Genomic DNA, 40437 nt, shown 5'->3' with positions numbered 1-40437 from the left:
CCCGCGAAGAGGCCGATGCAGGCAGCATCAATCCCCCTCGGCCACCCGCTCCCGAATCCACTGCACGAAGGCCCTGACCTTGGGCACTTCGGCCGCATGCTCGGCATGGGCGATGAAGTGCCGGCCATTGCTCGCCACCGGGTGGTCCCAGGCCACCACCAGCTTGCCCTCGCTCAGCTCTTCGGCCACAAGGTAGCGCGGAATCAGGGCGATGCCGCAGCCGGCAATGGCCGCGCGGATGCACAGGTAGAACGTGTCGAAGCGGGGCCCGTGGTAGCTGTTCTGGCTGTGCAGCCCCAGCCCCAGGAACCATTCGTGCCAGGCCTCCGGGCGCGACACGCACTGCAACAGGCGGTGTTCGGTCAGCGCCTGGGCACTGTCGAAACGGTAATTGGCCAGCAGTTGCGGGCTGCACACCGGCACCACTTCCTCGCTGAACAACTCGATGCAGGTTGCCCCGGGCCAGGTGCCCTGGCCGAAGAAAAACGCAATGTCGGCCTTGGCCTGCACCAGATCGAACGGCTCCAGCTCGTTGCGGATATCCAGGTGAATGCGCGGGTAGCGGTCGCCAAAACCCTTCAGCCGGGGTACCAGCCAGCGTGCGCCGAAGGTGGGCTGTGTGGCGATGCGCAGCACTTCGGTCTCGTCGCCGTAGCTGAGGATGTAGCGGCTGGAAATGTCGATCTGGGTGAGGATCTTGTTCACTTCGGTGAGGTACAGCGCGCCTGCCGGGGTCAGGTGCAGGCGCCGGCGAATGCGCTGGAACAGCGAGTGCGACAGCATGTCTTCGAGCTGCGCTACCTGCTTGCTGACGGCGCTCTGGGTCAGGTGCAGTTCCTGGGCCGCGCGGGTGAAACTCAGGTGGCGGGCGGCCGCTTCGAAGCACTGAAGGGCGGTGGTCGAAGGCATCAGGCGTTTGGACATGACGGGCAAATACCGAGCAAAAAAGGAAGGAGTTCATTCCATAACGGAATCATGTGTTTCGAAAAGGTCGTTTGTTGACCCCGCCCTATAGATTAATACTGACCTGGATCAACGATTACAACCGGTCGTGCGAAGAGGAGGTCAGTACCCGCTTCCGGCATCTGCAAAACAACAACAACGAACATCAGAAATTTATAAGAATTCTGCTCCAGTCTTCAGCCGCCTTGCTGCGGCCGACCCATTCGAGGGTTCTTCATGGCTTCGCTACACAACAACAAACAGCGCTCCCTGCAGCACGGCCTGACGTCCCGTCAGGTATCCATGATCTCCATCGCCGGCATCATCGGCGCCGGCCTGTTCATCGGTTCCTCCAACGCCATCGCCACCGCTGGCCCGGCCATCCTCATCTCCTACGCCATGACCGGGCTGCTGGTCCTGCTGGTGATGCGCATGCTGGGCGAAATGGCCATCGCCAACCCCAACAGTGGCTCGTTTTCCACCTATGCCTCCGAAGCCATCGGCCCTTGGGCGGGCTTTACCATCGGCTGGCTGTACTGGTGGTTCTGGGTACTGATCATTCCGGTCGAGGCCATTGCCGGTGCCGACATCCTGCATGCCTACTTCCCTGGCGTGCCGTCGTGGCTGTTCGCCTTCCTGATCATGCTGGTGCTGTCGGGTACCAACCTGATCAGCGTGAAGAGCTTCGGTGCCTTCGAGTACTGGTTCGCACTGGTCAAGGTGGTGGCGATCATCGCCTTCATCGTGGTCTGCAGCCTGGCGGTGTTCGGCGTCTGGCCGCTGGCCGAGGTGTCGGGGGTCAGCCGGTTGTGGGACAACGGCGGCTTCATGCCCAACGGTTTCGGCACTGTGCTCGGTGGCGTGCTGATCACCATCTTCTCGTTCTTCGGCGCCGAAATCGTCACCATTGCGGCTGACGAAACCGCCAACCCGAAAGACAAGATCCGCCGCGCCACCAACCTGGTGGTGTACCGCATCGCCATCTTCTACCTGGCGTCGATCTTCCTGGTGGTGTCGCTGGTGGCGTGGAACGACCCGGGCTTGAAAGCGGTGGGGTCGTTCCAGCGCGTGCTGGAAGTGCTGAACGTGCCGGGTGCCAAGCTGCTGGTGGATATCGTGGTGCTGGTGGCCGTGACCAGCTGCATGAACTCGGGCCTGTACACCGCGTCGCGCATGCTCTATTCGCTGGGTGCCCGCGGCCAGGCACTGAGCGTTACCAAGCGTATCTCCGGCTCTGGCGTACCGACCGTGGCGGTCATCTTCTCGACCCTGGCCGGCTTTGCCGGATGCTTTGTCAACTATGTGTTCCCGGGCAAGGTATTCGGCTTCCTGCTGTCCACCACCGGCGCCATCGCCTTGCTGGTGTACCTGGTGATTGCCGTGTCGCAGCTGCGCATGCGGGCCCGTGCCGAGCGTGAAGGGCGGCCGCTGGAGCTGAAGATGTGGCTGTTCCCGTGGCTGACCTGGCTGGTGATCGGCACAATCGTCATGGTGCTGGGCTACATGCTGTTCAGCGATGCCTACCGCTACGAGACGCTGATGACTGCCGGGGTGACCGCGTTCATCCTGCTGGTTTCGCTGACCCAGCGGCGCGCCAGGGTGGTTGCCCAGGCGGCCTGATGTTTCTGCTTTAATGTGGGGGCGTTGCGCGCCCCCCATATCAATAAGCACAGGAAGCGTATGAACGACCATTCCCTTTCCCTCCAGGCCCTCGCCGCACCCGACGGCACTTGCTACGGCTGCGGTTGCTCCCACCCCAGCGGCCTGCACCTGCAAAGCCACTGGGACGCCGACGGCATCCACCTGGTGTGCCGGCACGCGCCCGACAGTACCTTCATCGGCTGGCCCGGGCTGGTCTACGGCGGGTTGCTGGCGATGCTGGTCGACTGCCACTCCAACTGGACGGCAATGGCTTACCACTACCGCAACGAAGGTCGCGAAGCGGGCAGCCTGCCGCGCATCGACTGCGTCACTGGCAGCCTTGGCCTGAACTACCTCAAGCCCACGCCCATGGGCGTCGAACTGCTGCTCAAGGCGCGTGTGGAAGGTGAAGTCGGGCGCAAGACCCGGGTGATCTGCGAAGTCTGGGCCGATGATGTGCTGACAGTGACTGCCGACTCGGTATTCGTTCGCGTCGATACCGAAAAGCTCAAGCTCAAGGCCCACGGCCAGGCGTGAGGTGCCAGTGCTGATGAGTGGTCGGTGATGGTCAGCGGCCGGGGATGTCTCTAGAGTGAGAGCTTCATTCCCCAGGCAAGGTTGATCATGACCGATCTCAGTGCTTTCCCCATTACCCGCAAATGGCCCGCCAGACACCCCGAGCGCCTGCAGCTTTACTCGCTGCCGACGCCCAACGGCGTCAAGGTGTCGATCATGCTCGAAGAGATTGGCCTGGCCTATGAGCCGCACAAGGTCAGCTTCGACAACGATGACCAGCTGAGCCCCGAGTTCATCTCGCTCAGCGCCAACAACAAGATCCCCGCCATCCTCGACCCCAATGGCCCGGGCGGCCAGCCGCTGCCGCTGTTCGAGTCGGGGGCGATCCTGCAGTACCTGGCGGAGAAGAGCGGCCAGTTGCTCAGCCAGGACCCGGCACAGCGTTACCAGACCTTGCAGTGGCTGATGTTCCAGATGGGTGGCATCGGGCCGATGTTCGGCCAGGTCGGGTTCTTCCATTTCTTCGCTGGCAAGGAATACGAGGACAAGCGCCCGCGGGACCGTTATGTCAACGAGTCCAAGCGCCTGCTCGGTGTTCTGGACCGGCATCTGAACGGCCGGGAATGGATGGTCGACGAGTACAGCATTGCCGATATCGCGATCTTCCCGTGGGTGCGTAACCTGGTTGAGCGTTACAACGCCCGAGACCTGGTCGGCTTCGATCAGTTCAAGGAAGTGCAGCGGGTGCTGGCGGCGTTCCTCGAGCGGCCGGCCGTGCAACGCGGGCTGAAAATTCCAGGTTGAGGTTGGCTGTAAGGGCCCTATCGCCGGCAAGCCGGCTCCCACAGGTACTGCACAGGGCTTGAATGCTGTGGTGAACCTGTGGGAGCTGGCTTGCCGGCGATAGGGCCAGTGAAGGCGAAACTGTATTCAGGCTCAGAAGATGTGGTGCAGCAGCCAGTACAGGCTGCCGGCCAACAGCATCGCTGCCGGCAGGGTCAGCACCCAGGCCATCAACAGGTTGACCAGCGTATGCTTCTGTATCCCCGACCCGTTGGCCACCATGGTCCCGGCCACCCCGGAACTCAGCACGTGGGTTGTCGACACCGGCAGCCCGAACATGTCCGCCGCACCAATGGTGCACATTGCCACCACTTCGGCCGAAGCCCCTTGGGCATAGCTGAGGTGGGTCTTGCCGATCTTCTCGCCTACCGTCACCACGATGCGCCGCCAGCCGACCATGGTGCCCAGCCCCAGTGCGATGGCCACGGCCACTTTCACCCACAGCGGGATGTAGCGGGTGGCATCGTCCAGCTGGGTCTTGAATAGCAGCACCTGACTGCGCGTGTCTGCATCGAACATCACCAGCTGGTTCTTCTCGATCAGGCGGATGGCTTCGCTGGTCAGGTACATGTCGTTGCGCACGTTGGCCATGGCTTCTGCCGGTACCCGCTTGAGCGAGCCATAACCTTTGACCTCTTCGCCGATCATGCCGGTCAGTGCCGCCAGCGCCGGTATCAGTTGGGGGTTGGCCTTGGGCTCGGCAATGAACGTAGTCAGCACCTGACGTGGGTCGGCCGGTGCTGCTTGCGGGGCGTCGCGCACCAGTGCCTGGCGGGTAACCTCGGCGACTGCGGAAAACTGCAAGGCCTGTTCATTGGGCATGGTCTTGTTCAATGCATAAGCCATCGGCAGGGTGCCAACCAGAATCAGCATGATCAGGCCCATGCCTTTCTGGCCGTCGTTGGAGCCGTGGGCGAAGGACACCCCGGTGCAGGTCAGGATCAGTACACCGCGAATCCACCACGGTGGTGGTGTCTGGCCTTCCGGCGCCTGGTACAGCGCCTTGCGCTTGACCAGCGCGCGCAGGGCCAGCAGCAACAGGGCGGCACAGGCAAAGCCGATCAGTGGCGAGAACAGCAGGGCGTAACCGACCTTGCTGGCCTGGGCCCAGTCCACGCCGCTGGTACCGTCGCGCCCGTGCATCAGGGCATTGGCCACGCCCACACCGATGATCGAACCGATCAGGGTGTGCGAGGATGATGCCGGCAGGCCCAGCCACCAGGTGCCGAGGTTCCAGATGATCGCTGCCAGCAGCAGGGCGAAGACCATGGCGAAACCGGCCGAGGAGCCGACCTGCAGAATCAGCTCCACCGGCAGCAGGGCGATGATGCCGAACGCCACCGCGCCACTGGAAAGCAGCACGCCGAGGAAATTGCACAGCCCGGACCAGACCACGGCGACGGGGGCCGGCAACGAGTGGGTGTAGATGACGGTGGCCACCGCGTTGGCGGTGTCGTGGAAGCCATTGACGAACTCGAAGCCCAGGGCAATCAGCAACGCCAGGCCCAGCAGCAGGAATGGCGTGACCGTGGTGATTACCGTGCCGCTGGCCGTCACATCCTGCTTCAGGCTCCAGGCGGTGTAGGCGATACCGGCCAGCAGCAGGCCGAAGAACAACACCAGGGTGGCTCGCCCGGGCTTGTGGGCAAGTTGCGGGCGGGCATCGCGTTGGGCCAGTTGCGGCAAGCTGGCCAGTGAGGGGGTTGCCATGGTGGCTCCGGTCGGGGTGGGGCAAGGGTGCCGAAGGCCTTGAGCATAGAAACAATTCGTAACCCGGCCGTGACCTCGATCAATGATTTATCTAGGCTCAAGACGGACGGTAATGGCAGGAGAGACCCATGATTCGCTGCAAGCGTGTCTACGATGCGGTTGAGCAGGACGACGGCCTGCGCGTACTGGTCGATCGCCTGTGGCCGCGCAACAAGCGCAAGGAAGACCTGCACGGGCAGTGGTTGCGCGAAGTTGCACCCTCGGATGAGTTGCGCAAGGCGTTTCACCAGGGTGAAGTGGATTTCGCCGGCTTCACTCAGCTTTACCAGCAAGAGCTGGCGGCCCACCCCGAGTATTGGTACCCGCTGCTGGACCAGGCCGGAAAGGGCACGCTGACATTGCTTTATGCGGGCAAGGATACCGAGTACAACAATGCCCGGGTGTTGGCTGAATGGCTGGAGGATGAACTGGACCGGCGTGGGCCCGGCAGTTCGCCCGTGTGCTACGCCCAATGATTGGTATTCGTTGTGCTGGCCCTATCGCCGGCAAGCCAGCTCCCACAGGTACGGCGCTGCCTTCAAGACTATCGCTGTACCTGTGGGAGCTGGCTTGCCGGCGATAGGGCCAAAACAGGCAACACAAGACAGTTGCTCCACAGGTACGGCGCTGCCTTCAAGACTATCGCTGTACCTGTGGGAGCTGGCTTGCCGGCGATAGGGTCAAAACAGGCAATACAAGACAGTTGCTCCACAGGTACGGCGCTGCCTTCAAGGCTATCGCTGTACCTGTGGGAGCTGGCTTGCCGGCGATAGGGCCGGGCCTGGCAAACCGAAGAGTCCGAAATGTGATGTCCCTGAAACTGACCCCCGCCAACGACACCCACCGCACCTTCGCCCGTGACCTCACGCGCCGCGCCATGCTGCCGTACTACCGCGAATACGACCTGCTTTGGCTAGAGGAAGCCTTCGACGAAGCCTGGGGCTGGCGCGAGCAGTGGCTGGTGACTGAAGGCGACGCCGTGTTCGGTTTCTGCAGCCTCAGCCAGGACCGCCAGGCGCTGTTCATCCGCGAGTTGCACCTGCTACCCGAGCACCGTCGATGTGGGGTCGGCAGCTGGGTGCTGGAGCAGCTGGCATTGTGGGCCCGCCAGCGGCACCTGCCGCTGCTGCGGCTGATGGTGTTTCGCAGCAACCCGGCGCGTGTGCTCTACCAGCGCCATGGTTTCGTCGAAATGGGTGAGGACGAATGCTTTGTGCGCATGCAGCGCATGATCGACTAATAGCTCAATGATGGCTTGTCGCGACTGGTGAGCATCGGCATAGTGCCCAGGCGTTCACGGCCGCCTGCAGGTAGGTAGGCCGTACATGACTGTGATCAGGGATAAGGAGACCCCCATGAATGGAATCGGTCCGCGGCTGAGGGAAGAGCGAGAACGTCTGGGGATGACCCAACGCGTGTTTGGCGATATCGGCGGGGTCGAACCCAATGCCCAGGGCAAATACGAGAGTGGTGAACGCACGCCACGGGTTGATTACCTGGCGGCATTGGCAACCCGAGGTGTAGATGCGCTATATGTGCTCAGCGGTATCCGCACCCCGGTACCGCTCGAGGGGCTGAGCGCCGATGAGTCCTGTTTGCTGGGGGCTTTCCGGCAGTTGTCGTGCGACGATCAGGCTGCACTCTGGCATTTGTTGCGGCGGTTGACCAACAACGACAAATCCAGGCAGACAGTGAGGCCGCTTACGGTTTAACGTCAGGCGTTTCTTACGGAAGGAATGCGTTAGGTCCGCCGTGAAAAATTTTGTTAAGGTGGCAGGATCCAATCGCCCTGCTGACGAGGTGTGTGCTTGATTAGGGTCTTAGTGGTCGACGATCACGATCTGGTACGAACCGGTATTACACGCATGCTGGCCGACATCGATGGCCTGCAGGTGGTGGGTGAGGGCGATTCGGGCGAGTCGGCACTCAGGCTGGCCCGTGAACTGAAGCCGGATGTGGTGCTGATGGATGTGAAAATGCCCGGCATCGGCGGCCTGGAGGCCACCCGCAAGCTGCTGCGCAGCCACCCGGACATCAAGGTGGTTGCCGTGACCGTGTGCGAGGAAGACCCGTTCCCCACGCGCCTGCTGCAGGCCGGCGCTGCTGGCTACCTTACCAAGGGCGCCGGCCTTGACGAAATGGTCCAGGCTATCCGCCTGGCCTTCGCCGGCCAGCGCTACATCAGCCCGCAGATTGCCCAGCAGATGGCGCTGAAGCCATTCCAGCCACAGGGCTCGCCGTTCGATGCCTTGTCGGAGCGGGAAATCCAGATTGCCCTGATGATCGTCGGCTGCCAGAAAGTGCAGATCATTTCCGACAAGTTGTGCCTCTCGCCCAAGACCGTCAATACTTACCGTTATCGGATCTTTGAAAAACTCTCGGTCACCAGCGACGTCGAACTGACCTTGCTGGCCGTTCGCCACGGTATGGTCGACGCAAGCCTGTAAACCTCATGTCTCAAGTTTTCGATGCCAGCGCATTCCTGGCGACCTGCAGTGGTCGCCCGGGCGTCTACCGGATGTTCGATGGCGAAGCCCGGTTGCTTTACGTGGGCAAGGCCAAGAACCTGAAGAAACGCCTGGCCAGCTATTTTCGCAAGACCGGCCTGGCTCCCAAGACCGCCGCGCTGGTGGCGCGCATCGCCCAGGTCGAAACCACCATCACCGCCAATGAAACCGAGGCGCTGCTGCTGGAGCAGAACCTGATCAAGGAATGGCGGCCGCCGTACAACATCCTGCTGCGCGACGACAAATCCTACCCCTACGTGTTCCTTTCCGACGGCGAGTTCCCGCGGCTGGGTATTCACCGTGGGGCGAAGAAGGCCAAGGGCCGCTACTTTGGCCCGTACCCCAGCGCCGGGGCCATTCGTGAAAGCCTCAGCCTGCTGCAAAAGGCCTTTTCGGTGCGCCAGTGTGAAGACAGCTACTACGCCAACCGCACCCGGCCATGCCTGCAATACCAGATCAAGCGCTGCAAAGGGCCCTGCACGGGCCTGGTGACCGCCGAGGAATATGCCGAGGACGTGCGCCACTCGGTGATGTTCCTCGAAGGGCGTAGCCAGCAACTGGGCAATGAGCTCAATGCCGAGATGGAGAAGGCCGCCATGGCCCTCAATTTCGAGAAGGCCGCCGAGTTGCGTGACCAGATCGCCTTGCTGCGCCGCGTCCAGGACCAGCAGTACATCGAAGGCGGCAGCGGCGACGTCGACGTTATCGCCGCCTTCGTCAACCCCGGTGGCGCCTGCGTGCACCTGATCAGTGTGCGTGGCGGGCGGGTGCTGGGCAGCAAGAATTTCTTTCCGCAGGTGGGCATCGAAGAGGAGGTAGCCGAAGTGATGGCCGCGTTCCTCTCCCAGTACTACCTGGGCAATGCCGAGCGCGAATTGCCGGGCGAACTGATCGTCAACGTGGTGCACGAAGACTTCGCAGCCATCAGCGAAGCCCTGCAGACCCTGCGCGGCCGTGAGCTGACCATCAGCCACCGGGTACGCGGTACCCGCGCCCGCTGGCAGCAGCTGGCGGTGACCAACGCCGAGCAGGCGCTCAATGCCCGCCTGGCCAACCGCCAGCACATGGCCGCACGTTTCGAGGCCTTGGCCGAGGTGCTGGGCCTGGACGAGGTGCCGCAGCGCCTGGAGTGTTACGACATCAGCCATTCCAGCGGCGAAGCCACCGTGGCCAGCTGCGTGGTGTTCGGCCCCGAAGGCCCGCTCAAGTCCGACTACCGCCGCTTCAACATCGAAGGCGTCACCGCTGGTGACGACTACGCCGCCATGCACCAGGCCCTGACCCGCCGTTACGGGCGCATCAAGGATGGCGAGGGCAAGCTGCCAGACGTGTTGCTGGTGGACGGCGGCAAAGGCCAGCTGAACATGGCCCGTGACGTGATGCAGGAGCTGGGCTTCAGCGACCTGACCCTGCTTGGCGTGGCCAAGGGCGTGACGCGCAAGGCCGGTTTCGAAACCCTGTACCTGAACGACGTGCACCACGAGTTCACCCTCAAGGGCGACTCACCGGCCTTGCACCTGATCCAGCAGATCCGCGACGAGGCCCACCGTTTCGCCATCACCGGCCACCGCGCCCGCCGTGGCAAGGCCCGCCGGGTGTCCAGCCTGGAGGATGTGGCCGGGGTAGGGCCCAAGCGCCGGCGCGACCTGCTGAAACATTTCGGCGGCCTGCAGGAGCTCAACCGCGCCAGTGTCGATGAAATCGCCAAAGCACCCGGCATCAGTAAAAAGCTTGCCGAGTCGATTTATGCCAGCCTGCATAGCGAGTAGAATGCGGGCTCAACTTGCGGCCAGTCGTACCGATGAATATTCCAAACCTGCTCACCGTTCTACGCGTCCTGCTCATCCCGATCTTCATACTGCTGTTCTATATGCCGTACCACTGGAGCTACATGGCCGCCAGCAGTGTGTTCGCCGTTGCCGCCGCCACCGACTGGCTGGACGGCTACCTGGCGCGTCGCCTGCAGCAGAGCACGCCGTTCGGTGCCTTCCTCGACCCTGTGGCCGACAAGCTGATGGTGGCGGTGGCCCTGGTGCTGCTGGTGCAGACCCATGCCAACTTCTGGCTGACCCTGCCGGCCGCGGTGATCATCGGCCGCGAGATCGTGGTGTCGGCGCTGCGCGAGTGGATGGCCGAGCTGGGCGCCCGGGCGCATGTAGCGGTGTCCAACCTTGGCAAGTGGAAAACCGCGGCGCAGATGCTGGCGCTGGTGATCCTGCTGGCCAACCCGCCGGCGGTGACCTTCTGGGTAATCCTCGGCTACGCGCTGCTGCTGGTGGCGGCGGGGCTGACCCTGTGGTCGATGGTGCACTACCTGCTGGCCGCCTGGCCGCACCTGCGCGAAGGCTCTGAGCAGAAATAAAAGTTTTTTTGAATCAAGGGGTTGACGCTGTTTTAGAAATCGCTAGAATGGCACCCATCACGACGCGGGAATAGCTCAGTTGGTAGAGCACGACCTTGCCAAGGTCGGGGTCGCGAGTTCGAGTCTCGTTTCCCGCTCCAAATATAGATTTACAGGGTTCCATGGAAATCTGTAAATCATTGAAAAAAGACGCTTCGGCGTCTTTTTTCGTTTCAGTCAGATCCATCAGGATCCATGGCATTCGGGCCTTTCCAGGCTTTGTACGAAATCCCAAGAAACCCAATCACCGCCCCTCGAACGCTGAAACTTTGCAGAGTCCCCCGGCATCGACGGAAAGGCATTCTGTGATGGCAAAGCGTTACGAATACTCGGACGAGGTGTGGGGTGTGGTCTCCGAGCTCCTCATCAAGCCCCAGCAGCTACCGGCCTAGCCTTGGGATATCCGCACCCGGCAGGAGCTGACTCGTTGTTCTGGCTTTCACGGTACCAGGGAAAGCTGACCTTTACTCGGCCCCACTCATCGCAATAGATCTCTTCTCCCTTCGGGCCGACCAAGGTAGCCTCGTGTGCTCCGCCGATGTGACGATGAGGTCCATGGTGTTCTTCGTGCATGAACTGCATGGACATCTCATTGGTCGACAAGTCCGGTTGCGTACACTTATGCTGGTGAAATTATGGTTTTACCAGTTTAGCTTTAGTTCTTCGTTTATTGTTTCCCAGAATCTGTGATTGCTAAGAGCTTTAAGCAAGGGGAGCGTTAGGGCCTCTGTATTTGATATTTCAACTTCCTCATTGAGGATGTTGACTTTTTTCCAGTTGTTGTGTGTTCCGTACAGGAAGTAGTAGTTTCGATAGGATTCTGGTGATGATATCTCTTGATGGCCAATTATTCTCCAGTCGCCACCTTTGTCAATTTTCTTGTCGAATAAAGCGTAACTATCTAGCAGTAGCGGTCGGCCTGCTAAGGCTGATTGTTCAAGTTCTTGCTGGGTGATTGATGGGCTGTCTTTAGTGATATTTAATATTTCGACTGCGTGGCCTACAATCATTTTTGACAAGATTTTACCGAAATGATAGTTGCTGTTGTCTTTGGTGAGGCAAAATATATCTCCAACAGAGATTTTTCTCAGCATTGTTCTCTCTTTATCTTCCCACTTCCAGGTTTTTAGTTCTTTCATGGGCAAGCTCCTATTTTTTTGTTCTTGCTGGCTTAATTGATGTTGAGTGGCATGTTGACTTGCTGTAGTTGATCACCAGCAGCCGGTGCTGACCTAGAATCATGCAGGCGGCCTGGAGCTGGAAGTTGGGCTTGTCCCCCACCTTGAATTCAATGGCCATTTCTCGAGCTTCGACGGAGTGCTCACCTCCCCCAAACGTGCGATCTTCGTGGGTGTGATGGTCATTGCCCCGGACTTTTTTCGCAGCATCCGCAGTTGGTCATCGATGGCTTGGTCTAGAGTCTTGTCGTTGCCGACGGGGCTGCGCGCCATTACCAACGTGGTGTCTCGAGCACGAAAGCGCAGCATGTTGAGCGTCAGGTCTTCAGGTGCTTCCTCGCCTAGGTCGGAAGCGGCGGCAACAGATACTGCTGAGATGTCTGTTGTTCGCCTGCTTTGGTTGACCATAAAGTAGTATTGATTTGACGGTGGTTGCAGATCTATCTGCAATCGCCGTCAATGTTTATAACGCCACGCAGATGGTGATATTTACATAATTATGGTTTTCTCGATCCTCTTATGGCGTCGAGGAAAGCGCGAAAATTGGGAGCGATAAGTATTGCGCTCGAGGGATCGGATAGGTGCTCTGATCTCGTGTATCTAATAACTCCGGTTGCTGTGTCAATCCAGAAGTCGTTGTCGCCAGCGTCACCCGCGAAAGGGATGTTTTTTGAAAGAAAGCAGGAGTTAGCTTTGTGATGAATTATTCTTAAGTCTAGTTTTTCTGTTGTCGACATTAATCTTGAGTGTGTCTGGTTTGGGTGCGCGGGTATAAAGTTGAACGCTTCGATTTCTAGGAGGTTGTAGTCGTCTGGCTTTAAGGTGTAAATGTCTTCTCTGTAGATATAGGCGCCGCCATCAAGGTATCCTCCATTATAGGTGGAGTAAAATGATATTAGGCTGTCTCTTTCAGGGAAATTGTTAGGGAATATCTGTTTTAATGAGTTAATGCTCAATCCTGGCAGTGAGTCGTTGAGCATGATGTCATTATGGGTAAATAGCTTTTTCTTGCCCATTTGTCTTAACCTTTGCGTAAAGTGGATTTTTATTAATGGCACCACTTTGCATGTTGGTGTATTGGGCTTGGAATTTTGCGAAAGGGAGTTCCATGTTTTTCTCCTGTGGGCAAGTGGTTTTATTTGGTGGCAACAGACATACTGCTGGATGTCTGTTGATCGCCCTTTTCGCTTAGTGAATGGTCAGCTCGACATTCATCATATCCATGCCTTCACCGCGTTCCATGGCTCTGGTTGTGCTGACTTGATCGGAGAGTCCCTAGGGCAGGAGCGGCAGCAATAGATATACATCTATATTGGTTTCTATTGTTCGCTCACTCCAATTGCTGTGAGTTTTTATATTTTGTCCATGATATCTTGCTGTTCGGAAAACCAAAATTTTATAGCTGAGTCATTAATTCCGTTTGTGCCTGTCCAGAAGTCAATGGGGTATCGCCAATCAGATTTTGATGTTTTTGCGGATTTTGAAAAGGGAGGTGTGTATTCATAGATATAGCCTGGGTGCAAAGGGGATTGCAAGATTCCGGTAAATCCGAGAGTTTCTAGTAGGCCTCTGATTTCTTCTTTTGGAAAATTTAAGTGCTTATTGTTGCTTAGTCTTTTAAGTAGCGATGTGGGAGTCTCGTTTATTGGAGAGATGGCTAGTTCGCTTAAAAGAACTATGAATCTCTCGTTTGTGAATTTTTTTGGTGCTGGTAGATTAGTGTCTAGTTGTAAATAGAGAGCTAGATCTGCAGGAGTCATGCTTCTTAATGAGCCGTAGAGGTATCTGGAGCAGTTGATAAGTGTCAGGTCTATGGTTTGAGTCTCGAAGGCTCCGCAAGTTTTGCAGTAAACGTCGAGTCCTTGGTAAGTGTGGCGTGGTAACTTTGATGCAACTGAAAAGGCCGAAAAAGCGGCTCTGTATTCAGGTTTGAAGTTTTGAACCCCGTAGAGGAAGTGATCTGTAACAAGTTTTTTGGATGTTGATTTGAGTGAATGGTCAAGCCACCTCAGGCACTCGTCGTGAGACATTGTTTTTGGGGGGATGTATAGCTCTGATTCAATCAAGATGCTGATATCTTCGTCATGGCTGTCTATACCTATAGAGTAATTCTTTAACGCTTTTTTGGTTCTGGCTGGGATTTTCATGATGGAGTGCTCTGCTATTTGCAAATACTTGGGATTTTCTGAGTGGGTGGGGTGTGTGGGTGAGCCATGTTGTTAAGAGAGGGAAGTTTGGTTGGTGATGTGACCCCTTTGCTTTCTAAATACGCCCCTGCTTGAGCAAGATATGCTGAACGGTTACGGTTTTTGTCTGAGATGCCAGGATCCACGTTTCCTCTAACTCTACCTGTTCCACGGCCAAGTACGCCATTCTCGCGACTACCAATATCTTCTATCCCCCGGACAATGTCTCTTCTCGTGCCGACTGGTGTGACCTGGTGAATTGTATCTCCAGCTTGGAAGCGGTATCCATCGATACCTTTGTTCTTACTATGGCGCCGCGCTACGGTCTTTAGGGTTTCTTTATCAGATGCGCGCCCATGGTAATATGGGCCACTACTGTCGACTAGGACGTAGTTCCAGTCCAGACCAAGTGGGTCGGTATAGGTAGTCGGATTCGGTGGGTATGGATAAAGATTGGTGTTACCCATGAGCCCGATAGGATCCGGCTGTGTGAAGCGACCAAGATCTGGGTCGTAGAGTCTGAAAATATTGTAATAAAAAGATATTTCAATATCTGCGTACTGGCCTTGATGTCGAAGATTTTGTTGTCGTCTTTCTGCTAAGCGGTGCCACTCGCCATGTGTCTTGCCCCAGCCATGATAGTCACTTCGCCACGTGATATCCCCATTGCTATCAGTTAGTTGTTCAGGAAGTCCTGCCAAGTTGGTGTGAAAATAGTGGATATCCTCTTGGCTAGGACTTCCATCTATTCGCGCCAATGGCTCATAGCCGTTCGTGTTGGCATAGATGAAAAGACTGTACATACCACTTTGTATCTCCTGCAGCAGGCGGAACCCTTGCCAGTAGAACACTACCTGTTGACGTGGTTCAGAGTGTTCGTCTTGGTAAACCTCCTTGCTGATTCGTCTTCCCAGTGGATCGTAACGAAACACAACACGTTCGCGCTCACCGCTGCGATACTGGTCTACGCAAATCAGACGTTGTTCAGCGTCGTACTCGAAGTACTGTACCCAGTTACTCCCAATCCTTTTCTCGCACAATCGCCCAAATCGATCATAGCGATAGCGTTTGTCCTGATAGACCAGTACACGGTTGTGTTTGATCAGGCCGTTGAGCTTCGGCCCGTCGAACAGGTTGCCGGCCTTGTCATATTTGAAATCCTCAACCTGTGTCGCTTGCCAGTTGGGGCGAGACTGCTGAGTACTCTGCAACTGCTCGTTCGGATCGTAGCCATACCGGTTGCTACCGGTGTAACTCTTGCCGGTGTGTGGGGAGCGATGAAAATGGCCGATGATCTGTTCAAGGTGTGCGGCGTCTTCAGTTGCAACGTCGGCAACACCACGACGCTGGGTTTGGGTCAGAATCTCAGCAATCAGGTTGTCACTAGCATCGTAGCGGTAGCTCTTCTCAAGTAAAGGCAGCATTTCAACCGGGGCATCGCGATAGTGGATGGTCTTGCTACCCAGACGGCCGCTCTGGTCATAGCGGGTGCGAGTGATGAGACTTCCCTGAGTACGTAGCACTTCGTCGTGCACCGCATCGCGCTCGAAGTCACTGATGACCCGGCCGTTCAGGTTGATCTGATGAAGGTGCCCACTGCCGTAGTGCAGGTAGTTCAGTTGTCGCTGGTCAGGCAGTGTCAACGTCTGCAGATTGCCCAGTTCGTCATAGCGGTATTGCAGCAGCCCGGCACTGTTGGTTTCGCTGAGCAACTGCCCGTTCGCGTCATAGGTGTAATCAAGCTGCTGTTGCTCACCCTGGTTGTCCGTGAACGTGATGGACAACAGGTTGTCGGCGGGGTCATAGCTGTAGTCGGTGATGCCATCCTCGGTGCGTTTGCTCAGCAGGCGGCCAACGGCATCACGTTGGAAATCATGGCGAATCGAAGTGGCCCGTGTCGGCGGGGCGTTGTCGGAGAGGGGTGGCTGTTCGTATGAAGAGGGGACATGGGTTAGGCTGGTGACACCGTCGAGTGTGTCGTACTCGTATATCCGGCCACTTCCATCCAGATCTTGTTGTGCCACCAGGCGGTCAAGTTTGTCCCAGCCAAACGTGTAGGACTCTTCATTCTCGTTGGTGAGTTGCAGCAGGCGACCATAGGCGTCGTAGCGAAACTTCACGCTGTACCCCATGGCATCGGTGCGTTTTACCAGGCGGCCGCTGCGGTCATAGCGAAACTGCAAGATCTTTTGCGCGGGATCGATGTAGCGCGTCAGCTGGCCGGCGGTATCAACTTCGTAGCGGTCGATACGACCATCGGGTCGTTCGCTTTCTATGAGATAGCCGCGAGCGTCATAGCGGAAGTGGGTCTGCTCTCCGCGGGCATTGATGCTTTCGCTCAGGCGGCCATGCAAGTCGTAGTGGTACAGCGTCTGGTTGTTGCTGCAGTCGCGATAGCTGAGCAACTGGCCACGGGTGTTCCAACCCAGGTGCTTGGTCTTTTCGAGGGCATCGGTGACGCGGGTAACACGACCTTCCGGGTTGTATTGATACTGTGTGCTCCGGCCCAGTGGGTCCTGTTCCCACAGTAAATTGCCATGAGCATCGTAGCCGTAGCGCCGGGTACGTCCTGCTCCGTCTGTGACCTGAACGGGCAAGGCCCAGTGGCGCAGATAGCTTATGCGTTCGCTTCGCCCAAGCGGGTCACGTGTCTCGATCAGACGCCCGATATCGTCATAGCTGTATTCCCACTCGCCGCCCTGTGGATCAGTTCGTTTGACCAACTGGCCGGCGACGATCTCTGCTTGCCAGCAGTTCCCAAGTGCATCGACATGCTTGTAAACGTCGTATAGCGGGCCCCAGAAATAGCGGTCTATACGTCCCAGTCCGTCTGTTACGAGGGTTTCGCCTTCTTCGAGGTTGTACTCGAACTTGTACTCCTCCCCATCGCTACCCCAGTGGCGAACCACCCGCCATTCGTGGTCAGGTTGCGGCTCAAGCAAAGGTGGCAGGCGATAGGGTGTGCCATTTGCTCTTACAGGCAAAGGGCGTTTTTCAGGGATGGTGTAGCGCTCCCACTCGTACTCGCGGACGGCGCCGCTAGCCAATTGGTGGCGCTTCAGATAGCCCTCTTCGGTATAGCTGAAGCGGCGCACCACCTGACCTGTCGCATCCAGGACTTCCTGCAACTGCCCTCTGTCGGTATAGCTGTAGCTGACCAGCAGCTCGTTCCGCTCGATAGCGGGCTCACCGTTGTTTGACAGGAAGAGCCGCGACACCTTGCATACGCGCCTTGTATGCGCAGCATCATAGTGAAGCTGGACAACCGTCTGGCCGTACTTGTCATAGAGTGCTTGCAGGCGACCTTGTTTGTCGTAAAGCACATCTACGTAATTGAGATTGCGGTCGCTCAGCCTGATGAGTCTTGAACGACTGGGCTCGTGCGGGTCGACATCAAAAACCTTGTAGCGTCCCTCATGAATGTCCTCGACAACTGTTTGGCCATCCTCCAACTGGAAGAAAGCCAAGCCGTCCACAACACTGACAAAGGCATCGCCGGCGCGCAGGCGCCCGAGTTCCAGGCGATTGCCTTCTTCATCGACGTAAATCCACAACTCGCCGCCGTCAGGATGCGGGACGCGGACCAGTTCAACTTCATAAGGAACACTCCAGCCCTTTCCGAACAGGCCGCCAGTGCGTAAGTCTCTACTGTCGTAACTACGAGCCCATTGGATTCCCAGCAAGCCAGGTAAGTTGAAATCAACATCCTCTGGACCGTCCTGGAACTTGCTACCCGTGGCGACCGCAACGGGGTTGCCCAATTTGCAACCTTTGATGCGCCCAAAACGTCGTGAAATGAGTATCCCCGCAATGATCCCGGTAAACATCGCAATCTTGCTCTTGCCATTGCGAATATCCCGAACCGTCGCCGTTCCGCCGCCAATGCGTACATTCGGCGATACCTTCTCATTCACATCGATCGTGGCATCGCAGGTGGTCTTGTCACCCGATCGCGCTGCAGGCTGGCCGTTGATGAAGACTTTGTCCGACCCTTGCGCAATATGGTTTTCGGGCAGAGGCGGGTGGCGGCTGCATGAAATCTTGTCCTGCTCTTTGGATTCCGCGCCGGGGTCCTTTGGCGTGGTGACGGGCGGGTTGAAGATGTCGCGTATCGCCATGCCCAGCCCCACCACGGGGAACAGGTAGGGCACCGCCGCCATGGCCATGGAACCCACGTTCTCCAGAATCGAAGGCTCTGCTTGCTCTGCGTCGGCCGCTCCCCCACCTGGCGGCCCTGTAATACCGGCTGCGCGAGCGGCGGGCTTGCTGTTGACGAACACGTTGTGTGACCCGCTTTCGATCTTTCCGTAGGGGGCGGGTGCATCCACGCTGTTGCCAAGGCTGTCGCAAAAGCGGGAGATGGCATCGCCGACAGTCTGGTCTTCACCGACCGAAAGGGTGCTCATCGCACCGACCGCCACCCCCGCAACGGCGGCGATGGCGATGCCAGCTGCGCCCCCCGTCGCGACAGTACCGACAACGGCCAGGCTGATAGCGGCAGCCACGGCGGCGGTGGCTGCGGCATAAATGACGGCCTCTGCAACTGCACTGACCATTTCGGCGATCAGGGACGGATGCAGGATTTCATCGCCCATGCGGGCGGCGTGAACGATCTGCGCCATGGCTTGCAAGCTCCAGAAGTTCTGAATGAGGTTGACCTGGGTGGTGAAGGGGTCAGGTGAATCGGAGCTGTTGTTTGATTGCGCGCCAGTGCTCGATGTCGTCGCTGCTCAAAGGGCTTGGCTTGCTGTAGTTGATCACCAGCAGCCGGTGCTGCCCTGGAATCATGCAGGCGGCCTGGAGCTGGAAATTGGGCTTGTCCCCCACCTTGAATTCAATGGCCATTTCGCGGGCTTCGACGGAGTGTTCACCGCCCCCCAAACGCGCGATCTTCGTGGGTGTGATGGTCATTGCCCCGGACTTTTTTCGCAGCATCCGCAGTTGGTCATCGATGGCTTGGTCCAGGGTCTTGTCATTGGCGACGGGGCTGCGTGCCATTACCAACGTGGTGTCTCGGGCACGAAAGCGCAGCATGTTGAGCGTGAGGTCTTCAGGTGCTTCCTCGCCTAGATTGAGGATCAGGTCGTGAGTCAGGTATTCCGTCATTGCGGGAGTCCTTTCAGGAGGTCTTTACGTACGGGCAAGTGCAAGCAGCTACTTGAAATGCCCATCCACATCGGCTTTCAGTGCACTGCTATCGCGTCCATCCGCTGCGGCACCTGCCGCTCCGCCCTCAGGGTTGAGGTCGAGCTTCGATGCGGGCGTGTTGATCTGTCCGGTCTGTTGCCCGGTGAGGTTGAAGGTCTCGCAGGTGATATTGAGCGTGCCGTTGGCCTGCATCTCGATCAGTGTCTTGCCGCACTTGAGGCGCAGGGTGTTGCCTGCTTCGATCTCGTAGTCGCCGGCGATGAGGTCGTTTTTGCCGCCGCCGACTTTCAGGGTGTCATTGGCTTTCACCACGCGCAGGCGATTGCGGCCGATGGCAACGGACTCGTCCTGGCCAATGCTCTGGGTGCGATCAACACCGACGGTGAGAGACTGGTTGTTGTTGACCTGGGTGTTCTGGTCCTTCTGGGCATGGATGAACACCTCTTCCTTGCCCAGTTCGTCCTCAAAGCGCAATTCATTGAAACCATCGCCCTTGTGGGTCTGGCTCTTGATGGTCATGCGGGTCTTGTGATCGGGCAGGTCGTAGGGCGGGAGCTGATCACCACAGTAGGTACGCCCGGTAATCATCGGCTGGTCGGGGTCGCCATTGACGTACTGGATGATCACGTCCTGGCCGATGCGCGGGATCGCCATCGCGCCCCAGCTGCCACCGGCCCAGCCTTGCGACACACGTACCCAGCAGGAGCTGAACTCGTTGTTCTGGCTTTCACGGTCCCAGGGAAAGCTGACCTTCACCCGGCCCCACTCATCGCAATAGATCTCTTCTCCCTTCGGGCCGACCACGGTCGCCATGTGCGGGCCGTCAACGCGTGGTTTTGATAGTGGGGCAGGGCGCCATTCGGTCCGGCCGGGGACCAGCACGGCGGTCTGCTGGTAGTGCGTGCTGACATCGGCGCCGGCGGCTTCTTCCTGCAGGCTGGTGAATTGTTTGCCTTTGTGGGTAACCGTGTTCACCCGCCAATGCGCGTTGAGGTCGTCACGTGGGTGGCCAGTCAGGGTGAAACTCAGGCCCGGTTGCAGGCGAACATCGTCACCCTCAACCTCGGCAATACGGACATCGTGGCGCAGCGCAGTGATGCGGTTTTCAGTGAACGGCTTGCCCACGGCATCGCGTTTGTAACGGCCTGGGTAATCGAAGAATTCGTACTCTTTGGACTGATGCTCCAGGAAGGGCCCGGCAGCTCTGTGTTCCTGGCGGTAGGCCGGGTTGGTAAAGGTGTAGTCGCGCTGAACCTGGCGAGCGGTGCGCACCTGCTCGCTGTAGCGCAAGCGGCGAAGGCACGGCATGGCTTGATCGCCACCGCCGGTGGCTTGGTACAGCACGCTGTCAGGGTCTACAGGCTCGTCGGCATCAAAAAAGCCCTCGTCGTCATCCTCGGCCTTGATGGCCCCATGGCTGATCAGCCCGAATGATTGCAGCCGATCGGTAATGATCAGCTTGTGCAGCTTTTCACTGTGCGCAAAGCGGTAGACGAAGCCTTCTTCAGCAGCCAGGCGGGCGATGAACGCCAGGTCCGTCTCACCGGCCTGAACGCAGAACTCGCGTACCTGATGGTCCATGCTGGCACGCAGTTCGTACTGGTTGATGCCCTGGCGCTGGAGCATCAGCTCAAGAATTTGCGGGACAGTCTTTTGCTGGAAGATGCGCCAGTTCGAGCGCAGGTCGGCACGGGCCAGCTGGGGCTCGACCAGCGCGTGATAGTAGGTGCGGTAGAAGCCGCTTTCAGCCTGGCTGAATCGGCTGACCAGGCCGTGCACGTAACGCACCGGGCGTTCGCCGTTCCAGATGGTAAAAAGTACGGGCTTGTCGAGCAGGTGGCCGAAGTCGATATCGTTTTCGAAGCTGATGAGTTTCAGCTCCAGCTCGAAGGGCATGCTGATCCCCTCTCGGAGTTCGAACGACACCACTTCGAATTCAGCTTTTCCAACCAGCGGCTGGAAGCTGTAACGCAAGTCAGATTGGCTAGGCATAAGCAATCCTTGTCCGCCGTCTGAGGTGACACAAAGTCCGGGCAGGTAAACCCGCCCGGAGCATTCATGAATATCAGGCGACTGGTGCTCGCCAATCATCAGAGCCACCGGTACCGGCTACGGTGTGCTCCCAGACGATCTTCCGATAGGTCATTGCAACCTCGACCAGCTGCGTGTAGTTCTCGTTTACCTTGTCTTGAGCGTGGGGGAGGACGGTGTTGATGCTGACGATGGTTGCGTCTTCAAGCGTTGTGGAGAAGAAGTGCTCTTGTTTGCCTTCCGTCGAGGTGCGGTACCAATTGACTTCGACCATCGGCAGCATTTCGCCTGTGACCAACGCTTGATACAGCAGTGGCGTGGCCTTGTTGAGCGAACTGGTGAACTTGAACGGCTTGTGTACGCGTTGACCGCTGGGTTGACCATTCTGTGGATCAGTGGGCGTGGTCACTTCATGCTTGATCTCCTGAACCAGGATTTGATCTTCGTGGCCTTGCTGGTAACCATTGCCGACGGAGTCAGCGGTATATGCACCAGCTGTGATGTTGCCTTGGGTTTGGCCTTCGATCTTGATGTAAGCGGGTGTTGGCATGGCAGTTTCTCCTGCGTCCATGTGGATATAAACACGCGCACCCAGGGTGGCGTGGCCATCGGGAACGATGGGCTTGTCAACGAAGCAAACGCTTCGCTAATTCCTTAAAGTCAGTTGAGCCGTGTGTGGGCTCGCTACTGCTGCAAGATGCCGTTCAGCGACTCCAGCACCTCGGTGGTAATGAGGTGCAGGCGGTAGCTGTAGATGCCGTAGGCCACCGCCATGGCGAGGGCGGAAATGACCAGCGGGCTCCACCACGGCCATTGCCGGTTCATGCGGAAGTTGCGCGGGGCGACGTTGGTGTAGGGATCGCAAACGGTCTCCGGTGTCGGGCCTCGCAGCTCGCGGATAATCCCGTGGAGTTGGTGTATCAGTGCGTTGAGGGATTCTTCGCCCTTCGGGGCTATGGCGTATTTGCCTTTCAAACCGAGGCACAGCGCGAAGTACATGAATTCCAGCGCGTCCTGATAACGTTTGGGTTCCTGCATGAGGCGCGACAGTACGGTGAAGACTTTCTCTCCACCCCAGGTTTCGTCGTGGAAGATGCTGAGCAGGGGCTCCTGGCTCCAGCAGCTGGTTTTACCCCAAGGCCTGTCCATGACAGCCTCATCGATGAAAAGGCAAAGACCGTATGAGTACGCCAGCAACTGAGCGGGCTCGTAGCCGTGCTGGCGCATCTCTTCCCGCACGTTTTCGATCTGGTTGCGCACCTGCTGGTGCACCTCCTTGATGTTGGGCAGCGCATCCAGTGTGCGCAGGCGTATCACCAGGCCGAACAGCGGCGCGGCTGCATCCAGCATCAGGTTGTCGTAGCCGCCACGTAGCTGGAAGTCCGGGTCTGCCGGGTAGCCTTCATACACTGGCTCTGCCTTCGGCTTTCGCTCAGCGCCATCAGCTGCTGTCGGTGCGGGTGAGTCGTTGGACAATGACGCATCGAGCATCGCGTGCAGTTGCTCGCTTTCGACCTGTTCGGTATCAGTTGGGGGGCTGTTTTCTTGTTTCATTTCATTCACTCCTGATCGCCCAGAACTGAAGTTCCAACCCCGGGAATTCCCCCGCGACGTGGATACCGAAGCCACTGGATGCCTCCATGCCCGCCCAAGCCGGGGAGCGACGGTCCAGCTCGAAGTAGGTGAAGCCTGCATGGAAGGGCAGATCCCGAGGAGCCACGGGCAGCGGCACCAATGGAATACCTGGAAGCTGCAGCGGCACTACCTCGTTCAACGACTCCAGCGAGACGACCTTTGCCTTCTGCACGAACATCCGACGCAATGTCTGAGGCGGCATGTGGGCTCGCACTGCCAGAATGAAGTCGGCCTCGTCGATCAGGCGGCGATCCTCCAGCGTGGTTGTCAGCAAGCCGTACTCCAGCGTCTCCAGCGGCAGCGAAACGGCGCGGGGTTGCAGCACCGTGCTCAGTGCCCGGCGTAGCGTGTCCTCCAGCGGCTTGAAGGAGGTGCGCAGCGCGGTATGGTGATAGGCGGGGTATTCCTGCGGCAGCCGGCTCTCGTCGGTAAACGTCACGAACTCGCCACAGGCCTGGCTCATGCACAGGTACAACTGTTCGGGATGGGTCTGCCCTTGCCTGGCCAGATGCTGGAAGCATGGCCACCAGCGGTTCATGGCCTGCAGCAGGTTGAAGTCGCGAATGTCGGCGATGCCGGACTGCCCTGAGGCGCCAATGCGGGCGGCGAGGTTGCGCGCACGTTCGCGCAGGGAGTTGGTGATTTCTTCCAGATACCGTTGCAGCGCAGGTACGGCGCGCACTGAAACGCTGGTGGGATAGAAGCCTTCATCCAGTTGCAGGCTGCCATCGGGGCGCCGTTCCAGAATGCGCGTCACGGCCAGGCGGGTGTAGGCGCTGCTGTCGTCGGCCTTGCGTTTGAGCTGCAGGTTGGGTACCGCCAGGTCAATCTGCACCAGGTCACCGTCGGCGCTGTGCGTGTCCTTGATTTCCTGGGCCTGGGCGCTGTAACGGAAGTTGGCGGGGTTATCGGGCCAGCTCACCTCACGGCCACCTTCGGTGCGCAGCGGCAGGCACAGGTAGATCTCGCTGTCTTTCGCGCCGTCGTCTTCGATTTCCAGCGGTGGCGGTGGTGGCATGTCTGCAGGGATATCGAACACCGTGCCGTCCGGCATGATGCCCCGCGCACGGGTGATGGCGACCTTGCCCAGGCTCAGGTACTCATCGTTCAACTGCAGCTCGCTGAAGCCATAGAAGGCGGCGTTCAGGCTGCCAAGACGTTGATGCAAAGCCGCTTCGGCGGCACGGGCAGCTTGCTGGAAGTGCTGCGGTTTGACGAACAGGCCTTCAGGCCACAAGACGGGGTTACGTGAACTCATGAGCGCTCCGTGTCAGCGTGATTGAGCGGGAAGGGCAGCGTTACAGGCGCCATCAGTCTTCCTCCTTGAGCAGGAGCTGCGTGTCGTTGAGCAACACCGACAGGATGATCTGGTGCCCGCGGGGCGGAATGCGCAGCACTTGGCTCCAGGTGGCGTTTTCCTGGTTCCGGTAGTCGGCGATCACCGCGACGAAGCGCGTTTCGGGCTCGATGGGCGCAAAGGGGATGAACTTGAACTGCCCAGGGCGCAGCAGGTAATCGTCATCGCGTATGTAGGTGCTGCGCAGCGCCTCGGCAGGGTCCTTGTCCAGCAATTCGTAAACACTGTTGCGCAAGAGAGAGTCGTCGCGCAGTTGCAGGATCTTCACGGCCATGGGCGTAGCGACGGGCTCGGCGGCCATGGTGGTGGTGCGCGGCAAGGTCAGCACCACGGTAGGGTCGTCGTAGCTACCCGGGGTACTTTCTTCCATGGGGGAGCGCGCAGGATCCTCGCCATCGTCAACTGGCGAATCGACGGGCGACATGGCTGGGAATTGTTCCAGCAGGTACTCGAACAGGGCCCCGACTTTCTCGGTCAGCACGTAGGGGTCGCCTGCACTCAGGCTGACCGCGTAAGGGCTGGGCTCCACAACCGGCCCGAGCTCGGGCGCCACCTCAAGGCTGTTCGGGTTGCCATTGAGCGTTGGGCTGGCGTTGATGCTGAACGCGACCTGGGTGGGGTGCTCCCCGGGCGGTCCGACGGGTAATGAGGGGTCCATCACCACCTGGCCAATCTTGCTCAGGGACGTGCAACCCGAGAGCCCGATCAACGCCGTCAGCAGGCCGGCCATGAATGTTGGACGCATCATGGGCGGTCTCCTGCAATCAAACGTTCCAGTGGGCTCTGCTGCGCTGGTGCTGCCTCTGTGTCCAGTGCCGCCAATGGGTCGTTGCCCATGCCCGGTTCGAATGCCGAGCAGATGTCTGCTACAGCCTGGGGAGCGGCTGCAGCGGCATGGCAAGTCTTGGGTGGAACAGCCAGCAACCAGTGATCGAGGGTTCGTTGTTCAGGGCTGAACAGGTCCTCCAGTGAGCGTGCATCGGCCTGCGAAAGCTGGGCCTTCAGTCGATAGGCGCCAATGCGCAACTGGTCACCCTCGAGCAGCCGCCTGGCGGTAAGCGACCCCAGGCTGTGGAGGCTGTCGTTCAGGTAGGTACGCTGGCAGCGATCGATGATGCAGAAGCTGCCCTCGATCCAGCGGATCTCGCAATGGATCGGTGCAATGGTCTGCTCACGATCGTTGATCTGCCAGGTGGCTTTCGCGCTGCCGATGGTGCCGCCTGCGCGGTCGAACTGATGTCGGGCAGTGACGTTGTGCTGCAACTGATCCAGGTTGGTGATGCTCAAGGTCAAAGTGCTCATGAGCGCCCCCGGAACCGCACGACAGGGCTGCTCTGGCCGTGACGGTCATCGACGAAGCTGGTCCAGCCCAGGTAGGCACCCAGGCTGCGGTGCAGGCAGAAGGGAGGCAGTGCGTTCTGCTTCAGGCGCAGCTCCAGGTCATAGGCCAGGCCATCACGCAGCAGGAAGTCGATCAATGCCCGTAACCGGCCGAAGTTGATGCCGCTGGGCAGCAGGTCGCGCAACTGTGCAGGGTCGAGTTCGCTGATCACGATGGTGAACTTGCTGCTGCGTGTTCGCGTGCGGCTGCCCACCATGAAAGTACTGCCCAGCTCACCGTTGCTTCTGCCAAGGCTGACCAGTTGCTTGGCGGCTGTGGGGACCGAGCGGGTTTCGAACTCGCGAATCTGTACCTGCTTCAAGTCGAAGCAATGGGCAATGATGCCGGCGACCGTGCCTGGCGCACGGCTGCGGCTGGCAATGACGCCGGCGAAACTGAGCAGCCGGCTCCACGGCAGTGCCGTGTCCCCGCGCAACTGCCTGTCATTCAACCCGAGCAGGGCAAAGATGTACTGGGAGAACCCATCGGTAGCTCCCGGCTGAAAGCGGATGTAATAGCGATATTTGCGCCAGATGCGATGCAGCAGGCTGAGCAGGTAGTGGTTGAAGAAATCGAAGAACGCCGGCCGCACGCCGATGCCCTGTGCATGCTCGTATGCCACCTGCTCCAGGTAATAGGTGGGCAACGGCGAGTCGGTGCCATGCAAACCCATGAAGGTGGTGCACACGCGATAGCGGTCAGCTTCCCCGGGCATGCGTTCGACCTTGTACACGTCGGAAACCGGGAAACTCAGCCGTGGGTCGCTGGCAAGCCGCACCCTCAGCCGGGTGGCCTGGTCTGGCCAGCGTGGTTCCAGGTCATCCCCGTGCAAGCCGTGCAGGCGCTCCAGCAACTGGAAAAAGTTGTACTGGTGTGCTTCGGCCAACAGCTTGTCGGCTAGATCAGCGGTTGTTTGCCGGTCTGGATTGGCCATGTGTAGTGCTCGTTGTTGGTGGTGTTGATCACTTCCAGTTGGTGGAAGGAATTGATGCTGGCGTACAGGGCGAAGAAGTGCGCGAGCACGCAACCGAACAGGTACAGGTCGCCTTCGCAGAGGAATGCGCTTTGATCGAGCTTCAGCCGCGTGCGCAAGCCACGAATGGGCTGGCCCTTGATCAGCCAGTCCAGCGGTTCCGTTTGCACTTCGCGGATGCCATCGAGGCGTTTGCGGGTAGTGCGTGTCTGCTGGATGTCGTGCAAGGCCGCGAAGTCGTAAGCGCGGATGACCGCTTTGAGCGGCTCGGCCGAGAGCAGCGACAGGTAGTTGAGCGACATGTTGGAAATCAGGGCCCATTGCAACTGGCCGTCCAGCACCGGCCTGTACGGGCGGGTGGGTGTACGGATGTTGGTATAGGTGGCCAGGGGCGGCGTGATCTCGGTGAGCACGTTGATGTCATCGATACCCAACGCCAGCGGCAGGTCGCGGTTGGTGCAGGTCAGGTCGATGGACGCTGTTTCCAGTTCGCCGATGTAGGCGTTGGCATCGGCGCGCACGAAAGCGATGCGATGGGTGACGCCATCGCCGCGCAGGGAGTCCTCGAGTGTGTAGCGGTAGTACAACGCTGTACGCCCCTGCACATGCTCGATCTCATGGGCGAAGGACTCGAAGGGGCGGAAGGTTCTCAGGTGTTCGCCGGTACTCCCGTCAGTCGTGGTGCGGGTGCTGATGACCCGATCGACACTGAAGATTTCATAGGCGTGCCGCTCCTTGCCTCTGGGCACAAGCTCGACCTGGGCGGGCCGGCTGGACAGGTCGATGGGCTCGGCGCTGTGCTCGAACAGGTTCACTGCCGGCGCGCAGAACAGGCTGAAGTCTGCTTTGCCGACACGCAGCGAATCAGGTAACTGCCGGGTGAAGTGAAATTCGAGGCCGACACACTGAGCCGCTTGATCAGGCCAGACTTTCTCCAGGCCGGTCATGCTGACGAAGTGAAAACGCTCGGGAAATATGAAGTACTCCTGCAGGATCCGGTAACCGTCAAAGACGTTCTGTGGGTAAGGCAGCAGTGCTTCGTCCGTGCTGAAACCCGGGAAGACGATGCTGCTGGCCGGCAGCCGGCGTACCTCACCATTGACTGTCACCGAGACGTGCTTGAGGTATTGAGCGATCCACAGGTACAGCGTGCGGGCAGTTTGGGTATCACCACTCAGATGAAAGTCGAAGCTGGCGCAGCCCAGGGTGTTCAACGGCCGCTCGACCAAGCTTTGCAGGTCGATGCGAACCACCGAACTGTCAAGTGTCTGGGTAGCGCTTACCGACTCGATCTCGAACGGGTGAATGTCCACTGCCGTGCAGGTGCGGAATTCGCAGGGCACTCCATCCACGGGGCTGGAAAACAACCGCGAGCCTTTGGCGATGGTTTGCGACTGGCTGAGCGCTTGCTTGCGCGGCGTGAACTGGATGATCGTGGCGCTCGGCAGCGGCCGCAGGTAGTTGGGCCACAGCAACTGCAGCATGGGGTGCGTCAGCTCGGGCAGGTCGTCCTCCAGCTTGAGCCGCAGTTTGGCCGTGAGGAACGCAAAGGCTTCCATCAGGCGCTCGACATCCGGGTCGCTGCCACCCTTGCCTAGCAGGCGGGCAAGTTGTGGGTTGTCCTGGGCGAAGTCGTTCCCCAGTTCATATAGGTAACGCAACTCTTCGCTGAATCGATCCTTGAGTGACATAGGTCACCTCACTCGGGTGTGGCGGTTATGGCCATTGACCAGTAGTTCCAGTTGCAACTGCTCCGTGTGGTTGTTGACCTGCACGTGGCAGTCCAGCCTGAAATGCAGTTCCAGCGGGGCATGGCAATCGGGTACGGCCTTGAGCGCGCGCACATGCACACGCGGCTCAAAGCGCTGAATGGTGCGGCGGATGTCCGCGCTCACCTGTTTCAGGAGGTCGCCACTGCTTGCGTCGTGCCCGTTGAAGTCACTCAGGCCCAGCTCAGGGCTGCTTTGCGAGCAACCCTGACGAGCATTGAGCAGCGTTTCCAGGTGGCGCTTGATGGCGGCGAACTTCTGGGTAGCGTTCTCTTGCCTGGAGGGCACCCGGTTTGCGTGTTGATCTGTCACCAAACGGTCGAAAAAACCACTCATTGGGTATCAAGCCGACCTACCAGGGAGATCTCGAAATTCGCCCCCATGTACTTGAAGTGCGGGCGCACGGCGAGCGAGACCTGATACCAACCCGGATCACCGGCAACGTCCGACACCTCGACCTTTGCAGCACGCAACGGGCGACGGCTGCGCACATCGGCTGACGGGTTCTCCTGGTCGGCAACGTACTGCCTGATCCATTTGTTCAGTTCGGACTCAAGGTCCTTGCGCTCTTTCCAGCTACCGATCTGCTCGCGCTGCAGCACTTTGATGTAGTGGGCCAGCCGGTTGACGATGAACAGGTAGGGCAACTGGGTGCCGAGCTTGTAGTTGGTTTGCGCTTGCAGGCCTTCCGGGGTCTTGGGGAAGTTCTTCGGTTTTTGTACCGAGTTGGCCGAGAAGAACGCGGCGTTGTCGCTGTCCTTGCGCATGGTGAGGGCAATGAAGCCTTCTTCGGCCAGTTCGAACTCCTTGCGGTCGGAAATCAGGACCTCGGTCGGAATCTTGGCCTGCAGCTGACCCAGGGACTCGTACAGGTGCACCGGCAGGTCCTCGACGGCACCACCCGACTGCGGGCCGATGATGTTCGGGCACCAGCGGTAGCGGGCAAAGCTGTCATTGATGCAGCTGGCCAGCAGGAAGGCGGAGTTGCCCCACAGATAGTTGTCATGCCGCCCGGCGATGTCCTCGTCGTAGGTGAAGCTCTGGACCGGGTTTTCTTGCGGGTGATAGGCAGAGCGCAGCATGAAACGCGGCCCGGTCAGCCCGGTATGACGGGCATCCTCGCTTTCACGGAACGCACGCCACTTGGCATGCCGGGGGCCGGCGAAAATGTCCTTGATCTCCTTCAGATTGGGCAGCTCTTCAAAGCTGCTCAGGTTGAAGAACTCAGGAGAGGGCGCAGCGAGAAAAGGTGCGTGTGCCATGGCACCGACCGAGGCCATGTAACTCAGCAGTTTTATATCGGGAGAAGATGGGCCGAAGCTGTAGTTGCCAACAATCGCTGCAACGGGTTCACCACCAAATTGGCCATAACCTGCGGTGTAAACATGCTTGTAGATGCCGCTGCAAGTGATATCGGCGGCATTCTCGAAGTCATCGAGCAAGTCATCTTTGCTGACATGCAAGACTTCAAGCTTGATGTTCTCGCGGAAGTCGGTTCGGTCGACCAAGAGTTTGAGGCTGCGCCACGCGGATTCAAGTTGCTGGAACTCGGGTTGATGCAGGATGGCATCCATCTGCTTGCTGAGCACCCGATCCAGTTCAGCGATCATCTGGTCGACGCGATGTTTGTTGATGAGTTGATCAGGGTCATGGCTTTTAAGGATTTCGGCGATAAAAGCAGATACACCCTGGCGAGCGACTTGATAGCCCTCTTGAGTAGGCACCAGCCTGGTTTCTGCCATGATCTGATCGAGCAGGGTGGCGTTGCTCAGTGTTTCGGTTGTTGTTTCAACCGCGACGGTCGTGCTGTTTTGCTTTGGCATGGGGACGCTCCGTTGTCTCAGTCTTCTTTTGGCGCCTCGAGCACCAGGTCAAGTTCTTCTGCCAGTTGTTTGCGCGCCTGTTCGTTATTCAGCAGGTGCTGCAGTTGCTTGCGGAAAGTGGGCACATTGCCCAGCGGGCCTTTCAGCGCGACCAATGCCTCGCGGAGCTCCAGCAGCTTGTTCAGCTCCGGTACCTGGCGGGCGATGCTGTCTGGCCCGAAATCGTTGATGGACTTGAACTGCAGGTTGACCGCCAGCTCTGCGTCGGGGGCAGTGCTGAGCATGGATGGCACTGACATGGCGAGGCTGACATCGGCGTCGCTCAACACATCGTTGAAACTGTGTTTGTCGATTCGCATGATCGAACGGTCTTCCAGCGCGCGGGCATCATCCAAGCCGAAATCGCCTAGTACCAACATCTTGTGTGGCAGCTCCACCTCGGCTTGTTCGCCGTCGGTGGCCGGTACGTACTTGATGTTTATGCGTTCTTTGGGTGCAACGGAGCCCGAGCGTTTATTCATGGGTGTCAGCCTTCGTGAAGTTTTGATATATGTAGGAAGCATCCTACAAAGTTGTGTTTAAATTTAAACGTAGTTGGCTTCTCGCTATGTGCGTGTAAAAAACCATGCACCGAAAAAATATTGTGCGTCGAGCGTGAAAGTGTAAGGAAATATTTGGTTGTGAATATTGTTTTGTCTGTACTAGCCTTTGTTTTGTTTCGATGCTCCACTATCCGGTAGTTATATTTGATGACTGCTGTAGAAGCGTGACTGATCAGTCGGATAGCGCTGTTGCCATATTTGATGAGTGAGTGAAACCAATGATTGTCCGCTATGCATATGGCGTTGGGCTTTCGATGTTGCTCTCCCTGGCGCCAAGTTTGGCAAGCCAGACCAGGGACTGCCCGCGGATCGTTTCCAACGTCGAGCGCCTGGCTTGTTTCGACCAGGCCGCTGGCACGCCGGCGCATGTGACGAAACTGCAATGGTCCGCGCCGGAGCAGGATTCGCCCACGCTGCGTCGTGTGATGACCCATGAGGCGGGGCGGCCGCCGGAGGAGCTGACGTTTCGCCTCGAAAAAGGGGATGACGGGCTGATGATCTCAGCGCCCGCAATCGCTGCGGTCGCACCGTACCCCTACCTGGTGATCAGTTGTGTGCAGAACATTTCCAGGTTGCAACTGGTTACCGCACAACCCATCGATGCCGGTCGGGTGATGGTGCGATTGCAGGGGGAGCGTGGCTCCACTCTCGCTACACCCTGGCAGGTGACGGAAAACGGTCAGGTGCTTGACGCTGGCAGGGGATTGCCGGGCATCGAGCAGATCAAGCCACTGATCGGGGCCCATCGCATTCAGGTCGAGAGCGACAACCCGGCCGTCGATGGGCTGGTTTTCGACGCTCAGGGGCTGGACCCACTCATCGATGAGGCGCGCAAGGCATGTCGCTGGTAGCAGAGGTCACCGCAGAGGAAATTGCCCGGTTGCTTGCCCCCATCGACGCGCAGAACCCTGCCGGGCTGTTCGACGTGGAGAACGAAACCTACCAGGCCATCGACCAGGAAATGGTCAAGCTGGGTGGGTTGCAGGAGCCGTCCATCGACTGGGCGTATATCGAAGAAGCGTCCCGCCAGTACCTGGGCCAGGAGTGCAAGCACCTGCGCATCGTCGCCCATCTCGGTGTCGCCTGGCTGCGCAGCCAATGCTGGGAGCGCTGGGTTTTTACCCTCGCACTGCTGGCCGGCATGGTCGAAGCCTATTGGGAAAGTGCATACCCGAAACCGGGCCCCAAAGGGTTCCTCGGCAAGCGCAAGCTGGTTGGCCTGATGCTCAACCGTCTGCTCGTGGCGTTGCCGCGCCTGGACCGCTTCACGTTCAGCCCCGCGCACGCCGCGGCGGCTCAGGGCGCGCTGCAACGTCTGCACCAGCAGCGGGAAGCAGCGCAGCTCGATGAAGCGGCCCTTGGCGAACTGGAGCGCCTGCTAAGCAAGCACACCGAACTTTCAAACGGCCGTGCCGAGCCTGCCACGGACAAGCCCCCTGCAAAGGGCATCAAGGCTGCGCCACTGGCCGAGGTCATCGCCACGCCGACTCCCCGTGTGTCGTTGGGCAACGAGCGGGAATCACGAAGGGCCATGCTGACCATGGCCGAGCTGATCAATCAACAGGACCCGTACGATCCTGCTGGCTACCAGTTGCGTCGGTTCGGCTTGTGGGCACACATCCAGGCGCCGCCTCAAACCAGGCAAGGCAACCGCACGGAGCTGATGGCGGTGCCGCAGGACATTGCCGGTGACTATGAAGATGCCATTGCCGCTACTGCAATCGACGCGGCACTGCTCCAGCGGATCGAAAAGAGCGTGACGGCTTGCCCCTACTGGATTCGCGGCAGTTTTCTGGCAGCGAGTGCTGCCACGCGGCTGGCGATGGGCGAGGTAGCTGAGGCCATTCGCGCTGCGACCGCGCGGTTCGTGCAGCGCATGCCCGCGCTGCAGCAGTTGTGCTTCAGCGACGGCAAGGTATTTGTCGATGACCAATGCCTGGCGTGGCTCAGGGGGGCGCAAGGGCAATCCGATTCGGGCGCAGCCTCTCAGGAATTCGCCACGTTGCGAGAGGAACTGGCCTGCCAACTGGAAACGAGTGGCGTAGAAGCGGTGTTGCTCAGGCTGCAGGGCATGCAGGTGGACTTCCGCAGCCTGCGTGAGCGCTGCCATACCACCATGATCGCGGCTGATCTGCTGGCTGCTCGGGGCGTGTCCTGGCTGGCCCAGGACTTGTGCGCAGGCGTTGCCCGAACGATGCAGGAAAGCACCGCCAGCGCCTGGGAGCCTGAGGTGTTTCAACGCCTTCAGCAGCACGCGTGCACTGTCCCTCGCGGGTTGATTGGAACAAGGAACGGGAGTCACGATGAATCAACTGTGGAAGCATCTTAAACGTTGGGGCTTGCCCTTGGTGGTCCGTATCGGCCTGGCCATGCCGCTGCTGCTCGGGCTGGGGGCCGCATTGATGCTGGTTGCAATCTGGTGGCTTGGCCCGCAATGGGTCTGGCACGAGCAGCAGCCGCTGGCTAGCGTGGCGCATCGCGGTTTGGCCAGCCTGACGCTTGTATTAGTGCCGCTACTCTGCTGGCTTGTGGTGCTTCGCAGGCGTTTTCGCCGTTTGCAGGCCGAACGCAAGCAGGCGGTGGAAGCTGAACTGGACAACGTGTTGCCGTTCGTCCAGGCACAAGAGAAAGCCTTGGACCAAGGGCTGGCACGCTATCTGGACAATGCGGGTGGCAGGCGTGCCTTGTACCGACTGCCGTGGTATCTGGTGGTGGGGGACCAGCAGGCCGGCAAGACCAGTTTCATCGACCGTACCGAACAGAGTTTTTCCCTGACCCGCATCGACAAGGCACAAGCGCGAGGCAGGCAAGCGCAGGTGCTGGCTTATCCGATAGGCTGGTGGGTCAGTAACGATGCGGTGATCATCGACCCGCCGGGCGCTTTCGTCCGCCAGGAGTCGTTGGCAGGTTCATCAGCCGAGGAGTCGGACACGTCGAAAGCACCACCCGCAACCTCGGCCAGGTTGTGGGAACACATGCTGGGCTGGTTGGTGCGTAACCGAAGCCAGAGGGCACTCAACGGCTTGCTGTTGGTCGTTGACCTGCCTGCGCTATTGCATGGCACGCCTGAGCAACGTGTCGCCTTGGCGCATGTGCTGCGCACGCGTCTGTATGAAGTGAGCAGTCAGTCGGGCTCGCGCCTGCCGCTGTATGTGGTCCTGGCCAAATTCGATCTGCTGGACGGTTTCGATCAGCTGTACGCCGGGCTTCCCGCCGCCATGCGGGAAAACATGCTGGGCTTCACCTTCAAACTGGATGCGGTCGGCACGTTCGATGCCTGGCTGGATGAATATGGCGATCATTACGACCGGCTGATCAGTCAATTGTTTGAACAGGTAGTGGATCGGCTCGATGTATTGGGCGGTGCGCCATTGCGTGTTCGCTTGTTCTCGTTGCATGCCCAGTTGATCGGGCTGCGTCCGATACTGCTGGATTTCCTGAAGGAAACCCTCGCAAGTGACCGCTTCACCACGCCTGCCTTGGTACGTGGCGTGTACTGGTCTTCGGTCTTGCAGCAGGGCGACATGCTCAATGCGTTCGTGCGTGAGGCGGCACAGCCGTACAAGACCGAGTTTCCGCTGCGTGAAGGCAAGGCGCAGGGGCAGGCGCTGGTCTACTTCATTCAGCACGCCTTCCGGAGAGTCATCTACCAGGAGGCCGGCCTTGCCGGGGACAACATCAAGGTAGCGCGCAACAAACGTCGGTTGCTCTGGGTTGGTTCTGCAGTAGGCGTGCTGGCCTTCTGTGTCGCTATCGCCAGTTGGCAACGCTACTTTGACATCAATGGCGCCAAGGCCGCCAACGTGCTTGCCAAGAGTAGAGAGTACAGTCATCACGAAGTGGACCAGCGTCTGGACCCCACCGGGCGCAACCTGCTGGAGCCGCTGGACCAGATACGCGATGCCGTGTCGGTGTTTGGCAACTATCGTGCCGCGTGGCCGGGTGTTTCCGACCTTGGCTTGTATCAGGGGCGCGCCATTGGCCCTCGCGTCGATGAGGCCTACCTGAGCCTGCTCTCCAGGCGTTTCCTGCCAGCCTTGGCCAGCGGTGTGATCGATGCCATGGACGCCGCGCCGCCGGGCAGCGAACAGCAGATGGCTGCACTTCGGGTTTATCGAATGCTGGAGGACCGCCAGAGCCGCCGCCCCGAATGGGTCGAGGACTGGATGGCCCGGCAGTGGCAACAGAAGTTCCCCGGGCAGGGGCAATTGCAACGCGACCTCATGCGGCACCTGAAGTATGCCTTGGCCTATGCCGATACCGAACTTCCGCAGTACAGCCAGCGTATGGCGCAGGTGCAGCAGGTGCTGCGCAAGGTACCGTTGCCAGAGCGGGTCTACGCGAGCCTGAAACAGCAGGCTGGCGAGCAGTTGAATGCTGGCCTGGACCTGCGTCATCAGGTGGGGCCAGCGTTCGATGTGGTGTATCAGGCCTCTCCCGGCCTCAAGCAGGGCGATGGTGTCCTGATAGCACCAATGCTCACCGCCAAGGGCTTCAAAGAGTACTTCGAGCCCCGTAGCCAGCGCTTTGCAGATATGGCGATGATCGACCAGTGGGCACTGGGAGAGCGCGACCAGCTCGATTACTCGGATGCCGACCGGGAGGCGCTGGGCGAACGGCTACGGAACCTGTACAGCGCCGATTTCATTGACAGTTGGCGTCGTGCCTTGAACGCCTTCTCGGTGGCCGACTTCCGCGACCTGGATCATGGCGTCGCGATCCTGGAGCAGTTGACTGGGCCAGCAGCACCCCTGCATCGGTTGTTGGACACAGTGAGGGACAACACTTCGCTTTCATCAGCCTTTGGCGCTCAGGCGCCTGGAGAGGTGGAAGAGGTGCGACCAACAAGTGGCAGGCCTGATCAACAACAAGCCTGGGCGATTCAGCGGGCCTTTGCCGGGCTGAGTGCCATGCTGCAGGCAACCGGTGAGAAACCCAGCTACTACGATGAGACGCTTGGTGCCATCGCGGCCGTGCACGACTATGCCAAAGCGGTTCAGGACAGCCCGGACCGAGGCAAGGCCGCACTCCAGGCCGTGCATCAGCGATTCTCGATGACCGGGCAAGACCCCATCGGCACCCTGCAGAGGGTGGCCACCGGCTTACCGGAACCGATCAACCACCAGGTCAGAAAAATGGCCGATCAAACAGCACAAGTGCTGAATGTCGAAGCCCTGCGCGAATTGGAGCGACGCTGGGACGCCGAGGTTTACAGCTTCTTCCAGCAACGCCTGGCAGGGCGCTACCCCTTCGTCGTGAAAGCTCCCGACGCTTCGCTGGACGACTTTGAAGCCTTCTTCGGGCCGAAGGGGCGGCTGCAGCAATTTCATGATCAATACCTGAGGGTCTTCCTGAAAGATAACCTCGAAGCGTTGCAGGCCGGCCAGCATGGGCAGTCACTGATCCGCAGTGATGTGCTCGAACAACTGGAGCGGGCAGATCGTATCCGTGAGACCTTTTTCGATCAGCGCGGCAACCTGAGTGTGCAGTTCAGCATCGAGCCGTTGGGCCTGAGTGCCAACCAGCGTACAAGCTTGCTGGACCTGGACGGTCAACTGATTCCCTACACCCATGGCCCAAGCCAGATCACCGGTATCGTCTGGCCCAATACCTTGGGGCAGCAGGTGCGCAGTAACCTGACCTTGCTCCGGCAGAACGGAAACAGCAGCAGCCTTGAGTACCGTGGCCCCTGGTCGATGTTCCGCTTGCTCAGCCGTGGTTCGCTCAACGGTCGCACGGCGACCAGCGTGGACCTGAGCTTCAGGGCCGGCGATGGCGTGATGCGCTACAGGCTTAACGCGCAGAAAGCCTTCAACCCTATCACGCAAGAGCCTTTCAAAGGTTTCCAGTTGCCACGAGGGTTGTTGCAGAAGTCGCCCAAGCTGGGGCCGACCACGCAGGCCGGCTTGTGAGGGTTGGCTTGGGAGTACGGTGCGTACCCGTCACCCATTGCGCTGGCGCCCCCAAAGTTGCGCCGACAGCAGTTGAAGGCGCTCGGCCAGCTTGGCGACATGGGCGGCAGTGGTGCGACTCTGGTTGCTGGCAAGCACGCTTTTCTGGGTGGTTTGACTGATATCGGCCAGGTTGCACTGAATGCTGTCACCCACCGCGCTTTGTTCCTCTACGGCGGCAGCGATCTGCACACTCATGCCGCTTATCTCATCGACGCGCTGGGTGATCCCGTCCAGCGCCCGGGCGGCCAGCAGTGCCTGCTCGACACTGACGCCGGCCTTGCTGTGGCTGCGCTGCATCGCAAGTACGGCATCCCCGGTGGAGCGTCGCAAGGTATCGATGGTGCCCTGGATGTGCGCGGTGGATTGCTGGGTCCGCGAAGCCAGCCCGCGCACCTCGTCGGCGACCACTGCGAAACCGCGGCCGGCCTCGCCGGCGCGGGCAGCCTCGATGGCCGCATTGAGGGCAAGCAGGTTGGTCTGTTCGGCGATGCTTTGAATGACCTCGAGTACGCGGTCAATTTCATTGCCATGCTGTTCCAGTTGATGAATCACCATGCTGGTCTGTTGTACCTCGCCGGCGAGGCTATCAATGTGCTGGCGGGTCTGCTCGACCAGTTGGTGGCCGCGGTCGGATTCCTGGTTGGCCAGGTTCGCGGCGCTGGCGGTGAGCTGAGCGTGGCGCGCCACTTCCTGCACACTGCTGGCCATCTGCGTTATGGCGCTGGCTACCTGGGCAGTTTCCCCCTGCTGGCGGAGGGTCGCGCAATTGTTGTTGTCCACTGCGCAGACGAGCTCTTCGGCTTCCTTGCTCAACTGGCGGGACGAATCGGCAATGCGTCCGACAATTGCCCGGGTCTCGGCCTCGAGCATTTGCAGGGTGAAATCGATCTGGCCAAATTGGTCGCGGCGGCCACTGTAGAGTATCTGGCTCAGAGGGTTGTTGGCGATATTCCTGGCTTTTCGGGCAAGGGCGTCCAAGGGGCGCAGGCTGAAGCGCAACACGCCGCCGAGCAGCAAGCTCGATAGCATCATGGAGAGGGCGGCATGGTTCCAGGACAACGCGCCCAGCAAGCCCAAGGCCGCAAAACACAGCAGGTTCACGCCAGTGCTGACAAGTGCCAGGCGCATGCCGACGGACAGCCGTGACATACGCAGGCAGTTGGTGTTTTTACCACTACGCAACTGTGCGTAGAGATGTTCAGCGGCTTGCACCAGTGCTTTGGCCGGTAGCGTGCGAACCGATTGGTATTCCACTGTTTCGCCATTGCGCTGCATCGGCGTGACGTAGGCACTGACCCAATAGTGGTCACCATTCTTGCACCGGTTTTTTACCAGCCCCATCCACGAGCGCCCATCCTTGAGTGTCTGCCACATATGCGCAAAGGCTTCCGGCGGCATGTCCGGGTGGCGCACTATGTTGTGATTGACGCCGAGCAATTCCGCTTCACTGAACCCGCTGATGTTGATGAAGTCGGGATTGACGTAGGTGATGGCGCCCTTGGGGTTGGTTGTTGAAAGAATGTTCGCGTTTGCGCTGAATTCGACGGCACGACCACTGACCGGAAGATTGTTTTTCATTGTTTTTCTCCTGAACTGACTGGTACGCGCCGCGTAATTGCGCTTCCCTCGAAACGGTCTTCTGTGCTGAGCAGGTGTTGTATCTGGGCGGCGGGTTGTGGCCGGCTGAACCAGTAGCCTTGTGCGTAGTGGCAGCCTTCACCGACCACGAATTCGAGTTGTGCCGAACTCTCGATGCCTTCGGCCACTACTTCCAGGCCAAGGCTACGGCCGAGAACGATGATCGCCTGGCTGATCGCGCGCTGTTTGTTCTCGTGAGGAACGCCGGTGATGAAGCTCTTGTCGAGCTTGAGGATGTGCAGCGGAAAGCGCGTGAGGTAGCCAAGCGAGGAGTAACCCGTGCCAAAGTCATCCAGCGCCAGCAGGACACCAAGGCTGGTCAACTCATGCAGGCAGGCCAATGTGTCCATGTCGTCATGCATCAGTTGGCTTTCGGTGATCTCCAGGATCAGGCTGGCGGGAGGCAGGCCGCTTTCTTGCAGGATATCGATCAGCCGGAGGGTGAAGTCGGCTTGTTGCAATTGGGTGCTGGAGATGTTCACCGAGCAGCGCAGGTGCTCATGCCCGGCCAGTTGCCAGGCCCGGGTCTGTTGGCAGGCCTGGCGCAGTACCCATTCGCCGACGCGGATGATCTCTCCCGATTCCTCCAGCGCAGGAATGAACTCCAGTGGCGAGATCAAACGTTCGCCGTGGCGCCACCGCAACAGCGCTTCGACCCCGGTCACCAGCGGTGCCCCTTGGTCCAGGCGATAGATCGGTTGGTAGTACAGCTCGAATTCGTTATGTTGCAGTGCCTGGCCTAGCGCGGACTCCAGTTCCAGATGCTGTTGTGCGGTGTCTTGCAATGTTTCGTCGTAGTGGGCGAAGCGCGCCTTGCCGGCGGACTTGGCTCGGTAGAGGGCAAGGTCGGCAGCCTGCAGGACATCCAGGGCTTTGCCATTGTCGTGCAATGGCGCGATGCCGATGCTGGCGCTGACTACCAAGGTACGACCGTCCATTTGCAGCGGTTGATGCAGGTTGTCGAGGATGCGTTGGGATATCTGCTCGGCGTCGCGGTCGCAGGTGAGGTCGTGAAGCAGGACGATGAATTCGTCGCCGCCGAAGCGGAACAGTTGGTCAGTAGGGCGCAGCGACTCTTTCAAGCGCATTGCCACTTCCACCAGCACGCGATCACCGACATTGTGGCCGAGGCTATCGTTGATCAGCTTGAAGCGGTCGAGATCGATGAACAGCAGCGCCTCGTAGTCACCGCCCTTGCGCTGCTTCCTGAAGGTCTTCTGCATCTGCTCGTCAAGCCGGATGCGGTTGGCCAGGCCGGTCAACGGGTCGTGCTGGGCGGTATGTTGGAGGCGCTGCTCGGCATCCTTGCGTGCACTGATATCGGACTGCGAGCCGGCCATGCGTAGCTCTCCAGGGGGCGTCATTTCGGCGACCCCTCGCACGAGGACCCAGATGTAGTCACCGTTGTGCTTGCGGATGCGGTACTCATGGTGAACGGACGATGTCAGCCCTTGTAGATGCGCATCGATGGCATGGCGAAAGTCCGGCAGGTCGTCCGGGTGCACGCGACCGAACCAACTGGAACTGCTCTCGCCGATGCTATCGCGGCTGAGGCCGAGCATGCTGGCCCAGCGCTCCGAAACGTAAAGCCGATCCTGATCGACATGCCAGTCCCACAGCCCATCGTTGGCACCGCGTAGCGCGCGTGCGAAGCGAGCCTCGCTGTCTTCCAGCGCCTTGTGCTGGGCCGCGCTGTAGGTATCGATGGCCAGCGTCATGTCGAAGAACACCGCCTTCAACAGGCTTGAATAGAGCGTGGCATCCGGGCTGTCGCCGAACACGCTTTCAAGCATGTCGTCGAGGTACAGCCGATAGCTGCCGAGGTACCACTTCAGTTCCAGGCCGATCTGCTGATGGATCACCCCGATGCGCAGGCGGCCGTTGACGTATGTTTCATCGTATGGACCGCCCCACAGGCACTGATAGTACTGAGCCTGGCTCTGCTTCAAACGAGCGGTGACCTCCGGCGTGCGTAGCAATGCAGAAGGGGTGGAGAATTGCGCCAGGTGACGGTACAGATGGTCGACGAAAGCCTGCTGGGACGGGGCCATGTACCGAGCTGCTGCGCCTAGTCGCCTGGCATCTTCGGCGCTCCAGTCGAGAAAGCGAAAGCGTTCGGCAATCTCCGCCTGGTCGAGACGGATACGCTTGAGTAATTCCTCG

The 40437-nt window shown here is 59.2% G+C and carries 32 protein-coding genes, 1 tRNA gene and 1 pseudogene; 13 read left to right on the top strand and 21 right to left on the bottom strand.

The window, feature by feature from the left end; translation table 11 throughout:
• Positions 1-27: 27 nt before the first annotated feature.
• Positions 28-924, bottom strand: coding sequence for a transcriptional regulator GcvA (gcvA, locus tag ACK1U9_RS14000; protein WP_046615600.1), 897 nt, complete (start codon positions 922-924; stop codon positions 28-30).
• A 255-nt stretch (positions 925-1179) separates the two neighbouring features.
• On the opposite strand from gcvA, the gene ACK1U9_RS13995 reads away from it, so the two are divergent.
• The 3 genes from ACK1U9_RS13995 to ACK1U9_RS13985 all read left to right on the top strand — a co-directional run bounded on the left by ACK1U9_RS13995 (position 1180) and on the right by ACK1U9_RS13985 (position 3903).
• Entirely contained in the window at positions 1180-2562 is a 1383-nt protein-coding gene (locus ACK1U9_RS13995; RefSeq protein ID WP_108480803.1) for an amino acid permease, read from the top strand.
• A 60-nt stretch (positions 2563-2622) separates the two neighbouring features.
• On the top strand, positions 2623-3120 hold the full coding sequence (locus ACK1U9_RS13990; protein WP_061551111.1) for a PaaI family thioesterase: 498 nt from the start codon (positions 2623-2625) through the stop codon (positions 3118-3120).
• An 87-nt stretch (positions 3121-3207) separates the two neighbouring features.
• Positions 3208-3903 carry a glutathione S-transferase N-terminal domain-containing protein gene (locus tag ACK1U9_RS13985; RefSeq protein WP_046615603.1) on the top strand — a complete coding sequence of 232 codons (696 nt, stop codon included), beginning with the start codon at positions 3208-3210 and terminating at the stop codon, positions 3901-3903.
• A gap of 132 nt (positions 3904-4035) precedes the next feature.
• On the opposite strand, the gene ACK1U9_RS13980 is transcribed toward ACK1U9_RS13985, so the two are convergent.
• On the bottom strand, positions 4036-5652 hold the full coding sequence (locus ACK1U9_RS13980; protein WP_108480804.1) for an inorganic phosphate transporter: 1617 nt from the start codon (positions 5650-5652) through the stop codon (positions 4036-4038).
• A 128-nt stretch (positions 5653-5780) separates the two neighbouring features.
• On the opposite strand from ACK1U9_RS13980, the gene ACK1U9_RS13975 reads away from it, so the two are divergent.
• The 7 genes from ACK1U9_RS13975 (at position 5781) to ACK1U9_RS13945 (ending at position 10700) form a co-directional block, all read left to right on the top strand.
• Positions 5781-6167, top strand: a complete 387-nt coding sequence (locus ACK1U9_RS13975) for a DUF488 domain-containing protein (protein ID WP_108480805.1) — start codon at positions 5781-5783, stop codon at positions 6165-6167.
• A gap of 332 nt (positions 6168-6499) precedes the next feature.
• Positions 6500-6931, top strand: a complete 432-nt coding sequence (locus tag ACK1U9_RS13970; protein ID WP_108480806.1) for a GNAT family N-acetyltransferase — start codon at positions 6500-6502, stop codon at positions 6929-6931.
• Positions 6932-7046: 115 nt separating this feature from the next.
• Positions 7047-7403 (top strand): helix-turn-helix domain-containing protein, encoded by a 357-nt coding sequence (locus tag ACK1U9_RS13965; RefSeq protein ID WP_108480807.1) that lies wholly within the window; start codon positions 7047-7049, stop codon positions 7401-7403.
• A 96-nt stretch (positions 7404-7499) separates the two neighbouring features.
• Positions 7500-8138, top strand: a complete 639-nt coding sequence (gacA, locus tag ACK1U9_RS13960; RefSeq protein ID WP_015271036.1) for a response regulator transcription factor GacA — start codon at positions 7500-7502, stop codon at positions 8136-8138.
• A 5-nt stretch (positions 8139-8143) separates the two neighbouring features.
• Positions 8144-9967, top strand: a complete 1824-nt coding sequence (gene uvrC / locus ACK1U9_RS13955) for an excinuclease ABC subunit UvrC (protein WP_013973365.1) — start codon at positions 8144-8146, stop codon at positions 9965-9967.
• A gap of 32 nt (positions 9968-9999) precedes the next feature.
• Entirely contained in the window at positions 10000-10560 is a 561-nt protein-coding gene (pgsA, locus tag ACK1U9_RS13950) for a CDP-diacylglycerol--glycerol-3-phosphate 3-phosphatidyltransferase (RefSeq protein WP_015271035.1), read from the top strand.
• A gap of 64 nt (positions 10561-10624) precedes the next feature.
• Positions 10625-10700, top strand: a tRNA-Gly gene (locus ACK1U9_RS13945).
• A gap of 540 nt (positions 10701-11240) precedes the next feature.
• Here the strand turns inward: ACK1U9_RS13945 and ACK1U9_RS13940 are convergent.
• From ACK1U9_RS13940 to tssB, 17 genes are all read right to left on the bottom strand, one after another.
• Positions 11241-11738, bottom strand: a complete 498-nt coding sequence (locus ACK1U9_RS13940) for an Imm26 family immunity protein (RefSeq protein ID WP_085599517.1) — start codon at positions 11736-11738, stop codon at positions 11241-11243.
• A 536-nt stretch (positions 11739-12274) separates the two neighbouring features.
• The gene (locus ACK1U9_RS13935; RefSeq protein WP_108480809.1) at positions 12275-12793 is read right to left on the bottom strand and encodes an SMI1/KNR4 family protein; all 519 of its coding nucleotides are present in this window, start codon (positions 12791-12793) and stop codon (positions 12275-12277) included.
• Positions 12765-12887 (bottom strand): hypothetical protein, encoded by a 123-nt coding sequence (locus ACK1U9_RS13930; protein ID WP_256220376.1) that lies wholly within the window; start codon positions 12885-12887, stop codon positions 12765-12767. The genes ACK1U9_RS13935 and ACK1U9_RS13930 overlap by 29 nt, the downstream gene beginning before the upstream one ends.
• A gap of 242 nt (positions 12888-13129) precedes the next feature.
• Positions 13130-13924 carry a hypothetical protein gene (locus ACK1U9_RS13925; protein WP_146190384.1) on the bottom strand — a complete coding sequence of 265 codons (795 nt, stop codon included), beginning with the start codon at positions 13922-13924 and terminating at the stop codon, positions 13130-13132.
• A 14-nt stretch (positions 13925-13938) separates the two neighbouring features.
• Positions 13939-18585 carry an RHS repeat-associated core domain-containing protein gene (locus ACK1U9_RS13920; protein ID WP_449109954.1) on the bottom strand — a complete coding sequence of 1549 codons (4647 nt, stop codon included), beginning with the start codon at positions 18583-18585 and terminating at the stop codon, positions 13939-13941.
• A 52-nt stretch (positions 18586-18637) separates the two neighbouring features.
• Entirely contained in the window at positions 18638-19069 is a 432-nt protein-coding gene (locus ACK1U9_RS13915) for a DcrB-related protein (RefSeq protein ID WP_025339904.1), read from the bottom strand.
• A gap of 48 nt (positions 19070-19117) precedes the next feature.
• A complete protein-coding gene (locus ACK1U9_RS13910; RefSeq protein WP_108480810.1) occupies positions 19118-21103 on the bottom strand; it encodes a type VI secretion system Vgr family protein in 1986 nt (661 codons plus the stop codon).
• A gap of 73 nt (positions 21104-21176) precedes the next feature.
• Complete coding sequence (locus ACK1U9_RS13905; RefSeq protein ID WP_085599511.1) at positions 21177-21692, bottom strand: Hcp family type VI secretion system effector; 516 nt, start codon at positions 21690-21692, stop codon at positions 21177-21179.
• 134 nt (positions 21693-21826) lie between these two features.
• Complete coding sequence (gene icmH / locus ACK1U9_RS13900; protein ID WP_108480811.1) at positions 21827-22696, bottom strand: type IVB secretion system protein IcmH/DotU; 870 nt, start codon at positions 22694-22696, stop codon at positions 21827-21829.
• A gap of 1 nt (position 22697) precedes the next feature.
• The gene (gene tssK / locus ACK1U9_RS13895; protein WP_085599506.1) at positions 22698-24035 is read right to left on the bottom strand and encodes a type VI secretion system baseplate subunit TssK; all 1338 of its coding nucleotides are present in this window, start codon (positions 24033-24035) and stop codon (positions 22698-22700) included.
• Between the two features lie 52 nt (positions 24036-24087).
• Complete coding sequence (gene tssJ / locus ACK1U9_RS13890) at positions 24088-24882, bottom strand: type VI secretion system lipoprotein TssJ (RefSeq protein ID WP_085599504.1); 795 nt, start codon at positions 24880-24882, stop codon at positions 24088-24090.
• Positions 24879-25436, bottom strand: a complete 558-nt coding sequence (locus tag ACK1U9_RS13885) for an FHA domain-containing protein (protein WP_108480812.1) — start codon at positions 25434-25436, stop codon at positions 24879-24881. Before ACK1U9_RS13885 ends, tssJ begins: the two co-directional genes overlap by 4 nt.
• Positions 25433-26449: a type VI secretion system baseplate subunit TssG gene (gene tssG / locus ACK1U9_RS13880; RefSeq protein WP_085599500.1), complete on the bottom strand. Its 1017-nt coding sequence runs from the start codon at positions 26447-26449 to the stop codon at positions 25433-25435. Before tssG ends, ACK1U9_RS13885 begins: the two co-directional genes overlap by 4 nt.
• A complete protein-coding gene (tssF, locus tag ACK1U9_RS13875) occupies positions 26413-28179 on the bottom strand; it encodes a type VI secretion system baseplate subunit TssF (RefSeq protein ID WP_108480814.1) in 1767 nt (588 codons plus the stop codon). Before tssF ends, tssG begins: the two co-directional genes overlap by 37 nt.
• Positions 28180-28182: 3 nt before the next feature.
• Positions 28183-28593 carry a type VI secretion system baseplate subunit TssE gene (tssE, locus tag ACK1U9_RS13870; protein ID WP_085599496.1) on the bottom strand — a complete coding sequence of 137 codons (411 nt, stop codon included), beginning with the start codon at positions 28591-28593 and terminating at the stop codon, positions 28183-28185.
• Positions 28590-30080, bottom strand: coding sequence for a type VI secretion system contractile sheath large subunit (tssC, locus tag ACK1U9_RS13865; RefSeq protein WP_108480815.1), 1491 nt, complete (start codon positions 30078-30080; stop codon positions 28590-28592). The genes tssE and tssC overlap by 4 nt, the downstream gene beginning before the upstream one ends.
• Before the next feature lie 17 nt (positions 30081-30097).
• Positions 30098-30601: a type VI secretion system contractile sheath small subunit gene (gene tssB / locus ACK1U9_RS13860; RefSeq protein ID WP_085599492.1), complete on the bottom strand. Its 504-nt coding sequence runs from the start codon at positions 30599-30601 to the stop codon at positions 30098-30100.
• A gap of 299 nt (positions 30602-30900) precedes the next feature.
• Here tssB and vasI point away from each other — a divergent pair, with 299 nt between their 5' ends.
• From vasI to tssM, 3 genes and pseudogenes are all read left to right on the top strand, one after another.
• Positions 30901-31533 (top strand): type VI secretion system-associated protein VasI, encoded by a 633-nt coding sequence (gene vasI, locus ACK1U9_RS13855; protein WP_173015128.1) that lies wholly within the window; start codon positions 30901-30903, stop codon positions 31531-31533.
• Positions 31521-32989: pseudogene (tssA, locus tag ACK1U9_RS13850) on the top strand (type VI secretion system protein TssA). Before vasI ends, tssA begins: the two are co-directional and overlap by 13 nt.
• Positions 32986-36594, top strand: a complete 3609-nt coding sequence (tssM, locus tag ACK1U9_RS13845) for a type VI secretion system membrane subunit TssM (protein ID WP_108480817.1) — start codon at positions 32986-32988, stop codon at positions 36592-36594. The pseudogene tssA and the gene tssM overlap by 4 nt, the downstream one beginning before the upstream one ends.
• 30 nt (positions 36595-36624) lie before the next feature.
• Here the strand turns inward: tssM and ACK1U9_RS13840 are convergent, their stop codons facing one another.
• Together ACK1U9_RS13840 and ACK1U9_RS13835 are read right to left on the bottom strand one after the other, a co-directional pair.
• Positions 36625-38214, bottom strand: coding sequence for a methyl-accepting chemotaxis protein (locus ACK1U9_RS13840; RefSeq protein ID WP_449109953.1), 1590 nt, complete (start codon positions 38212-38214; stop codon positions 36625-36627).
• On the bottom strand, positions 38211-40437 hold a 2227-nt coding region (locus tag ACK1U9_RS13835), incomplete at its 5' end, for a putative bifunctional diguanylate cyclase/phosphodiesterase (protein ID WP_449109952.1). The genes ACK1U9_RS13835 and ACK1U9_RS13840, both read right to left, overlap by 4 nt.

It is taken from the genome of Pseudomonas sp. XP1, from assembly GCF_053557675.1.
The sequence above is the reverse complement of the archived record's forward strand: the minus strand, read 5'-3'. Positions and strand labels throughout refer to the sequence as shown.

Excerpts from the sequence above, each read along its gene's own strand:
- gcvA (WP_046615600.1), bottom strand. The coding sequence starts at position 924 with ATGTCCAAACGCCTGATGCCTTCGACCACCGCCCTTCAGTGCTTCGAA.
- ACK1U9_RS13995 (WP_108480803.1), top strand. The coding sequence starts at position 1,180 with ATGGCTTCGCTACACAACAACAAACAGCGCTCCCTGCAGCACGGCCTG.
- ACK1U9_RS13990 (WP_061551111.1), top strand. The coding sequence starts at position 2,623 with ATGAACGACCATTCCCTTTCCCTCCAGGCCCTCGCCGCACCCGACGGC.
- ACK1U9_RS13985 (WP_046615603.1), top strand. The coding sequence starts at position 3,208 with ATGACCGATCTCAGTGCTTTCCCCATTACCCGCAAATGGCCCGCCAGA.
- ACK1U9_RS13980 (WP_108480804.1), bottom strand. The coding sequence starts at position 5,652 with ATGGCAACCCCCTCACTGGCCAGCTTGCCGCAACTGGCCCAACGCGAT.
- ACK1U9_RS13975 (WP_108480805.1), top strand. The coding sequence starts at position 5,781 with ATGATTCGCTGCAAGCGTGTCTACGATGCGGTTGAGCAGGACGACGGC.
- ACK1U9_RS13970 (WP_108480806.1), top strand. The coding sequence starts at position 6,500 with ATGTCCCTGAAACTGACCCCCGCCAACGACACCCACCGCACCTTCGCC.
- ACK1U9_RS13965 (WP_108480807.1), top strand. The coding sequence starts at position 7,047 with ATGAATGGAATCGGTCCGCGGCTGAGGGAAGAGCGAGAACGTCTGGGG.
- uvrC (WP_013973365.1), top strand. The coding sequence starts at position 8,144 with ATGTCTCAAGTTTTCGATGCCAGCGCATTCCTGGCGACCTGCAGTGGT.
- pgsA (WP_015271035.1), top strand. The coding sequence starts at position 10,000 with ATGAATATTCCAAACCTGCTCACCGTTCTACGCGTCCTGCTCATCCCG.
- ACK1U9_RS13940 (WP_085599517.1), bottom strand. The coding sequence starts at position 11,738 with ATGAAAGAACTAAAAACCTGGAAGTGGGAAGATAAAGAGAGAACAATG.
- ACK1U9_RS13935 (WP_108480809.1), bottom strand. The coding sequence starts at position 12,793 with ATGGGCAAGAAAAAGCTATTTACCCATAATGACATCATGCTCAACGAC.
- ACK1U9_RS13930 (WP_256220376.1), bottom strand. The coding sequence starts at position 12,887 with ATGGAACTCCCTTTCGCAAAATTCCAAGCCCAATACACCAACATGCAA.
- ACK1U9_RS13925 (WP_146190384.1), bottom strand. The coding sequence starts at position 13,924 with ATGAAAATCCCAGCCAGAACCAAAAAAGCGTTAAAGAATTACTCTATA.
- ACK1U9_RS13920 (WP_449109954.1), bottom strand. The coding sequence starts at position 18,585 with ATGGCGCAGATCGTTCACGCCGCCCGCATGGGCGATGAAATCCTGCAT.
- ACK1U9_RS13915 (WP_025339904.1), bottom strand. The coding sequence starts at position 19,069 with ATGACGGAATACCTGACTCACGACCTGATCCTCAATCTAGGCGAGGAA.
- ACK1U9_RS13910 (WP_108480810.1), bottom strand. The coding sequence starts at position 21,103 with ATGCCTAGCCAATCTGACTTGCGTTACAGCTTCCAGCCGCTGGTTGGA.
- ACK1U9_RS13905 (WP_085599511.1), bottom strand. The coding sequence starts at position 21,692 with ATGCCAACACCCGCTTACATCAAGATCGAAGGCCAAACCCAAGGCAAC.
- icmH (WP_108480811.1), bottom strand. The coding sequence starts at position 22,696 with ATGAAACAAGAAAACAGCCCCCCAACTGATACCGAACAGGTCGAAAGC.
- tssK (WP_085599506.1), bottom strand. The coding sequence starts at position 24,035 with ATGAGTTCACGTAACCCCGTCTTGTGGCCTGAAGGCCTGTTCGTCAAA.
- tssJ (WP_085599504.1), bottom strand. The coding sequence starts at position 24,882 with ATGATGCGTCCAACATTCATGGCCGGCCTGCTGACGGCGTTGATCGGG.
- ACK1U9_RS13885 (WP_108480812.1), bottom strand. The coding sequence starts at position 25,436 with ATGAGCACTTTGACCTTGAGCATCACCAACCTGGATCAGTTGCAGCAC.
- tssG (WP_085599500.1), bottom strand. The coding sequence starts at position 26,449 with ATGGCCAATCCAGACCGGCAAACAACCGCTGATCTAGCCGACAAGCTG.
- tssF (WP_108480814.1), bottom strand. The coding sequence starts at position 28,179 with ATGTCACTCAAGGATCGATTCAGCGAAGAGTTGCGTTACCTATATGAA.
- tssE (WP_085599496.1), bottom strand. The coding sequence starts at position 28,593 with ATGAGTGGTTTTTTCGACCGTTTGGTGACAGATCAACACGCAAACCGG.
- tssC (WP_108480815.1), bottom strand. The coding sequence starts at position 30,080 with ATGCCAAAGCAAAACAGCACGACCGTCGCGGTTGAAACAACAACCGAA.
- tssB (WP_085599492.1), bottom strand. The coding sequence starts at position 30,601 with ATGAATAAACGCTCGGGCTCCGTTGCACCCAAAGAACGCATAAACATC.
- vasI (WP_173015128.1), top strand. The coding sequence starts at position 30,901 with ATGATTGTCCGCTATGCATATGGCGTTGGGCTTTCGATGTTGCTCTCC.
- tssM (WP_108480817.1), top strand. The coding sequence starts at position 32,986 with ATGAATCAACTGTGGAAGCATCTTAAACGTTGGGGCTTGCCCTTGGTG.
- ACK1U9_RS13840 (WP_449109953.1), bottom strand. The coding sequence starts at position 38,214 with ATGAAAAACAATCTTCCGGTCAGTGGTCGTGCCGTCGAATTCAGCGCA.